General features: G+C 66.6%; 46 protein-coding genes (2 of these 46 only partly in view). 26 read left to right on the top strand and 20 right to left on the bottom strand.

The window, feature by feature from the left end:
* A protein-coding gene (locus ACTRWB_RS14460) for an RNA-binding S4 domain-containing protein (RefSeq protein ID WP_419686280.1) crosses the window boundary here: on the top strand, nt 1-114 show its end. It extends 294 nt beyond the left edge of the window; the window shows 114 of its 408 coding nt (coding positions 295-408); its start codon lies beyond the left edge, outside the window; it ends in the stop codon at nt 112-114.
* Here the strand turns inward: ACTRWB_RS14460 and ACTRWB_RS14455 are convergent.
* Nucleotides 86-247 carry a hypothetical protein gene (locus ACTRWB_RS14455; protein ID WP_006476841.1) on the bottom strand — a complete coding sequence of 54 codons (162 nt, stop codon included), beginning with the start codon at nt 245-247 and terminating at the stop codon, nt 86-88. The genes ACTRWB_RS14460 and ACTRWB_RS14455 overlap by 29 nt on opposite strands.
* 354 nt (nt 248-601) lie before the next feature.
* On the opposite strand from ACTRWB_RS14455, the gene grpE reads away from it, so the two are divergent.
* From grpE to ACTRWB_RS14430, 5 genes are all read left to right on the top strand, one after another.
* The gene (gene grpE / locus ACTRWB_RS14450; RefSeq protein WP_129513768.1) at nt 602-1,147 is read left to right on the top strand and encodes a nucleotide exchange factor GrpE; all 546 of its coding nucleotides are present in this window, start codon (nt 602-604) and stop codon (nt 1,145-1,147) included.
* A gap of 10 nt (nt 1,148-1,157) precedes the next feature.
* Entirely contained in the window at nt 1,158-1,583 is a 426-nt protein-coding gene (locus ACTRWB_RS14445; RefSeq protein ID WP_446902290.1) for a thioredoxin family protein, read from the top strand.
* 148 nt (nt 1,584-1,731) lie between these two features.
* Nucleotides 1,732-3,684, top strand: coding sequence for a molecular chaperone DnaK (gene dnaK / locus ACTRWB_RS14440; RefSeq protein WP_193097668.1), 1,953 nt, complete (start codon nt 1,732-1,734; stop codon nt 3,682-3,684).
* A 266-nt stretch (nt 3,685-3,950) separates the two neighbouring features.
* Entirely contained in the window at nt 3,951-5,087 is a 1,137-nt protein-coding gene (dnaJ, locus tag ACTRWB_RS14435; RefSeq protein WP_129513771.1) for a molecular chaperone DnaJ, read from the top strand.
* Between the two features lie 4 nt (nt 5,088-5,091).
* Entirely contained in the window at nt 5,092-6,996 is a 1,905-nt protein-coding gene (locus ACTRWB_RS14430; protein ID WP_446902289.1) for a chorismate-binding protein, read from the top strand.
* Nucleotides 6,997-7,141: 145 nt separating this feature from the next.
* Here ACTRWB_RS14430 and panB read toward each other — a convergent pair whose 3' ends face one another.
* The 6 genes from panB to hda are packed head-to-tail and all read right to left on the bottom strand — an operon-like array spanning nt 7,142 to nt 12,233.
* Nucleotides 7,142-7,957, bottom strand: coding sequence for a 3-methyl-2-oxobutanoate hydroxymethyltransferase (gene panB / locus ACTRWB_RS14425; RefSeq protein ID WP_446902288.1), 816 nt, complete (start codon nt 7,955-7,957; stop codon nt 7,142-7,144).
* Nucleotides 7,958-8,001: 44 nt separating this feature from the next.
* Nucleotides 8,002-8,688: a deoxynucleoside kinase gene (locus ACTRWB_RS14420; protein WP_446902287.1), complete on the bottom strand. Its 687-nt coding sequence runs from the start codon at nt 8,686-8,688 to the stop codon at nt 8,002-8,004.
* The gene (gene folK, locus ACTRWB_RS14415; protein ID WP_048242923.1) at nt 8,685-9,227 is read right to left on the bottom strand and encodes a 2-amino-4-hydroxy-6-hydroxymethyldihydropteridine diphosphokinase; all 543 of its coding nucleotides are present in this window, start codon (nt 9,225-9,227) and stop codon (nt 8,685-8,687) included. Before folK ends, ACTRWB_RS14420 begins: the two co-directional genes overlap by 4 nt.
* A 35-nt stretch (nt 9,228-9,262) precedes the next feature.
* On the bottom strand, nt 9,263-10,804 hold the full coding sequence (gene pcnB, locus ACTRWB_RS14410; RefSeq protein WP_193097670.1) for a polynucleotide adenylyltransferase PcnB: 1,542 nt from the start codon (nt 10,802-10,804) through the stop codon (nt 9,263-9,265).
* Between the two features lie 5 nt (nt 10,805-10,809).
* Nucleotides 10,810-11,487 carry a histidinol-phosphatase gene (locus tag ACTRWB_RS14405; RefSeq protein ID WP_129513776.1) on the bottom strand — a complete coding sequence of 226 codons (678 nt, stop codon included), beginning with the start codon at nt 11,485-11,487 and terminating at the stop codon, nt 10,810-10,812.
* A gap of 11 nt (nt 11,488-11,498) precedes the next feature.
* Nucleotides 11,499-12,233: a DnaA regulatory inactivator Hda gene (gene hda, locus ACTRWB_RS14400; protein WP_319022249.1), complete on the bottom strand. Its 735-nt coding sequence runs from the start codon at nt 12,231-12,233 to the stop codon at nt 11,499-11,501.
* A gap of 250 nt (nt 12,234-12,483) precedes the next feature.
* Between hda and purM the strand changes: the two genes are divergently transcribed.
* Nucleotides 12,484-13,539, top strand: coding sequence for a phosphoribosylformylglycinamidine cyclo-ligase (gene purM / locus ACTRWB_RS14395; RefSeq protein ID WP_129513777.1), 1,056 nt, complete (start codon nt 12,484-12,486; stop codon nt 13,537-13,539).
* Between the two features lie 100 nt (nt 13,540-13,639).
* Nucleotides 13,640-14,035, top strand: coding sequence for a YybH family protein (locus ACTRWB_RS14390; protein WP_446902286.1), 396 nt, complete (start codon nt 13,640-13,642; stop codon nt 14,033-14,035).
* 22 nt (nt 14,036-14,057) lie between these two features.
* Here the strand turns inward: ACTRWB_RS14390 and tet are convergent, their stop codons facing one another.
* Complete coding sequence (gene tet / locus ACTRWB_RS14385) at nt 14,058-15,251, bottom strand: Tet(A)/Tet(B)/Tet(C) family tetracycline efflux MFS transporter (protein ID WP_446902285.1); 1,194 nt, start codon at nt 15,249-15,251, stop codon at nt 14,058-14,060.
* Nucleotides 15,252-15,313: 62 nt separating this feature from the next.
* Between tet and tetR the strand changes: the two genes are divergently transcribed.
* Nucleotides 15,314-15,946 (top strand): tetracycline resistance transcriptional repressor TetR, encoded by a 633-nt coding sequence (gene tetR / locus ACTRWB_RS14380; protein ID WP_446902284.1) that lies wholly within the window; start codon nt 15,314-15,316, stop codon nt 15,944-15,946.
* Between the two features lie 21 nt (nt 15,947-15,967).
* Here the strand turns inward: tetR and miaA are convergent, their stop codons facing one another.
* Both miaA and mutL read right to left on the bottom strand, forming a co-directional pair.
* The gene (gene miaA, locus ACTRWB_RS14375) at nt 15,968-16,942 is read right to left on the bottom strand and encodes a tRNA (adenosine(37)-N6)-dimethylallyltransferase MiaA (RefSeq protein WP_446902283.1); all 975 of its coding nucleotides are present in this window, start codon (nt 16,940-16,942) and stop codon (nt 15,968-15,970) included.
* Entirely contained in the window at nt 16,939-18,918 is a 1,980-nt protein-coding gene (gene mutL, locus ACTRWB_RS14370) for a DNA mismatch repair endonuclease MutL (protein WP_446902282.1), read from the bottom strand. Before mutL ends, miaA begins: the two co-directional genes overlap by 4 nt.
* Nucleotides 18,919-19,093: 175 nt before the next feature.
* On the opposite strand from mutL, the gene ACTRWB_RS14365 reads away from it, so the two are divergent.
* On the top strand, nt 19,094-19,777 hold the full coding sequence (locus ACTRWB_RS14365; RefSeq protein WP_446902281.1) for a DedA family protein: 684 nt from the start codon (nt 19,094-19,096) through the stop codon (nt 19,775-19,777).
* 85 nt (nt 19,778-19,862) lie between these two features.
* Here ACTRWB_RS14365 and ACTRWB_RS14360 read toward each other — a convergent pair whose 3' ends face one another.
* From ACTRWB_RS14360 to ACTRWB_RS14345, 4 genes are all read right to left on the bottom strand, one after another.
* Entirely contained in the window at nt 19,863-20,675 is an 813-nt protein-coding gene (locus ACTRWB_RS14360; RefSeq protein WP_446902280.1) for a mechanosensitive ion channel family protein, read from the bottom strand.
* 201 nt (nt 20,676-20,876) lie between these two features.
* Entirely contained in the window at nt 20,877-22,304 is a 1,428-nt protein-coding gene (locus ACTRWB_RS14355) for a mannose-1-phosphate guanylyltransferase/mannose-6-phosphate isomerase (protein WP_446902279.1), read from the bottom strand.
* A gap of 83 nt (nt 22,305-22,387) precedes the next feature.
* On the bottom strand, nt 22,388-24,358 hold the full coding sequence (locus ACTRWB_RS14350; RefSeq protein WP_446902278.1) for a capsular polysaccharide export protein, LipB/KpsS family: 1,971 nt from the start codon (nt 24,356-24,358) through the stop codon (nt 22,388-22,390).
* Nucleotides 24,359-25,507, bottom strand: a complete 1,149-nt coding sequence (locus tag ACTRWB_RS14345; RefSeq protein ID WP_446902277.1) for a glycosyltransferase family 4 protein — start codon at nt 25,505-25,507, stop codon at nt 24,359-24,361. It abuts the gene before it with no gap.
* 532 nt (nt 25,508-26,039) lie between these two features.
* Between ACTRWB_RS14345 and ACTRWB_RS14340 the strand changes: the two genes are divergently transcribed.
* The 6 genes from ACTRWB_RS14340 to ACTRWB_RS14315 all read left to right on the top strand — a co-directional run bounded on the left by ACTRWB_RS14340 (nt 26,040) and on the right by ACTRWB_RS14315 (nt 35,733).
* A complete protein-coding gene (locus tag ACTRWB_RS14340; RefSeq protein ID WP_129513787.1) occupies nt 26,040-27,206 on the top strand; it encodes a polysaccharide biosynthesis/export family protein in 1,167 nt (388 codons plus the stop codon).
* 216 nt (nt 27,207-27,422) lie between these two features.
* Nucleotides 27,423-28,460 carry a GDP-mannose 4,6-dehydratase gene (gene gmd / locus ACTRWB_RS14335; protein ID WP_129513788.1) on the top strand — a complete coding sequence of 346 codons (1,038 nt, stop codon included), beginning with the start codon at nt 27,423-27,425 and terminating at the stop codon, nt 28,458-28,460.
* 103 nt (nt 28,461-28,563) lie between these two features.
* On the top strand, nt 28,564-29,685 hold the full coding sequence (locus ACTRWB_RS14330) for a glycosyltransferase family 4 protein (protein WP_129513789.1): 1,122 nt from the start codon (nt 28,564-28,566) through the stop codon (nt 29,683-29,685).
* A 61-nt stretch (nt 29,686-29,746) separates the two neighbouring features.
* Nucleotides 29,747-32,770, top strand: a complete 3,024-nt coding sequence (locus tag ACTRWB_RS14325) for a glycosyltransferase (RefSeq protein ID WP_446902276.1) — start codon at nt 29,747-29,749, stop codon at nt 32,768-32,770.
* A gap of 19 nt (nt 32,771-32,789) precedes the next feature.
* Nucleotides 32,790-33,689 carry an NAD-dependent epimerase/dehydratase family protein gene (locus ACTRWB_RS14320; RefSeq protein WP_419686307.1) on the top strand — a complete coding sequence of 300 codons (900 nt, stop codon included), beginning with the start codon at nt 32,790-32,792 and terminating at the stop codon, nt 33,687-33,689.
* Between the two features lie 88 nt (nt 33,690-33,777).
* Nucleotides 33,778-35,733 (top strand): GSCFA domain-containing protein, encoded by a 1,956-nt coding sequence (locus tag ACTRWB_RS14315; protein WP_446902275.1) that lies wholly within the window; start codon nt 33,778-33,780, stop codon nt 35,731-35,733.
* Between the two features lie 20 nt (nt 35,734-35,753).
* Here ACTRWB_RS14315 and ACTRWB_RS14310 read toward each other — a convergent pair whose 3' ends face one another.
* The 4 genes from ACTRWB_RS14310 to ACTRWB_RS14295 are packed head-to-tail and all read right to left on the bottom strand — an operon-like array spanning nt 35,754 to nt 39,683.
* A complete protein-coding gene (locus ACTRWB_RS14310) occupies nt 35,754-37,193 on the bottom strand; it encodes a glycosyltransferase family 4 protein (protein ID WP_446902274.1) in 1,440 nt (479 codons plus the stop codon).
* Nucleotides 37,075-37,731 carry an ABC transporter ATP-binding protein gene (locus tag ACTRWB_RS14305; protein ID WP_129513793.1) on the bottom strand — a complete coding sequence of 219 codons (657 nt, stop codon included), beginning with the start codon at nt 37,729-37,731 and terminating at the stop codon, nt 37,075-37,077. The genes ACTRWB_RS14310 and ACTRWB_RS14305 overlap by 119 nt, the downstream gene beginning before the upstream one ends.
* Nucleotides 37,728-38,522, bottom strand: coding sequence for an ABC transporter permease (locus ACTRWB_RS14300; RefSeq protein WP_419686313.1), 795 nt, complete (start codon nt 38,520-38,522; stop codon nt 37,728-37,730). The genes ACTRWB_RS14305 and ACTRWB_RS14300 overlap by 4 nt, the downstream gene beginning before the upstream one ends.
* A 9-nt stretch (nt 38,523-38,531) precedes the next feature.
* A complete protein-coding gene (locus ACTRWB_RS14295; RefSeq protein ID WP_129513795.1) occupies nt 38,532-39,683 on the bottom strand; it encodes a hypothetical protein in 1,152 nt (383 codons plus the stop codon).
* A gap of 431 nt (nt 39,684-40,114) precedes the next feature.
* Here ACTRWB_RS14295 and ACTRWB_RS14290 point away from each other — a divergent pair, with 431 nt between their 5' ends.
* The 7 genes from ACTRWB_RS14290 (at nt 40,115) to ACTRWB_RS14260 (ending at nt 54,239) form a co-directional block, all read left to right on the top strand.
* Nucleotides 40,115-41,320, top strand: a complete 1,206-nt coding sequence (locus ACTRWB_RS14290; RefSeq protein WP_446902273.1) for a capsule biosynthesis protein — start codon at nt 40,115-40,117, stop codon at nt 41,318-41,320.
* Nucleotides 41,313-42,098, top strand: coding sequence for an SDR family NAD(P)-dependent oxidoreductase (locus tag ACTRWB_RS14285; RefSeq protein WP_446902272.1), 786 nt, complete (start codon nt 41,313-41,315; stop codon nt 42,096-42,098). The genes ACTRWB_RS14290 and ACTRWB_RS14285 overlap by 8 nt, the downstream gene beginning before the upstream one ends.
* Nucleotide 42,099: 1 nt before the next feature.
* Nucleotides 42,100-43,623 carry an LTA synthase family protein gene (locus tag ACTRWB_RS14280; RefSeq protein ID WP_446902271.1) on the top strand — a complete coding sequence of 508 codons (1,524 nt, stop codon included), beginning with the start codon at nt 42,100-42,102 and terminating at the stop codon, nt 43,621-43,623.
* A gap of 3 nt (nt 43,624-43,626) precedes the next feature.
* Nucleotides 43,627-51,261 (top strand): type I polyketide synthase, encoded by a 7,635-nt coding sequence (locus tag ACTRWB_RS14275; protein WP_446902270.1) that lies wholly within the window; start codon nt 43,627-43,629, stop codon nt 51,259-51,261.
* A complete protein-coding gene (locus ACTRWB_RS14270; protein WP_446902269.1) occupies nt 51,258-52,175 on the top strand; it encodes a UDP-3-O-acyl N-acetylglycosamine deacetylase in 918 nt (305 codons plus the stop codon). Before ACTRWB_RS14275 ends, ACTRWB_RS14270 begins: the two co-directional genes overlap by 4 nt.
* A 64-nt stretch (nt 52,176-52,239) precedes the next feature.
* On the top strand, nt 52,240-53,568 hold the full coding sequence (locus ACTRWB_RS14265; protein WP_446902268.1) for an aminotransferase class I/II-fold pyridoxal phosphate-dependent enzyme: 1,329 nt from the start codon (nt 52,240-52,242) through the stop codon (nt 53,566-53,568).
* The gene (locus ACTRWB_RS14260) at nt 53,565-54,239 is read left to right on the top strand and encodes a GNAT family N-acetyltransferase (protein WP_446902267.1); all 675 of its coding nucleotides are present in this window, start codon (nt 53,565-53,567) and stop codon (nt 54,237-54,239) included. The genes ACTRWB_RS14265 and ACTRWB_RS14260 overlap by 4 nt, the downstream gene beginning before the upstream one ends.
* Before the next feature lie 21 nt (nt 54,240-54,260).
* Here the strand turns inward: ACTRWB_RS14260 and ACTRWB_RS14255 are convergent, their stop codons facing one another.
* Together ACTRWB_RS14255 and ACTRWB_RS14250 are read right to left on the bottom strand one after the other, a co-directional pair.
* Entirely contained in the window at nt 54,261-55,094 is an 834-nt protein-coding gene (locus ACTRWB_RS14255) for a class II glutamine amidotransferase (RefSeq protein ID WP_129514740.1), read from the bottom strand.
* 166 nt (nt 55,095-55,260) lie between these two features.
* A complete protein-coding gene (locus ACTRWB_RS14250; protein ID WP_048242899.1) occupies nt 55,261-55,596 on the bottom strand; it encodes a carboxymuconolactone decarboxylase family protein in 336 nt (111 codons plus the stop codon).
* 129 nt (nt 55,597-55,725) lie between these two features.
* On the opposite strand from ACTRWB_RS14250, the gene ACTRWB_RS14245 reads away from it, so the two are divergent.
* The 3 genes from ACTRWB_RS14245 to ACTRWB_RS14235 form a co-directional block, all read left to right on the top strand.
* Complete coding sequence (locus ACTRWB_RS14245) at nt 55,726-56,670, top strand: cupin domain-containing protein (RefSeq protein WP_446902266.1); 945 nt, start codon at nt 55,726-55,728, stop codon at nt 56,668-56,670.
* A 103-nt stretch (nt 56,671-56,773) separates the two neighbouring features.
* On the top strand, nt 56,774-57,217 hold the full coding sequence (gene yiaA, locus ACTRWB_RS14240; protein WP_412022419.1) for an inner membrane protein YiaA: 444 nt from the start codon (nt 56,774-56,776) through the stop codon (nt 57,215-57,217).
* A 139-nt stretch (nt 57,218-57,356) separates the two neighbouring features.
* A protein-coding gene (locus ACTRWB_RS14235; protein WP_446902265.1) for a glycosyltransferase crosses the window boundary here: on the top strand, nt 57,357-57,671 show its beginning. The gene runs 753 nt beyond the window's last position; only the first 315 of its 1,068 coding nucleotides appear in the window; the start codon lies at nt 57,357-57,359; the stop codon falls past the right edge of the window.

The following is a 57,671-nucleotide window of genomic DNA, read 5'->3' as shown; positions in this document are numbered from 1 at the left end:
CGGCTCGCCGAACTGGAGCGGCGTCGCACGTATCGCGAGCCGGCGGCCGAGCTGCACGGCCGGCCGACGAAGCGCGACCGGCGCATCATCGACAGATTTTCTGGTGGGAGCTGAACATCTGGTCGAACGTCGCCCGCGCGCTTCCGTATTCGGTCGTGCGATCGGTCACGGCTCCCGACAGACAGATGGTGGTGGTGCCGGCAATGAGTACCAGCGCGACCACCGAAATCGCAAAGGTCAGTTTCACGGTACTCCCCTCGAGAAGACGGGTGAAAAGGCGCCTGGTGGATGTAAGGCGACGGTCAGCTTAGGGTAAACACGCTTTTCCGACGCTTGAGTGGAGTGTAGTGCAGCGGCGTTGTGCGCAGCTAGTACTTGCCAGGTAAGCGTTGTTACAGGCCGTTTCTCCCGATCCGGCGAACGCTGCGACGCATGCACCGGCAGGACGCGCGGTTGTTTCGCGGCAATGGCGAATGCCGGCGAATAACCCTCTTGAAATTGTAGTTTTCGCCCTTATTTGCACCAGCAATGTGCGGTACCGCCGGGTATACGGTCCGGCGGTGACCGATTTGGCTTCAACCTCTAATCGACTTTCAGCGACATGGAAAACACGCAAGAGAACCCGGCACCCCAATCGGCCGAAGACATCGGCAGCGAGAAGCAGGCGGCGCAAGGCGCCACTCCCGCCGCCGAAGCCGCCGACGCGGCGCTCGCGGAGGCTCAAGCCAAGGTCGCCGAGCTGCAGGAGAGCTTCCTGCGGGCCAAGGCCGAGACCGAGAACGTGCGCCGTCGCGCGCAGGATGACGTCTCGAAGGCGCACAAGTTCGCGATCGAAAGCTTCGCGGAGCACCTGCTGCCCGTGCTGGACAGCCTGGAAGCGGCCGTCAGCGACACGTCCGGCGACATCGCGAAGGTGCGCGAAGGCGTCGAACTGACGCTGCGCCAGCTGACGAGCGCGCTCGAGAAGGGCCGCGTCGTCGCGATCAACCCGGTCGGCGAGAAGTTCGATCCGCACCAGCACCAGGCGATTTCGATGGTGCCGGCCGAGCAGGAGCCGAACACCGTCGTCGCGGTGCTGCAAAAGGGCTATACGATCGCCGACCGCGTGCTGCGCCCGGCGCTCGTCACCGTCGCGCAGCCGAAGTAAGGCCGTCGCGATGGCTGCCGCCGGCGTCGATCCGGCCGCGTTCGACGTGTTCGACATGCAGCCGCTGGCTGCCGACACGTTCGACGCGGGTATCGACGGCGCGGGCGATGCGCTCGCGGTGGTGTTCTTCTGGGGCGTCGACTGCTTCAACTGCGAGGTCGCGAAGAAGGCGATGCTCGCCCAGCCCGACGCGATCCGCGCGCTGGACTTGAAGTGGTTCCATTGCAACGTGTACGAACACCATCAGCTGGGGCACCGCTTCGGGCTGCACGGCGTGCCGACGTGGTTCTTCTTCCACCGCGGCAAGCGTCTCGGCCGTGCGACGGGCTGGCATGGCCTCGCGCAGTTCCAGGCGGCCGTTTCGGCGGCGCGCGCGAAGATCGCGGCGGCGGCCGGCATTCCGGCGGCCGGCGATCCGGTAGCCGGCGGCGATTGAAAAAATTTAATATCCGCATCGCTTGTCGGGTCTTGAAAACGGGCCGGACGGACGCATGTCGGGAGCAGAGTTGAATTCTGGCGCGTGAAACCGCCCAAAAACGCGGCGTTTCGCGCAGCAATCAAGCATTTCTGGAGATTAGGAAAAAATGGGAAAGATCATCGGTATTGACCTCGGCACCACGAACTCGTGCGTCGCCATCATGGAAGGCAACCAGGTCAAGGTCATCGAGAACTCGGAAGGCACGCGCACCACGCCGTCGATCATCGCCTACATGGACGACAACGAAGTGCTCGTCGGCGCGCCGGCCAAGCGTCAGTCGGTGACCAACCCGAAGAACACGCTGTTCGCGGTGAAGCGCCTGATCGGCCGCCGCTTCGAAGAGAAGGAAGTCCAGAAGGACATCGGCCTGATGCCGTACAGCATCGTCAAGGCCGACAACGGCGATGCATGGGTCGAAGCGCACGGCGAAAAGCTCGCGCCGCCGCAGGTTTCGGCTGAAGTGCTGCGCAAGATGAAGAAGACGGCCGAAGACTACCTCGGCGAGCCGGTCACGGAAGCCGTGATCACGGTGCCGGCGTACTTCAACGACAGCCAGCGCCAGGCGACCAAGGATGCCGGCCGCATCGCGGGCCTCGAAGTCAAGCGGATCATCAACGAGCCGACGGCAGCTGCGCTCGCGTTCGGCCTCGACAAGGTCGAGAAGGGCGACCGCAAGATCGCCGTGTATGACCTCGGCGGCGGTACGTTCGACGTGTCGATCATCGAGATCGCGGACGTCGACGGCGAAATGCAGTTCGAAGTGCTGTCGACCAACGGCGACACGTTCCTCGGCGGCGAAGACTTCGACCAGCGCATCATCGATTACATCATCGGCGAGTTCAAGAAGGAGCAGGGCGTCGACCTGTCGAAGGACGTGCTCGCGCTGCAACGCCTGAAGGAAGCCGCTGAAAAGGCGAAGATCGAGCTGTCGTCGAGCCAGCAGACCGAAATCAACCTGCCGTACATCACGGCGGACGCGTCGGGCCCGAAGCACTTGAACCTGAAGATCACCCGCGCGAAGCTGGAAGCGCTGGTCGAGGACCTCGTCGAGCGCACGATCGAACCGTGCCGCATCGCGATCAAGGACGCAGGCGTCAAGGTGTCGGACATCGACGACGTGATCCTGGTCGGCGGCCAGACCCGCATGCCGAAGGTCCTGGAGAAGGTGAAGGAGTTCTTCGGCAAGGATCCGCGCCGTGACGTGAACCCGGACGAAGCCGTCGCGGTTGGCGCGGCGATCCAGGGCCAGGTCCTGTCGGGCGACCGCAAGGACGTGCTGCTGCTCGACGTGACCCCGCTGTCGCTCGGCATCGAGACGCTCGGCGGCGTGATGACGAAGATGATCAGCAAGAACACGACGATCCCGACGAAGCACGCGCAAGTGTATTCGACGGCGGACGACAACCAGGGCGCCGTGACGATCAAGGTGTTCCAGGGCGAACGCGAAATGGCGGCCGGCAACAAGCTGCTCGGCGAGTTCAACCTCGAAGGCATCCCGCCCGCACCGCGCGGCGTGCCGCAGATCGAAGTGAGCTTCGACATCGACGCGAACGGCATCCTGCACGTCGGCGCGAAGGACAAGGCGACCGGCAAGGAAAACAGGATCACGATCAAGGCCAACTCGGGTCTGTCCGAGGCTGAAATCGACCAGATGATCAAGGACGCGGAAGCGAACGCAGCGGAAGACCACAAGCTGCGCGAGCTGGCCGATTCGCGCAACCAGGGCGACGCGCTGGTCCACAGCACGAAGAAGGCGCTCACCGAGTACGGCGACAAGCTGGACGCAGGCGAGAAGGAAGCGATCGAAGCGTCGCTGAAGTCGCTCGAGGAAGTGCTGAAGGACACGTCGGCCGACAAGGCAACGATCGACGCGAAGGTCGAGGAGCTCGGCAAGGTCTCGCAGAAGCTCGGCGAGAAGATGTACGCCGACATGCAGGCTCAGCAGGCGGGTGCCGCCGCCGGCGCTGGTGCAGCGGAAGGCGCGGCCCATGCGGGTGGCGCGCAGCAGGCTGCCGACGACGTCGTCGACGCCGAGTTCAAGGAAGTGAAGAAGGACTAAGCCGGGTTGCAATGGCACCGCACGCCGCGCGCGGAAACGCGCGCGGCGCGACTGACCAGCGGCTGAAAAGCGGTCTGTCTTTCCTTCCGGATGGCCGGATCGACTCCACGCCTGGCGGGCTTCGCGGCCCTCCGGGCACATTTGTTTTTTGGCGGGTGCTGCGCGAGCCGTCCGCGGACGGGTGCAGCGCCAGACGAGTCGAGAGACTTTACTGCAGGCGAAAGGAGCCGCCGCGTGCGCGATGCGTGGCGGCACAGTGAATCGATATGGCGAAACGGGATTACTACGAGGTTCTGGGCGTCGCGAAGAATGCGGGCGACGACGAAATCAAGAAGGCATATCGCAAGCTTGCGATGAAGTATCACCCTGACCGTAATCCGGACAGCAAGGATGCGGAAGAGCATTTCAAGGAGGTGAAGGAGGCCTATGAAATGCTGTCGGACAGCCAGAAGCGGGCCGCGTACGACCAGTACGGCCACGCGGGCGTCGATCCGAACATGGGTGGTGCGGGCGCACAGGGCTTCGGCGGCTTCGCGGATGCGTTCGGCGACATCTTCGGCGACATCTTCGGCCAGGCCGCGGGCGGCGCCGCACGCGGCGGCCGCGGCGGCCCGCAGGTGTATCGCGGCGCCGACCTGCGCTACAGCATGGAAATCACGCTCGAGCAGGCCGCGCACGGCTACGACACGCAGATCCGCGTGCCGAGCTGGGTGTCGTGCGAGGTCTGCCACGGGTCGGGCGCGAAGCCCGGCACGAAGCCGGAAACCTGCCCGACCTGTCATGGCCAGGGCACGGTGCGCATGTCGCAGGGTTTCTTCAGCATCCAGCAGACCTGCCCGAAGTGCCATGGCACCGGCACCTACATCCCCGAGCCGTGCGTGCACTGCCACGGGTCGGGCAAGGTGAAGGAAACCAAGACGCTCGAAGTGAAGATCCCGGCCGGGATCGACGACGGGATGCGGATCCGCTCGGCCGGCAACGGCGAGCCGGGCATCAACGGCGGGCCGCCGGGCGACCTGTATGTCGAGATCCACATCAAGCCGCACTCGGTGTTCGAGCGCGACGGCGACGATCTCCACTGCCAGATGCCGATCCCGTTCACGACCGCCGCGCTCGGCGGCGAGATCGAGGTGCCGACGCTGGCCGGCCGTGCGTCGTTCCCGGTGCCGGAAGGCACGCAGTCGGGCAAGACGTTCCGCCTGCGCGGCAAGGGTATCAAGGGGCTGCGTTCGAGCATCGCGGGCGATCTGTACGTGCATGTGCAGGTCGAGACGCCCGTGAAGCTGACCGACCACCAGCGCGACCTGCTCAAGCAGTTCGAGAAGTCGTTGGCCGAGGGCGGCGCGCGTCACAGCCCGCAGAGCAAGAGCTGGTTCGACCGGGTGAAGAGCTTCTTCGAGTAACAGCATGACTGAAGGCAACGAGAGCGCGTCGTTCGCGCTCTTGGACGATTGCGACTCGACCGCGTCCGCGCGGTCGAGTCGTTTGTATTCGGGTTTCGTGCACGAACGCGTGTGCACGGACCCGGCGCGGCTCGACGAGGTCGACGCGGCGGTTGCGCAGGATCTGCGCGACGGGCTGCATGCGGTCGTCGTCGGCGATTACGCATTCGGACGCAACCTGCAACGAGCGCAGCCGGGCAATGCCCCGCTGCGCTTTTTGTTGTACGCGCGCTGCGAGCGCCTGTCGCGCGACGAAGTCGACGCGTGGCTCGCGCAGCAGGACGGCGGCGGCACGCCGTCGATCGCGGGCGTCGCGCATGTCGCGAAGAGCGTGTCGCGCGATGCGTTCGACGCGGCGATCGCCGCGGTGCACGACGCGTTGCGCGCGGGCGATTCGTATCAGATCAACTACACGTACCGGCTGAATTTCGACGTGTTCGGCACGCCGCTCGCGCTGTACCGGCGGCTGCGCGCGCGCCAGCCGGTGCGGTACGGCGCGCTGATCGCGCTGCCCGGCGGCGCGTGGGTCGTGTCGTGCTCACCCGAGTTGTTCGTCGAGAAGCACGGCGACGTGCTGCGCGCACGGCCGATGAAGGGCACCGCGCCGCGCTCGGCCGATCGCCGCGAAGACGCGGCGGCTGCCGCGTTCCTCGCGAGCGATCCGAAGAACCGCGCGGAAAACGTGATGATCGTCGACCTGCTGCGCAACGACGTGTCGCGGATCGCGCGTACCGGTACGGTCCGCGTGCCGGCGCTGTTCTCCGTCGAGCCGTATGCGTCGGTGTGGCAGATGACGTCGACGGTCGAGGCCGGCTGGCGCGCCGGCACGACGTTCGCGCAGATGCTGCGCGCGCTGTTTCCGTGCGGATCGATCACGGGCGCGCCGAAGTACCGGACGATGCAGTTGATCGACGCGATCGAAACGACGCCGCGCGGGCTCTATACGGGCGCGATCGGCTGGCTCGACGCGCCGCCGGACAGCGCCGATTCCGTCGCGCGCGGCGAGCGTGCGGGCGGTTGCGGCGATTTCTGCCTGTCGGTCGCGATCCGTACGTTGACGCTCGACGCGGCCGGCACGGATATCGAAGCACACGATCCGGCAACGGCAACCGCCGGCCGGCGCCGCGGCACGATGGGTGTCGGTGCGGGCATCGTGCTCGACAGCGTCGCGGCCGACGAATATGCGGAGTGCGAATTGAAAGCGCGATTCCTGACGGACGCCGATCCCGGCTTCCAGTTGTTCGAAACGACCGCCGCCACGCATGCGGACGGCATCCGGCATCTCGATCGTCATCTTGCGCGGCTGCAGCGCAGCGCGGATACGCTCGGCTTCCGCTTCGACGCCGACGCGTTGCGCCGCGAGATCGACGTGCGCTGCGCGGCGCTCGATGGCGACGGGGCCTACCGAATGAAGCTCTCGCTTGCGAAGGACGGCACGGTCGAGATCGTTGCGGCGCCGCTCAAGCCGTTGCCGGCGGGGCCGGTCGGCGTGCTGCTGGCGTCGGCGCACGGCTTCGCGCCGACCCGCGCGAGCGATGCGCTGCTGCTGCACAAGACCACGCGCCGTGCCGAATACGACCGCGCGTGGCAGGCGGCGGAGGCGCTCGGCGGTTTCGACATGCTGTTCGTCAACGAGCGCGGCGAGGTGACGGAAGGCGGGCGCTCGAACCTGTTCGTGAAACTCGACGGCCAGTGGGTGACGCCGCCGCTGGCGTCCGGCGTGCTGCCGGGCGTGATGCGCGGTGTGCTGCTCGACGATCGCGCGTTCGGTGCGACGGAGCGCGTCGTGACCTGCGACGATCTTGCACGCGCGCAGGCGCTGCTGCTGACCAATGCGTTGCGTGGCGCGCTCGACGCGGTATTGAAGTGATGACGTGACGGATCTGGCACCGCGCTTGCGCCGGTGCCGCGAAGCCTTGCAACGATGCTGCGTGCCAACAAAAAGCGCGGCGCCCCGCAAAGGGCGCCGCGCTTTTTCACATCCGCGTGCCGGCAAACGAGCTACCGGCTGCAAATCAAAACGAATGTTCCGGCCCGGGGAACGTGTGGTCCTTCACCGCGCTCACGTACGCTTCGACGGCCGCCTGAATGTTCGGCTGACCCTGCATGAAGTCCTTCACGAAGCGCGGCCGCTTGCCGGGGAAGACGCCGAGCATGTCGTGCAGCACGAGCACCTGCCCCGAGCAGTCGACGCCCGCGCCGATGCCGATCGTCGGAATCTTCAGCATGTGCGTGACTTCGGACGCGACGAGCGTCGGCACCGCTTCGAGCACGACGAGCTGCGCGCCCGCGTCTTCGATCGCGCGAGCATCGCGCAGCAGCTGCGCGGCGCCGGCTTCGGTCTTGCCCTGCACCTTGAAGCCGCCGAACGCATGCACCGATTGCGGCGTGAGGCCGAGGTGCGCGCACACGGGCACCGAGCGTTCGACGAGGAAGCGGATCGTATCGGCCAGCCATTCACCGCCTTCGAGCTTGACCATCTGCGCGCCCGCGCGCATCAGCTTGACCGAGTTCGCGAATGCGTCGACCGGCGTGCCGTACGTGCCGAACGGCAGATCGGCGACGACGAGCGCGCGCGGCTGCGCGCGTGCGACACAGGCCGTGTGATATGCGATGTCGTCGAGCGACACCGGCAGCGTGGTCGTGTGGCCCTGCAGCACGTTGCCGAGCGAATCGCCGATCAGCAGCACGTCGGTGCCCGCGCGATCGAGCAGCGCGGAAAAGCTCGCGTCGTAGCAGGTGAGCATCGCGATCTTCTCGCCGGCGTCGCGCATTGCCTGCAGCTTGGGTACCGTCACGGCAGGCCGGCTCGATTCCTGGAGATAGGTCATGGGGAAATCCGGGTCGATAGGTGAAGAACGGCAGGCGGGACGCGTCAGCGCGTCGTCTCGCCCTTGACGAAGAATTCCTTGCGGCCGCGCATCGTCTCGATGCGCTCGACCAGCAGGGCAAGGTCTTCGGGGGAATCCAGCGGGTTCAGGTGTTCCGCGGCGACCGTCAGCACCGGGGTGCGGTCGTAGTGGTAGAAGAATTCGTTGTACGCGTCGACGAGCGAGCGCAGGTACGCGTCGCTGATCTGCAGCTCCATCGGCAGCCCGCGCTTCTGGATGCGCGAGAACAGCACTTCGGGGCTGGCCTGCAGATACACGACGAGGTCGGGCGACGGCGCCTGCGGCACATCCACGTGCGTCGCGACCGAGCGATAGAGCTGCCATTCGTCTTCCGGCAGGTTCAGCCGCGCGAAGATGTCGTTCTTCTGCGGCATGAAATCGGCGACGACGGGGCGGCCCGTTTCGAGCGCGCCGATCAGCTCGCGCGCCTGCTGCGCGCGCTGCAGCGCGAACGACAGCTGCACGGGCAGCGCGTAGCGCGCGGTGTCGCGATAGAAGCGTTCGAGGAACGGGTTGTCCTGCGGGCGTTCGAGCAGCGTCTGCATCGACCAGCGCTCGGCGAGCAGGCGCGCGAGCGACGTCTTGCCGACGCCGATCGGGCCTTCGATCACGAGATAGTGGTGCGGGGCGCGCAAGTCGGGCGCAGTGACGGTCAGCGGAGTCGAGTTCATCGGCAGCGGTTCTTGTCGGTGTCTTCGCCGGCCGCGAGCGCCTTCTGCATCAGGCACTGGCAGGTCTGCACCTTCTCGACGCGCTGGTCCGCGACGGCGGCGAGAAAGGCGTCGGCGCGGCCGCGCGCGGGGATATCGAGCGCCGGATCGATCTCGACGAGCGGCACGAGCGCGAACGCGCGGTCGGTGAGGCGCGGGTGCGGGACGATCAGGTCGGGTTCGTCGATCGAGTCGGCGCCGAACAGCAGGATGTCGAGATCGAGCGTGCGCGGCGCGTTGCGATACGGGCGCTCGCGCCCGAAGTGATGTTCGATCTTCTGGCAGAGCGCGAGCAGCTCACGGGCCGAGAGCGTCGTGTCGAGCTTGACGACGCAGTTGTAGTAATCGTCGCCGCCCGCTTCGAAGGGCGCCGTGCGATACAGGCTCGATTTGCCGAGGATCGAGATGGTGCGCTGCTGCGCGAGGCACACCACCGCGTCCTTCAGGGTCTGGCGCGCATCGCCGAGATTCGCCCCCAGTCCGATATATGCAACCGTCATGGCATCACTTCCTACGTCGTTCGCCGACGAGCGCGTCAATCGTCGGAACCGCCCGCGGTGTCCGGTGCCTGCTCGGCGGCACCTTCACCCGGCTTGCGGTTTCGCACGCCGCCGCGGCGGCGCCGCTTGCGGGGCGATTTTTCCTTCGAGCCGCCTTGCGTGAGCAATGCCTCGCGAGCGGCCGCGTCGCCTTCGATGAAATCCGTCCACCACTGTCCGACATCCGCATCGAGCTCGCCGGATTCGCAGCGTAACAGGAGGAAATCATACCCCGCTCTAAACCTTTGGTGTTCCAGCAGCCTCATCGCGCTGCGGCCCGAGCGTTTTTCGAGGCGCAACTGCAGGCCCCAGATCTCGCGCATGTCGGCCGAATAACGCTTGTGGATCGCGAGTTTCTCGGTCTGCATGTCGAGCACGTCGTCCATCGCGCGATGGAGCGCCGGCACCGGGATTTCGCCTTCGGCCGTGTATTGCTCGAAACGCTGGCGCATGTCGTGCCACAGCAGCGTCGCGAACAGGAAGCCCGGCGACACCGGCTTGCCGGCGCGCACGCGCGCATCGGTGTTGTTCAGCGCAAGCGTGATGAACTTCTCGCCCTGCGGCTGTTCGAGCACGACGTCGAGGAGCGGCAGCAGCCCGTGGTGCAGGCCTTCCTTGCGCAGCCGCGTCAGGCACGCGAGCGCGTGGCCCGACAGCAACAGCTTCAGCATTTCGTCGAACAGGCGTGCGGCCGGCACGTTGTTGATCAGGTCGGCCAGCGCGTTGATCGGCTCGCGCGTATGCGGCTCGATCTCGAAACCGAGCTTCGCCGCGAAGCGCACGACGCGCAGCATCCGCACCGGATCCTCGCGGAACCGGGTAGCCGGGTCGCCGATCATCCGCAACAGGCGGGCGCGCATGTCGGCCATCCCGTCGTGGTAATCGAGCACCGTCTGCGTCGACGGGTCGTAGTACATCGCGTTGATCGTGAAGTCACGGCGCGCGGCATCTTCGTGCTGCTCGCCCCACACGTTGTCGCGCAGCACGCGGCCGCTCGCGTCGACCGCGTGCGTGCGGCGATCGAGTTCGTCGCGCTTCAGGCGCTTCGGCGGCTCGGCCGCGGCGGCAGCCTCGGGCGGCGCGTCGACCAGCGCGCGGAACGTCGACACTTCGATCAGTTCCTGGCCGAACTGCACGTGGACGATCTGGAAGCGGCGGCCGATCAGGCGCGCGCGGCGGAACAGGCGCTGCACCTCGGTCGGCGTCGCGTCGGTCGCGACGTCGAAGTCCTTCGGCGCGATGCCGAACAGCAGGTCGCGCACCGCGCCGCCGACGATGAACGCACGAAAACCCGCCTGCTGCAGCGTGTCGGTCACGCGCACGGCATTCTTCGAGATCAGCGACGGATCGATCCCGTGCACGCTGGCCGGCACGATGGTCGGCTCATGGTTGCTGCGCGGTTTTTTCGCGCCGCCGCCGCGGGTGCCCTTCGAGGGGCGCGGGGCAGCAGGGGCCGCTTCGTCGGCCGGGGCCGCTGCGGGAGGTGTTTGCTCGGATTCGTCCTGACCGAGCAGCTTGCGAATGAATTTTTTGATCACGACGTTCAGAAGAGATCGAGGATACGCCAGCCGCGGTTGCTTGCATGCGCGCGCAGCGTGTCGTCAGGGTTGGTCGCGATCGGGTCGGTGACTTTCTCGAGCAACGGGATGTCGTTGTGCGAGTCGCTGTAGAAATAGCTGTGCGCGAAGTCGTCCCAGTGCTTGCCGAGTGACGCGAGCCACGCTTCGGTACGCACGATCTTGCCTTCGCGATAGCTCGGTGTGCCGGTCGGCCGGCCCGTGTACGGTGAATCGGGATGCCCGTCGGTCGTTTCGACCTCGCACGCGATCAGCGTGTCGACGCCGAATGCGGTGGCGATCGGGCGCGTGATGAATTCGTTGGTGGCCGTCACGACGCAGCACAGGTCGCCCGCATCGAGGTGCTTGCGCACCAGCTCGAGCGCGGCGGGCGTCATCGCGGGACGGATCACCTCGTGCATGTATTGCTCGTGCCAGTCGGCGAGCTGCGCACGCGAATACTTCGCGAGCGGCGTGAGCATCGCCGTGAGGTACGCGTGGATGTCGAGCTTGCCGGCCTTGTAGTCGGCGAAGAACTGATCGTTCTGACGCGAGAAGCTTTCCGCGTCGACGATGCCGAGCTTCACCATGAAGCGACCCCATTCGTGGTCGCTATCGGTCGGGATCAGCGTGTGATCGAGGTCAAAGAGTGCCAGATTAGTCATGGAAGCGCATTTTACTCGAAGCGGTTCGGGCCCGTGCCCGGTGGTGTGATGTCGTCGCCGGGACGCGCCAGCATTCGGCGCAGCAACGGCAGCGTGACGGCGCGTTTCTGCTCGAGCGAGAAGCGGTCGAGCGCGTCGAGCAGCGCCATCAGGCTCGGCATGTCGCGGCGGAAATGGGTCAGCAGGTAGGCGGCGATGTCGTCGGTGAGCGCGATCCCGCGCTCCTTCGCGGCGAGCTTGAGCACGGCGATCTTGCCGGCGTCGGACGGCGGCGACAGGTGGAACACGAGCCCCCAGCCGAGGCGCGTGCGGAGATCCTCGCGCACGTCGAGCGCAAGCGGCGCCGCGGGGCCCGCCGCGACGAACGCGCTCGATGGATGCGCGCGAACCTCGTTGAACAGGTTGAACAGCGCGACCTGCTGCGTGTCGGTCATCCGGTCGCAGTCGTCGATCGCGTAGATGCCGATGCGCGGGTCGAAGGTGAACGCGCCGAGCGGGCTCTGCGGCGTCAGATAGCGCGCATAGCCGTACGACGCGTCGCTCACGAGCGCCTGCAGCAGATGGGTGCGGCCGCTGCCGGGCTCGCCCCAGATGTAGAACGAACGGTCCGGCACGGGGCCCGCCGCGAGCGCGAGGTCGAGCTTCTGCAGGCGCGAGATGAGCTCGTCGTTCTCCTCGTTCATGATGAAGTTGTCGAACGTGGCGGGCGGCGGCGTGCCGAGATCGAGCGTCAGTTGACGGGACACAACAGTCACAATGCGGGTCGGTTGAAAAAACGCGTGCCGTACGCCGGGCACGCGTGGGGGAATGCGGCTCCGCTGGCTGCACGCGCGACCGTACGCACGGCGCCGTGCCGGTTTCGGCGCGGTTCGCTGGGCGTTGAAAACGGGGACGTGTTGACCAAGATGCAATCCCTGACGATTCGGTGCTGGGAATTCCGGCCAACCGGCCGGCTTCGGGTAAAATCGCATTTTACCGACCTTCTCGCATTCCCCCATGAATCCTCCGAAATCCGCTCCTGACGCTCAGGGTCTGTCCTATCGCGACGCAGGCGTCGACATCGACGCGGGCGACGCGCTCATCGACAAGATCAAGCCTTTTGCGAAGAAAACCCTGCGCGACGGCGTGCTCGGCGGCATCGGCGGGTTCGGCGCGCTGTTCGAAGTGCCGAAGAAGTATCGCGAGCCCGTGCTCGTGTCGGGCACCGACGGCGTGGGCACCAAGCTCAAGCTGGCGTTTCATCTGAACAAACACGACACCGTCGGCCAGGATCTCGTCGCGATGAGCGTGAACGACATCCTCGTGCAGGGTGCCGAGCCGCTGTTCTTCCTCGACTACTTCGCGTGCGGCAAGCTCGACGTCGACACGGCCGCGACGGTCGTCAAGGGCATCGCGCAAGGCTGCGAACTGTCGGGCTGCGCGCTGATCGGAGGTGAAACGGCCGAAATGCCGGGCATGTACCCGGACGGCGAATACGATCTGGCCGGCTTCGCGGTCGGCGCGGTCGAGAAGAGCAAGATCATCGACGGCAGCACGATCGCCGAAGGCGACGTGGTGCTGGGCCTCGCATCGAGCGGCATCCACTCGAACGGCTTCTCGCTCGTGCGCAAGATCATCGAGCGCGCAAACCCCGACCTGTCGGCCGATTTCCACGGCCGTTCGCTCGCCGACGCGCTGATGGCCCCCACGCGCATCTACGTGAAGCCGTTGCTCGCACTGATGCAGAAGCTGTCGGTGAAGGGCATGGCGCACATCACGGGCGGTGGCCTCGTCGAGAATATTCCGCGCGTGCTGCGCGAAGGCCTCACCGCCGAGCTCGACCAGAACGCATGGCCGCTGCCGCCGCTGTTCAAGTGGCTGCAGGAGCACGGCGGCGTCGCCGACGCGGAAATGCACCGCGTGTTCAACTGCGGGATCGGCATGGCCGTGATCGTCTCGGCGGCCGATGCCGACGCAGCGATCGCCGACCTGACCGCCGCCGGTGAACAAGTGTGGAAGATCGGCACCGTGCGTGCGACCCGCGAAGGCGAGGCGCAGACGGTCGTGGTCTGACGCGCCGCCCGCAGCAGATGCAGCAGGAAAAGCCGCCCGGAGTCGATCCGGGCGGCTTTTTTTTCGGGCGCCGCGCGGCGCCGATGAAGGAGGGACGACGATGACCGAAGACGAACGCGCGATCCGCGAACTCGTGGAAAACTGGTTCGTGTCGAGCCGGCGCGGCGATCTGGCGACCGTGCTCGACCTGATCGCCGACGACGCGATTTTCATGGTGGCCGGCAAGCCGCCGTTCGACAAGGCGGCGTTCGCGGCGGCATCGCGTGATGCGAACGCGGGTGCGGAGCACGCGCCGAAGGTCGATGGCCGCTACCGGATCGACGAGCTGCGCGTGATGGGCGACTGGGCGTACATGCGCAATTTCCTCGAAATCGACGCGACACCGCCGGGCGGCGAGACGATCCGCCGTTCGGGGCATACGCTGACGATCTTCCGCAAGGCCGACGGCCGCTGGCAGCTCGCGCGCGACGCGAATCTCGTGACGCTCGCGCACTGAGCGCGGCGGCGCCCGCCGTCGCTCATGCGGACGGCCGCGGCGCGCCTGCCGGCCGCGCGCCGGCCAGCAACGGCGGCACGAGCAGATAGAGCAGCGCGGCCGCGGCCCACACGAGCCCCGGCCACGTCGCGCGTGTCGCCGCATAGGTCGCGGTGATGACCAGCGGCCCCGCGACGCCGATCAGGCTGGCCACGCTCGCGAGCGTGCCCTGCAGTTCGCCCTGGCGCGCATCGTCGACCTGCCGCGCGAGCATCGCCTGCAGCGCCGGCAGCGTCATGCCGCCTGCCGCGAACAGCGGCAGCAGCGCGAACGGCACCCACGCGGCGGTCGCGAACGCGATCGCCACAAGCCCGAGCGCGTCGCCCGCGAGGCCCAGCGCGAGTGCGCGGCGCTCGCCGAGCCGTGCGATCAGCGGCCCGATCGCGAATGCCTGCGCGAGCGCGTGGCACGCACCGTAACCGGCGAGCGACAGCCCCGCGATCGGCGTCGACCAGCCGAAATGCTCCTGGCCGTACAGGATCCACAGCGTCGCGGGCGCCTGCGACACCAGCGCCACGATCACGTAGATGCCGACCAGCGGCGCGAGCGCGGGCGCGCCGCTCAGCCGGCGCAGGCTCGCGAACGGGTTGAACGCGGCGAGCGCCCGGCTTTCGCGGGCCGCACGGGGCCGCGATTCCGGCAGCGCGCGCCACACGAGCACGAGATTGAGCGCATTGAGCAGCGCGGCCGCGACGAACGGCGCGCGCAGGTGTAGCGCACCGAGCAACCCGCCGATCAGCGGGCCCGCGATGAAGCCGATGCCCATCATCGCGCCGAGCTGGCCGAAGCGCTTGGCGCGGTCGGGTTCGGCCGTGACGTCGGTCACGTACGCGGTTGCCACCGCGACGTTCGCGCCGGTGATGCCCGCGATCAGCCGCCCCACGTAAAGCCAGGCGAGCATCGGCGCGAGCGCCATCAGCAGGTAGTCGAGCGCGGCGCCGGCGAGCGACACGAGCAACACGGGCCGGCGGCCGAAACGGTCGCTCAGCGCGCCGAGCAGCGGTGCGCACAGGAATTGCGCGAACGCGTACAGCGCAAGCAGTACGCCATAGTGCGTGTCGATGCTGCCTGCGCTGGCGAGCGAGCGCAGCAGCCCGGGCAGGATCGGCATCACGATCCCGACGCCAATCGCGTCGAGCAGGACTGTGGCCAGGATAGCAATCAGGGACGGATTCAAGAGTGTGACTCTATCGATGATAGAGTGGTGATTGTTCCATAGTTTCCCTATCGGTGATAGAGATGAAGGACACAGGCGCGCGGCTGACGCGCGACACGGTATTGCGCGCGGCGCTGGAATTGCTCGATGAAGTCGGTATCGACGGATTGTCGACGCGGCGGCTCGCCGAGCGGCTCGGCGTGCAGTCGCCGACGCTTTACTGGCATTTCCGGAACAAGGCCGAGCTGCTCGACGCGATGGCCGAAGCGATCATGCTCGAGCGCCACGACGCGTCGCTGCCGCGAACGGGTGAAGCATGGGATGTGTGGCTCGCCGAGAACGCACGCAGTTTTCGCCGAGCGCTGCTGGCCTATCGCGACGGCGCGCGCTTGCACGCCGGGACGCGGCCGCGGGCGCTGCATTTCAGTTCGATCGAACGCAAGGTCGCGCTGCTCGCCGAGGCGGGCTTCGCGCCGGACGAAGCGGTCGACGTGATGTACGCGCTCGGCCGCTTCGTGGTCGGATGGGTGCTGGAGGAGCAGGCGGAGCCGGATGGCGACGCCGATGCGCCGCTGCCGGACGCGGCCGAGTATCCGCTGCTCGCGAAGGGCTGGGCCGCGTTGCGCGAGCGTGGCGGTGACGAAGCGTTCGAGCGCGGCGTCGCGTTGATTGTCGAAGGTGCCCGTGCGGGTCTGGCGGCGCGCCGGCTCGGCTGACGCCGGCTGCCGTTCGTCCGCTCAGCCCGGCGTGCGGCCGTCGAGCACGCGTTCGAGCGCGTCGAGCGCGCGGGCGGTCGAGTCCGGTGCAATGCAGTCGACGACGATCCGCTCCGGCATCGCGCGCAGCCACGTGAGCTGCCGCTTGCAGAGCTGGCGCGTCGCGAAGATGCCCTTGTCGCGCATCATCCGGTAGTCGGTGTCGCCGTCGAGGTATTCCCATGCCTGCCGGTAACCGACGCAACGCATCGACGGCAGGTCGGGATGAAGGTCGTCGCGCCGGCGCAGCCGCTCGACTTCGTCGATGAAGCCCGCGTCGAGCATCGCGTCGAAGCGTTGTTCGATCCGCGCGTGCAGTACCGCGCGATCCGACGGTTCGAGCGCGACCGGCACGAAGCGGTACGCGGTGGCCGCATCGTCCGCGCGCGGCGGCGCGGCCAGCAGCACTGACATCGGCTGCCCGCTCAGCATGAAGATCTCGAGGGCGCGCTGGATTCGCTGCGAATCGTTCGGCGCGAGCCGCGCGGCCGTATCGGGATCGACCTGCGCGAGCCGCGCGTGCAGCGCGGGCCAGCCGTCGCGCGCGGCGTCGGCATCGAGCTGCGCGCGCACGGCCGGATCCGCGGACGGCAGGTCGTTGAGCCCCTGCGTCAGCGCCTTGTAGTACAGCATCGTGCCGCCCGCGAGCAGCGGCGTGCGGCCGCGCGCGACGATCTCGCCGATCAGGCGCAGCGCGTCCGCGCGGAAATCCGCGGCCGAATACGCGTCGGCCGGGTCGATGATGTCGATCAGGTGATGCGGCACGCTCGCGCGTTCTTCGCGCGTCGGTTTCGCGGTGCCGATATCCATGTCGCGGTAGACGAGCGCCGAATCGACGCTGACGATCTCGATCGGGCGGCGCGCGGCGAGCGCCAGCGCCGCGGCCGTCTTGCCCGAGGCGGTGGGGCCGAGCAGGCAGGCGATCGTCGTCGGGCGGGAGTGCGGTACCGCGTTCATTGTCCGCGCATGAACAGGCGGTCGAGATCGTTCAGCGTGAGCTGATACCACGTCGGCCGGCCGTGATTGCACTGGTCCGCGCGTTCGGTCGCCTCCATCTGGCGCAGCAGCGCATTCATCTCGTCGAGCGTCAGGCGCCGGTTCGCGCGCACCGCGTGGTGGCACGCGAGCGTGCCGAGCAGTTCGTGCTGACGCTCGGTGAGCACACGCGAGCCGCCGAACGCGTGCAGGTCGGCGAGCACCGCGCGCGCGAGCGACTGCAGGTCGGCATCCTTCAGCAGCGCGGGCACCGCGCGGATCGCGAGTGTCGTCGGCGACAGCACCGCGAGATCGAAGCCGAGCGATTCGAGCGTGTCGCGTTCTTCCTCGACGGTACCGATTTCGATCGGCGTGGCCGTCATCGATACCGGCAGCAGCAGCGACTGCACGGCGACCGAGCGATCGGCGAGCGCGTTCTTGAACTGTTCGTACAGGATCCGCTCGTGCGCCGCGTGCATGTCGACGATCACGAGCCCGTGCGCGTTTTGCGCGAGCACGTAGATGCCGTGGATCTGGCCGAGCGCGAAGCCGAGCGGCTGCTCGTCGTGCGTGCTCGCGGCGATCGGCGATGCGGAGAAGCCCGGCAGCGGCGCGCCCGGCGCGTCGGCCGAATCGCGGGCGAGGCCCGTCGTGCCGTCCGGCGTGCCCGCGCCCGTGTCCTTGCGGCCGAACAGCGCATCGTAGAGCGCGAGCGGCTGCGCGACGGGCAGCGTGCCCTGCGTCATCCGCGCCTGGCGCATCCAGGTGTTGCCCGTCGACGACGCGGACGACGACGGCGACGAGAAGCCGCCACCGGTGGCCTGGCCCTGGCCGAGGGGCGTGTCCAGGAACGATGCGGGCCCGCGCGGCGCGGGTTCGAGATGCGCGGCATGGCCGCCCGCGGTGGTTTCCGGCGACGCACCCGCGTGGCGCGCGAGTGCGCGCTGGACCGCGTGGAACACGTACTGGTGAATCGAGCGCGAATCGCGGAACCGCACCTCGATCTTCGACGGATGCACGTTCACGTCGACGGCTTCGGGCGGCAGGTCGAGGAACAGCACGTACGACGGGTAGCGGTCGCCGTGCAGCACGTCCTCGTAGGCTGCGCGCACCGCGTGCGTCAGCAGCTTGTCGCGCACGAAACGGCCGTTGACGAAGAAGTACTGCTGGTCGGCGCGCCCGCGGCTCGCGGTCGGCAGCCCTGCGCAGCCGTAGACGGCGAGCGGGCCGGCCTGCTCGTCGAGCGGCAGGTGTGCGGTCGCGAAGCTGTCGCCGAGGATCTTCGCGACGCGCTGCGCGGGTTCGGTCGCATTCCAGTGCTCGACGGCCTTGCCGTTGTGCAGTACCGAGATCGCGACGTCCGGCCGCGCGAGTGCCGCGCGGCGGATCATTTCCAGGCAGTGGCCGAACTCGGTCTGCTCGCTCTTCAGGAACTTGCGCCGCGCGGGCGTGTTGAAGTACAGCTCGCGCACCTCGATCGTCGTGCCGGTCGAGCCGGCGGCGGGCGACAGCACGCCCGTCTGCGCGTCGATCTTCATCGCATGCGCGGCATCGGCCGTGCGGCTCGTGATCGACATCTCGGCGACCGACGCGATCGATGCGAGCGCTTCGCCGCGGAACCCGAGCGTCGCGACCGCCTCGAGCTCCTCGAGCGAGCGGATCTTGCTGGTTGCGTGGCGCATCAGCGCGAGCGCCAGTTCGTCGGGCGGAATGCCGCAACCGTCGTCGGTGATCGAGATGCGCTTGACGCCGCCTTCTTCGAGCACGATGCGCAGCGTCGTTGCGCCGGCGTCCATCGCGTTCTCGAGCAGTTCCTTGACGACCGACGCCGGGCGTTCGACGACCTCGCCGGCCGCGATCTGGCTGATCAGCTGGTCGGGCAGGGGCTGGATCGCGCGCAGCGGGCGCGGAGCAGGGGCGGGCGCGGCGCCCGCGGCCGTTTCGGTGATATCGGACATGGCCGAATTATAGCGAGGCGGCGGATACGTGCCGGGGCGACGAACCGTTACGTTTTTTCACGGAGCCTTAAGGTAGTTTGGGTATCATGGGTCCGGTACGCGCGCTGCGCCTTGGCCGGCGGGCGCTTCCGCCTTTTCTGGCCGTTCCGGCCCTTTCGCCTTCGAGGAATCGCATTTGGATACGCTGCTTCATTTCGTCAATCTGGTCCTGCATATCGACGCATTCCTCGGCGATTTCATCCGGCAGTACGGCGCATGGGTCTATCTCGTGCTGTTCCTGATCGTGTTCTGCGAGACGGGGCTCGTCGTGTTCCCGTTCCTGCCCGGCGATTCGCTGCTGTTCATCGGCGGCGCGTTCGCGGCGACGGGCGAAATGAACGTCGGCGCGCTGATCGTGCTGCTGCTCGTCGCGGCGATTGCCGGCAACACCGTGAACTACCTGATCGGCCGCTGGGTCGGCCCGAAGGTGTTCAATACGCATATCCCGGTGCTCGAGCGCTTCCTCGATCGTGCCGCGCTGCAGAAGACGCACTCGTTCTACGACAAGCACGGCGGCAAGACGATCGTGCTCGCGCGCTTCATCCCGGTCGTGCGTACGTTCGCGCCGTTCGTCGCGGGCGCGTCGTCGATGAGCGCCGCGCGCTTCCAGCTCTTCAACGTGATCGGTGCGCTGGTCTGGGTGCTGCTGCTCGTGCTGCTCGGTTATTTCTTCGGCAACATCCCGTTCATCCGCCAGTACCTGAACGTGATCGTGCTGGTCGGGATCGGTGCGGCGATCGTGCCGGTCGCGCTCGGCGCGGTGTGGAAGCTCGTGCGCGGGCGGCAGTCGGACGATACGCAGAAGACGAGCGGGCGCTGAGCGGGCGCGTATCCGGTCCTGTTTCGAGCAATAAAAAAAGCGTGGCAATTCAATTGCCACGCTTTTTTTTCGTCCGCCGCGCTCGTTACGCGCTGCGATGCGAGACCGGCGTTTCGGGTGTCGGGTATTGCGCGTCGCGGAACGTCTCGAGGATCACGCGGTTGGTGTCGCAGTACACCTGCCAGTAGTTCTCGGGTGCCGTGGACGGGCGCACGAACAGCAACGGGCCTTCCGGCGTGAACTGGAACACGCCGACGTCCGGCGCCGGGTTGGTCAGCACGTTCGGGATCTGCTGGATCGACGCTTTCAGGCGGTTGATTGCATCGACCGCATCGACGCCGTTGGCGATCTTCGCGGTCAGGTCGACGCGACGATGCGACGTCGCGCTGTAGTTCGCGATGTTGTCCGAGAAGATCTTGTTGTTGCCGACGATCGTCACGATGTTGTCGGGCGTGATGATCGTCGTGCCGAACAGGCCGAGCTCCTTCACCGTGCCGGTGACGCCGCCCGCGTTGATGACGTCGCCGATCTTGAACGGGCGCAGCACCTGCATGAACACGCCGGCGGCGAAGTGCGCGAGCAGGCCGCCCCAGGCCGTGCCGATCGCGAGGCCGAGGCCGGCGAGCAGGGCGGCGAACGAGGTCGTCTGCACGCCGAAGATCTGCAGGATCGCGAGGATCAGCAGGACCGTCAGCAACACACCGACGACGGAGGTCAGGTAGTCGGTCAGCGTCGGGTCGACCTTGCCGCTGCGGCGAACGACCTTGCCGAGCAGGCGGGTAGCGATGCGGATTGCCCAGCGGCCGATGAACCACAGTACGATCGCGGCAAGGAGGTTGAGGCCGAAGTCGAGGCCGCGGGTCATCAGGAATTGCTGGGCGGTGGCGAGATCGATCATGCGTTCTCCGAAGTCAAGAGTAAAAAGGGCGGCGCATGCACCGGGGTGGGTGGCGCTTTTATAACCTGACCTGTGCGGGCCGGGCAACCCACCTTACGTTGCTTGATGTAATGAAAAACGGGCAGGACGCTTGCGCGTACTGCCCGTTGGCGGGTGTCGGATCGAGGCCGGCGGTGGCGCGCGAACCGGAAATCGCGTTGCTTACGACGCTGCGCGGCCGTAGGTGTCTTCGAAACGGACGATATCGTCCTCACCGAGATACGCACCCGACTGGACTTCGATCAGTTCGAGCGGAATCTTGCCGGGGTTCTTCAGTCGATGCGTCTCGCCGAGCGGAATGTAGGTCGACTGGTTTTCCGTCAGGATGATTTCCTTGTTGCCGTTCGTGACCATCGCGGTGCCCTTGACTACGATCCAGTGCTCGGCGCGATGGTGGTGCATCTGCAGGCTCAGCTGCGCACCGGGGTTCACGACGATGCGCTTGACCTGGAAGCGGTCACCCTGGTCGATGCCTTCATAGGAGCCCCACGGGCGGACGACGCGGCGATGCGTGACCGATTCGTGGCGGCCGGAGGCATTCAGCCATTCGACGATTTTCTTGACGTCCTGGGCCTTGTCGCGATGCGCGACCAAGACGGCGTCGGCCGTTTCCACGATCACGATGTTGTCGAGGCCGATCGCGGCAACCATCCGGTGTTCCGCGCGGATATACGAATTCTCGACGGCGTCGGTGAAGATGTCGCCGATGAGCGTGTTGCCGTTCTCGTCGGCGTCCGCGATTTCCGCGAGCGCGCTCCACGAGCCGATGTCGTTCCAGCCGAGGTCGGCAGCGGTGACGACGGCGGCGCGTTCGGTCTTTTCCATCACCGCGTAGTCGATCGAGACGTTGGGGACGGCCGCGAACACGTCGGCGTCGAGACGGAGAAAATCGTTGTCACGCTTGGCCGACGCGAACGCGAGTTCCGCCTGGCGGGCGATCTCGGGCGCATGGCGATGCAGTTCCTCGATGTACGTGGACGCCTTCAGCATGAACATGCCGCTGTTCCAGTAATAGTTGCCGTCGGCGACGAAGCGCTCGGCAGTCGGCATGTCGGGCTTTTCGACGAATGCGTCGACCTTGTAGACCTGCTTGCCGTCGGCAATGGCCGTGCCGCGGCGGATGTAGCCGAACCCGGTGTGCGCTTCGGTCGGCGTGATCCCGAAAGTGACGAGATGCTTGTCGGCCGCGATCATTTTCGCTTCGTTGGCCGCTGCGATGAATGCCGGCTCGTTGAGGATGACGTGGTCCGACGGCAGTACCAGCAGCAACGCATCGGGCGAGTCGTGCATCGCGAGCAGCGCGGCGATCGCAATGGCGGGCGCGGTGTTGCGGCCGACCGGCTCGAGCACGATCGACGACGGCGTGATGTTGACCTGGCGGAGTTGTTCCGCGACCAGGAAACGCTGATCGTTGTTGGTGACGATGATGGGCGCCGATGCACCCTGGAGGTTACGCAGGCGCAGCGCGGTTTGCTGGACCAGCGAGTTGTCGCTGGTCAGCTTGAGATACTGCTTCGGATAGCCGCCGCGCGACATGGGCCAAAGGCGAGTGCCGCTGCCGCCACACAGGATGACTGGACAAATGTGCATCGTGGTAACTCCCTAACTCTTGACGAACGTAAGATGGATTCGAATCGACATGCATGCCGCACGGATGCGGGGCGTGGATCAGTTCATGCGCGCTCCCGTGCGTCGCGCAGGATGTGCTGGAGCACGTTGCGGATCCAGCGCCCGGCTTTCTGGAGCGGCCGGAGGCGGTCACCGTGGAGGCGACCCGATGCCCGCCGGGCGCCGGCCGCCAGTTGCGCCGCGACGGCTTCCGGTGTGGTGTAGAGCCGAAGCTGCCAGTCCCAGTACAGCGGATAGCGGATCAGGGCGCCTGCCGTCAGCATGTCCAGCGTCAACGTGCGTCGACGCCATGGCTGCGGGGTGATTGCGTCGTCCGTCAGTCCCCAGCCCGCGTAGAACGGCAGGCCGTAGGTCGAGACCGGCTTGCCGCGCAGCAACGCGTCGAAACCCGCGAGCGAGGACAGCGTATGGACTTCGTGCGCGACTTCGATGAGCGACAGCAGGTCGGCATCGCGGTCGACGACATCGGCCAGGCTGCCTGCGTCGACCAGCCCGCGCCGATTGCCCGACAGGACGTCCGGATGTGGTTTGTAGACGATGTACGCATGCGGGCGCTTCGCCCGTACGGCGTCGAGAAGCGCGTCTGCCGTCTGGATCGCTCCGGTGCCGAGACGGATCGATGCGTCGTCCGCGACCTGGCCGATGACCAGGGCCACCGTGGCGCCCGGCGGTGCTTGCCACGCCGGGGGGCGGCGTCCGAGGTTGTACTTCGTCAGGCCGGCGGACACGATCTGGTGGCGCAACGCGGCCGCGCGCGCGAGTTCGGCGTCGCCGAAGTCCGTGTCGTTCAGGATCGCCGTCAGGTCGCTGGGGCGACTGGCGTCGAAGTAAAGGCTGGTGCGATCGACGATCTGGCTGCGCGGCGCGATCATGTCCGAACCGAGTCCGTGCGAATGCAGGAAGCCGTCTTCGATCCGCACGGCATCGACGCCGGGCGGCAGCCCCTTGCTGTCGCGTGATCCCCACAGCAGCGCGTGCTCGTGCGTCGCGACTTCCGCTGCGGTGCGGGGCCAGCGCAGGGTGCCGCCGCCCGCCGTGGCGAACGGCGTGACGAACCCGCGCTTCCACCACTGAATGCCGACGCAGGCGACGGTCCGCAAATCGGCATAACGCCGCCGGACGTCGCGCTGGAGTTCGATCAGGTCGAGCAAGGCATCGAGCGTGCCGGATCGATGCGTGACCGGATCCCGATAACGGGCGAGTTGCAGGTAGACGCAGTCGAACAGCGCCGCGATGCTGGGTCGTGTGCTGCGTCCGGTCAGCGTCCTGGCATCGCGGGTGAGGCCCCAGCCCGCATAATACGGATTGCCAAATACATTCACGCGACAATTCGCGAGCAAGGCGAGCATGCCTTCCGACGCATCGAGCACGTAGACGTGGTCGACGTGGCGCAGCATGGCCGGCAACGCGCCGTCGCCGGACGCCGTACGCAGGCCGGGCGGCAGCGATCGTGCAACGGTCGATAGCCAGCGGCCGGTGCCGCCATCGCTCGAACGCGCGAGCCAGAATTCCGCGTCGGGATGGGCCGCGCGCGCAGCGTCGGCCATTTCCGCGAACGCGGCACCGCGGCGATGCGCGACGCTCCCGCCGACCCGAGGCGCCCGGGCACGCTCGTCGATCAGCAGCACGCGGGTGCGATCACCTGGCCCGAGCAGTTCCGATGGGCAGGGCGCATGCCGGTGCCGCCCGCCGGTCGCGCCGACGTCGACGACTCGCGCCATCAGGCGCGCGATATCGTCGGCCGATCCGGCCGCGGCGCGGCTTCGCAACGCTGCATCGAGGGTGGCGATCAGCGCGTCGTCATCGCCGGACGGAAGTTCGAACCACGACAGCGCGGCGTGGCCGCGACGCGGGGTTGCCCAGATGGGCCCGTGTTGCCCGGTGCGGCCGAGGTGCCGCGGCGCGGTGTGGCCGGGAACGGCCGTGCGCCCCGGCTGGACGGTCGCGGCGTCGCCACGCGAACGCGCGTCGGTCGGCATGGCGGCGGGAACGGAGGGCGGCAGCGTGGACGTCATCTACGTGAGCGAGGCCAGGAATGCGTCGACACGCGTGAAGTGGTCGGCCCAGGTCGGCGCGCGAAACTGCCCGAGTCGGGCGAGCTGGGTTGCGCGCTCGGTACTGTCGAGCCCGGCGTAGGCAAGGATTCGTTCGAACCAGCCCATGCCGTCGAGCGGATCCAGATAATCGGGAAGATCGCCGGCTATCTCGTGAAAGACGGGCAGGTCGCTCGCGAGCACGGGAATCCGCTGGTCGAGGGCTTCGATCAAAGGCATGCCGTAGCCTTCGACGAAAGAAGGAAAAAGCAATGCCTGCGCGTGCTCGAGCCATGCGCTCAGCCGCTCGTCCGGGCAGTTCGATTCCTCGATGACCGCGTCGCGCAGCGGACGGCTGCGCTCCAGCATGTCAACGACGTTCTCGCATTCCCAGCCGCGCCGCCCGATGATCACGAGCTTGGGCGCGGCGTTGCCGAACTGCTCGACCAGCCGACGCCACACATGCAGGATCAGCCAGTGATTCTTGCGCGGCTCGATCGTGCCGAGCATCACGAAGTAGCGGGCGTCGAGCGGGCGCGGCGCACCCCGGCGCGGTATGGGTCCCGGTGCGAGCGGCGCCACCGTGCAGGGCGGTGACGGCAAGCCCGATCGTTGCGCTTCGTCGACGATCGAGTCGAACGTGGCCTGCGAGTTGGCGATCAGGCCATCGGCATGCTTGAACGCGGTGTGGATGCGCACGCGATGGGTCGCTTCGACACCGGGGCGGCAATATTCGGCATGCGTGAGCGGGATCAGATCGTGAACCATGAATACCGGACGAATCCCGCGCCGCTTCATCGCCGTGTAATAGCGCGGATATTCCATGCCGTTGTGGCTGGTATGAAGCAGGATGCCGGGCATTTTGCCGAGACCGGCGCCGCTGGCGCACGCGCGCAGCACGAGTGCCGGAAGTGCGGGCGGGCGCGCGGATCCCGAAACCAGTTGCTCGAACAACCGCCGCGAGTCCTGCGCCGATAACACGACGGAGAAGCCGCGTTCGCTGAGGACGGCGCGTGCACGCGAACAATAATTCTCGACATAAGCCAAGCCGACGCGATCGACTCCCGTTGGATGCTGTCCAGCGCGGAGGCGAGTCAGGAGTCGCGTGACGTCGAGAAAGATCTGTGACACAGAGGTGGAATGGTCTTTTGCCTGAACTAGGGCGGTTGCGTGCCGGATCCCGTTGCTTATCTCATATATTTTTTTTGAGACGCGCCATTCTAGCCGACAACATGCGACAATTCTCGGAAAATTCTTATCTCGATTTTTGAAATAAGAGCGGCTTTCGTCAAGCAAACGTTATAAACGGGACGAGTCTTCGTAAGACTTTGTCTGGCTGGTGCCTACTGGAAGTCTTGTGCTGTACCGATAAAACGGCCAAGAAGCGGCTCTCGCCGAGGATGGTGCACGTCGGCAGTAATTCGCGACATTAGCTAATCCGGGGTGATTGGCTCTCGTTCGATCCTGTCAGGCGTGAAGGCGGGCCGGGCGTCCGGCAGCGTCGTGAAAGGTCCGTGACACGGAAATGCAATGACCTTCTGCTAGGCTCGGGCGGCCGCGTGGCGGATTTGTTGCGTATCTCATATATTTTTCGTGAGACGCGCCATTCCAGCCGACAACATGCGACAATTCGCGGCAAATTCATATCTCGATTTTGCAATACATGCGGCTTTCGTCAAGCAGATCATTATTGGTAGGGTGCGTCCTTGGGGTGGCTTTGCTTGCCGGATGCTCGAGTATTCCGACATCCGGGCCGAGTCGTTCGCAGATCGAGCAATCCGCGAGCAGTGCGAATCCGGAGGGCATCCAGATCGTGGATGTGACGGATCAGATTGCCCGCAAGTTGTTCGCCGAGCGCGGCACGTCGAGTTTTGCGACGGTGCTGGGCGGCGGAACCGAATTCCAGCAGCAGTTGGGCGTGGGCGACACGATCGAGGTATCGATCTGGGAGGCACCGCCCGCGACCCTGTTCGGCGCCGCGCAGGCGGACGTCAAGGCCGGCCCGAGCAACGCACGCGTGACGGTGCTGCCGGACCAGACGATCGATGGCGACGGGTCGATCAACGTGCCGTTCGCGGGACAGCTGAAGGCGGCGGGACGCACGCCGGCGCAGCTGCAGCGGGACATCACGGCACGGCTGCGCAATATTGCGCACGATCCCCAGGTTCTGGTGAAGCTGGCCCGCAACGCGACGTCGTACGCGACGGTCGTCGGGGACGTGACGACCAGCAACCGTCTGCCGCTGACCGCTCGCGGAGAGCGCCTGCTCGACGCGCTGGCGGGCGCGGGCGGGGTGCGTCAGCCGATCGACAAGGTCACGATTCAGGTCACGCGCGGCACCAAGGTCGTGTCGATGCCGCTCGAGACCGTGATCCGCGATCCGCGGCAAAACATTCCACTGCATGCGGGCGACGTCGTCACCGCGTTGTTCCAGCCATACAGCTTCATGGCGCTCGGTGCGACGGGCAAGAACCAGGAAATCAATTTCGAGGCGCAAGGGATCACGCTTGCCCAGGCACTCGCACGCGCGGGCGGGCTGCAGGATTCGCGCTCCGATGCGCAAGGGGTATTCGTTTTCCGTCTGGAGGACGCCAGCGCGCTTGACTGGCCGACCTCGCCGGTGCGGACGACCGCGGACGGCAAGGTGCCGGTTGTTTATCGGGTCAATTTGCGCGATCCGAATTCGTTCTTCGTCGCGCAGAGCTTCATGATGGACAACAAGGATTTGCTGTACGTATCGAATGCCCCGATCGCGGAAGTGCAGAAATTCCTGAATGTCGTGTTCTCGGTGGCATATCCGATTATTACGGGCGTGCAAACCTTCCGGTAAGCGGCTGGCCGGAACGGCATCACGAGGCGGCGCGTGCGTCACGCGCCGGCATTGCCATTTTCAGGGCGATTGGACGCTTGCAGCCGGCTCGATGCCGGGTGCAGGTGGACGTTTAGTAGTGCAGTGACTGGGGGCGGCGTCGCCGCGGGGTAAGGCCGGAGGCTAGCCCGACTGACTGAAAGCAGAGACTTTTTCTGACTATCTTTGAGAGTATCGATGAGCGCAACAGCAATTATTACCGGCATCACCGGTCAGGACGGAACATATCTCGCGCAACTGCTGCTGGAGAAAGGGTACAAGGTGTATGGCACGTACCGTCGGACCAGTTCGGTGAATTTCTGGCGCATCGAAGAAGTCGGCATCATGGGCCATCCGAATCTGCATCTCGTCGAGTACGACCTGACGGATCTCAGCGCGAACATCCGCCTGCTGCAGACGAGCCAGGCGACGGAAGTCTATAACCTCGCCGCGCAGAGCTTCGTCGGCGTGTCGTTCGAGCAGCCGAACACGACCGCGTCGATTACCGGCGTCGGTGCGCTGAACCTGCTCGAGGCCATTCGCATCGTCAACCCCGGCATCCGCTTCTATCAGGCGAGCACGTCGGAAATGTTCGGCAAGGTGCAGGCGATTCCGCAGATCGAAAGCACGCCGTTCTATCCGCGCAGCCCGTATGGCGTGGCCAAGCTGTTCGCGCACTGGATGACGGTGAATTATCGCGAGAGCTACGGCATCTTCGGCTGCAGCGGTCTTCTGTTCAACCACGAATCCCCGCTGCGCGGCCGCGAATTCGTGACGCGCAAGATCACGGACACCATGGCCCGCATCCGCCTCGGCAAGCAGGACGTGCTGGAGCTCGGCAACCTCGATGCAAAGCGCGACTGGGGTTTTGCGAAGGAATACGTCGAAGGGATGTGGCGCATGCTGCAGGCGGATCAGCCCGATACCTACGTGCTGGCCACCAACCGCACCGAAACGGTGCGCGACTTCGCGACGATGGCGGGCAAGGCGGCAGGCTACGACCTCGTGTGGGAAGGCCGCGACGAGAAGGAAGTCGGCATTGACCGCTTGTCGGGCAAGACCATGGTCCGCATCAATCCGAAGTTCTATCGCCCCGCTGAAGTGGATCTGCTCATCGGCGATCCGCGCAAGGCGCGCGAGGAACTGGGCTGGGAGCCGCGCACGACGCTGGAAGAGCTGTGCCAGATGATGGTGGAGGCGGATATCCGGCGTAACGAAGCAGGCGCGTCGTTCTGAACGCGGGCCGCCCCGGCGGCCGCGTCGCACACCGCCCCGCGACGGTTTTCCCCGCGCGGGGCGGTGCGCCGTCCGGGGCGCGGGGAAAAGATGGAACCGTTGTGTGAAGCTGATCCTATCCGTTGATCCAATTGCTCATCCGCTGACCGGCATCGGCCGCTACACGTGGGAGCTTGCCCGGCATTACCACGCGACGTCGCGCGAGCAGCCGGTCCGCTTCCTGCACGGCACGCGCTGGGTCGACGATCCCGCGCTGCTGCTGCGGCCGGGCGGGCTGGCGGGCGTACCCGCGAAGTCAGGCTGGCGCAAGCTTGTGCATTCCCGCAGGCTGGCGCGGTGGCGTCTGGCCCGCGAGATCGGCAGCCACTTTTGTCACGGTCCCAACTACTTTCTTCCCGACGCGGCGGAAAGCGGTGTCGTGACGGTGCACGACCTTTCGGTGTTCAAATTTCCGGAAACCCATCCGATCGAACGGATCCGTCATTTCGAAACGGGATTCGCGTCGACGCTTGCGCGCGCGCGGCACCTGATCACCGACTCGGAAGCCACCCGTCATGAAGTCGCGGCCTATTTCGGCTGGCCGCTCGAGCGCATCACCGCCATCCAGCTCGGCGTCAGCGACGCGTATCGCGTACACGCGGCGGACGAGCTGACGGCGACGCTCGCCGGGTTCGGCCTGCAGGCGGGCACCTACGCACTGTGCGTGTCGACGCTCGAGCCGCGCAAGCGCGTCGATCGACTGATTCGCGCGTACGGACGGCTGCCGGCGGCGCTCAAGCAGCGCTATCCGCTGGTGTTGGCGGGCGGCAAGGGCTGGCTCAATGACGCGCTGCTCGCCCAGATCGAACAGGCCGAACAGGCCGGATGGCTGCGCTATCTCGGCTTTGTCCCCGAAGCGTCGTTGCCGGCGCTCTACGCCGGCGCCCATGCTTTCTTTTTTCCTTCGGTCTACGAGGGCTTCGGCTTGCCCGTTCTCGAGGCGCTTGCGAGCGGAACGCCGGTGCTGACGTCGAACAGCACGTCGCTGCCGGAAGTGGCGGACGGCGCCGCCTGGCTCGTCGAACCCGATCATGACGATGCATTGCTGGACGGTATCGAGCGTGTCCTGACCGACGACGAGTGGCGTGCCGATGCAATCCGCCGCGGGCTCGATGTCGCGGCGCGGCATCGCTGGTCCACGTGCGGAGATCGTACGTTGGCGCTTTGCAGGGAACTGGCGCAGTGAATGCGCGTCGGCTCGTTGGAGTGGCGGAGCGGTTTCCGGAACAGATATTTTCAATGACAACATGAGCAATCACCATCACGACATCCACACGCCGAACGGGGCGACTGTTGAGCAACTCCTTGCCCTCGACGGCGAAGCGTTCGTCGATCGCGCCTATCGGACCTTGCTGGGGCGCGCGCCGGATGCGGGCGGCCGCCAGCATTACCTCGGAATGCTCGGCCGCGCGGACGGCAAGGCGCGTGTGATCGCGGATCTGCATCTGTCCGCGGAGGGGCAGCAATATCCGGTGCAGATGGGTGGGCTCGACGCGTTCGTCACGCGCTATCTGGCCGCTCGTGCGCCGATGAAGTCGCTGCTGCGACTGTTTCGCACGCGTCCCGCGCCGTCCGGCACGGGTACTGCATCGCCGGCGCTCAAGGCTCCGGTGCAGGCGCCCGCACCCGTACCCGCGGCACCGGCTGGCGCGCCGCCCGCGGTCGTCGATTCCGGCCGACGCGGCCCGACGCGCGCGGCGCCGCGCAACCAGCCGGTGTTCTGGTTCGATCTGACGACGTCGATGGAATGGACGGGCGGCGTGGTCGGCATCGTCCGCGCCGAGCTCGAAATTGCGTGGGGCCTGAAGAAGATCGACCCGAATGTGCGCTTCTCGATGCAGAAGGGCAATGGCTTCGTCGAGATTCCGGACGAACAGCTCGCGTGGCTGTTCGACGCGCCGAACGTGATCGACGCGTACATGAAGTTCTTCGATCGTTACCAGTCCGGCAAGACAGCCGGCCAGCCGTCGACCGCGCGCAGCGTGCAGGTCGACCTGCCGGACGCCCGCACGCTCCATCATCCGTATTGCAAGGGTGACGTCGTGGTCAGCATGGGCTGGATGGATAGCCAGAAGGAAGCCTATTTCTCGAAGGTGAAGGCGGCATTCCCGCACATCTTCGTCGTCTACCTGATTTACGACATCATCCTGTTGCGTCCGGAGACGCGGCACCTGTATTCGGAAATCGGCCAGAACAAGTTCGAGGGCTACATCAAGTGGATCTCGGAGACGGCCGATTTCACGCTGTTCGGCGGTGAAACGGCGAAGAAGGACACGCGTGCGCTGCAGGCGGAAATGAACTGGCCGTCGCCGCCGGGCGAGGCCGTCAAGTTCGGTTCGGACATCATGAAGTCGACCGATTCGTCGCAGGACGCGAAGCTCCTCGAAGAGATCGGCATTACCGGCCCGTTCATCATCACGGTGGGCTCGATCGAGCCGCGCAAGAACCACGACACGCTGTACCGCGCCTATCTGATGGCGCTCGCGGAGCGGCCGGACGACACGCCGCAGCTCGTCATCTGCGGGCGGCAGCTTGGCCAGGTGGCTGACCTCGTCGATTCGATCGACCGTGATCCCCGTCTTGTGGGCAAGGTGCTGCGACTGTCGCCGACCGATACCCAGCTCGCGGCGCTCTACAAGCATTGCCGCTTCACCGTGCTGCCGAGCCTGTATGAGGGCTGGAGCCTGACGCTGCCGGAAAGCCTGAGCCAGGGCAAGTTCTGCCTGTCCGCCGATACGCCGCCGCTGCGGGAAATCGGCCGCGACCTGATCGACTACGCGTCGCCGTGGGATGCGCGCTCGTGGGCCGAGAAGATCCTGCATTACGCGACCGACGACGCTGCGCTGCACCGCTACGAGCGCCGTATCGCGGAAGACTGGACCATCACGACGTGGAAGGACACCGCGCAGGCGATTCACCAGCACGTGAAGCGTTTCGTGGCGACGGCCGTGCCGACGCGCCGCGAACCCGAGGTGTGGATGGATCTGACGCTGACGTACCTGCATTGGCAGGGCGGCGTCAACGGCATCATCCGGGCCGAACTCACGTTCGCCCGCTATCTGCGCGAACTGGCGCCGAACACGCATTTCTTCGCGCACGATCACGGCCACATGTTCGAGATTCCGCACGACATGCTGCTGTGGTTGTTCAACGATTCGGACCTGACGGTCGCGTACAAGAGTTTCCACGACTTCTGGCACAAGCACGAGGCCGACGGCACCGGCTATCGCAGCCCGTTCCGGGCATCGAACGGCGCCCATGAAGGTCACGCGGCGATCGTTCACGCATTCCCCGACAACTCGATCGTGTTCTTCGCCGGCATCGAATGGGAACAGAAGCTGATGAGCGCCGCGGCGCGTGCCAGCCGCGAGGGAAATGCGGTCGTCGCGTCGCAGCTGATCTACGACCTGACGCCGCTGCTCGTACCGCACCTGCACCAGCCCGAGACCTGCGACGGCTATCACCGCTTCGTGGAATTCGCATCGCAGAACTTCGACCACATCGTGTACGGCGGCCAGACGGCCCGGCGCGACGGCATCGCGATCCAGAAGCAGAACGGCTGGAAGACGCCGCACAGCGACTACATGGAGTTCGGATCGGACATCAATGTCGAGCACCGTGGCACGACCGCAGACGATCACGCCGTGCTCGACCGGCTTGGCGTCGGCCGCGATTTCATCATGACGGTCGGAACCATTCAGCCGCGCAAGAATCACGAGACGTTGTACAAGGCCTACGTGACGCTGTACGCGCGCGGCCAGACCAATCTGCCGAAGCTCGTGTTCATCGGCAAGGAAGGCTGGAAGTCCACCGATTTCCTGACGATTCTCCGTGCGGATGCGCGGATGAAGGACCGGATCCTGGTGATCAGCCCGACCGACGAGGAACTCGACGTGCTGTACCGGCATTGCCGCTTCACGCTGCTCCCGTCGTTCTACGAGGGATGGAGCCTCACGTTGCCGGAGAGCCTCAGCTACGGCAAGTTCTGCCTGACGGCGGACGTCGATCCGCTGCGCGAGACGGGGCGCGATCTGGTCGAGTATGTCGATCCGCTCGACACGTTCGCGTGGGCGGATCGCATCGGCTACTACATCACGCATCCGGAAGCCGTGGCGAAGCGCGAAACGCATATCCGGCGTGAATGGAAGCCGCGCAGCTGGAAGCAGTCGACGGAAATGCTGCTGGACGCGCTGTACGAAGCCCATGCCGAGAAGGTGCGGGCGAATGAAACACGATCAGCGGCGGCATTGACGCAGACGCGATCGGCATAATGAATCGGAGAGGGTCAAGATGGCTTCAATCTTGGTGACGGGGGCAACAGGCTTTGTCGGGCGGCATCTGGTCCGTCAACTGCAGGAACTGGGTCACGACGTCGTCGGAACCACGACGCGTGGCGGCGACGGCGCCGAGGTCTGCGACCTGCGCGATCGCGATCGGGTGCACGAAGTGGTGCGCACGGCCGATCCGGAGGTCGTGATTCATCTCGCGGCGCTGTCGTCGGTGACGCTGGGCGCAACGCTCGAGTACTACGAGACCAATCTCGTCGGTACGGAGAACCTGCTGCAGGCGGTCGATGCGCTCGGCAGCCGCCGCCGCTTCATTTTCGTCAGCACGGCCGGCGTCTATGGCAATCAGAAGACCAGCCTGCTGTCGGAAGATCTGGCACCCTTGCCGGTCAGTCACTACGGCATCAGCAAGTTCGCGTGCGAGCGGGTCGTCGCCAATTTCGGCGATCGGCATGACATTACGATCGCGCGCCCGTTCAACCTGATCGGCGTCGGGCAGAGCGGCAACTTCATCGTGCCGAAGCTGGTCCAGCATTTCGCGCGGCGCGAGCCGTCGATCCGGCTCGGCCGTCTCGAGCCGGTGCGGGACTACATCGACGTTCACGCCTGTTGCGATATTCTGGCGAGGCTGATCGGGCAGTCCGCATCGTATGGCGAAGTGGTCAATATCTGTTCGGGACGCGGTACGTCGGTACAGGAATTGCTCGACGTGATCACGGACATCTGCGGACACCAGATCGAAGTCGTGGCCGCGCCGGAATTCATGCGCGCCAACGAAGTATTCAGGCTGCTCGGCAGTACCGAGAAGCTCGATCGCCTGCTCCCGGAACGTCAGCCGTTGCAGCCGATCACGAACGTGATGCGCGAGATGCTCGCGGCAGCATCCGAGGACGCTTTGCGTTGATGGCGTGCGTCGCCTGTGGGCAACGCGTTGCGACATCGACGCTCGCGTGATGTAAGAATTCTGAACACACGACGAGTGAATTTCCGATATGAAAATCGCGATTGTTTCGAATTGCCAGGGCGATGGCCTTGCAAAGTGCCTGATGGCGATGAACGCGACGCTGGAGGTCGAGTTTGTCGTGATCACCAAGCTCTGGGACGGTAGCGTGCAACTGGGCGATCTTCTGCGAGATTACGATCTCGTGCTCGCGCAGAAGATGATCGAACCGCATGTCGCAGCGGAACACGCGCACAAGGTCCACTATTTCCCGAGCTTCGCGTTCCCGGCGTTTCATCCGGACATGACATACGTTCGCGGAACCCGGCAGGATGGCAAGGTCGATACGGTGTACACGCCGATGGTCCACTACAATTCGGCCATCGTGCTGCATGGCTATTTGCGCGGATTGTCGGTCGACGAGATCGTTGCATCGTTCGGGCACGAGACTTTCTCGCGGCTTGGCTATCTTGACGGATGGCCGACCGCAAAGGCAGCCTTTCTTCAGGAAGCCGACGAAATCGGTCTGCCGCTCTCGGATCGCTTCGACAACTGGGTCAAATCCGGCTGCTTCATGTACTCGTTCAACCATCCGTCGATCCACGTGATCGCGGATGTCAGCGCGGATCTGCTCACCAAACTCGGCATCGAGATCCACAGCCGCAACGCGGCGCGTTATGTGGTCGACGACCTGCGCACGATGCCGGTCTGGCCGATTTATCCGGAAATTGCCGAGTCGCTGGGCCTGTCGGGTGACTATGCATTCAAGCGGCATGACCCGCACGGAACGATCAGCCTGCGGCAGTTTGTCGAGGAGTCGGTGGCGGCTTACGCGGAATTCCAGCGCGATACGCTCGAGCCGCTGAATTTCCGCCTCGACGAATACGATCGCTTGCTGGGTTTCACGGCGAACGGAGAGCGGGTCGAACCGCAAGGCCACGTGAAGCGCGCGCCGGGGAAGGGCAATCCCTATCGCGGTCTGCCGGATTTCCATTTCTGGAAACGTGCGGTCGCAGAGCCGGCGATGCAGGATGTCGATCCGGTCTCGTCTCCGCGCTTCACGGTCGCGCGTGAGCAGAAGGTGGCGACCGCCGGTAGCTGCTTTGCGCAGCATATCGCCCGAACCCTCAGCGCGAATGGTTTCAACTATCTCGTCACCGAGACTGCGCCCCCCGAACTGGACGCGTCACAAGCGCACGCCCGCAATTTCGGCGTGTTTTCCGCGCGTTACGGGAACGTCTATACCGCGCGTCAGCTTCTGCAGCTGATCCGCCGCATCAACGGCGATTTCGTTCCGGCGGAGCAATACTGGATGCGCGACGACGGGCGCCTGGTCGATCCGTTCCGGCCGCAGATCGAGCCGGACGGGTTCGCGGATATCGATGCGCTGGTGCATGCGAGGGACGCGCACTTCGCGTCTGTCCGGGCGATGTTCGAGCAGATGGACGTGCTGGTCTTCACGCTGGGCCTGACGGAAGGCTGGCGCTCGAGGGAGGATGGCGCGGTCTATCCGCTCGCGCCGGGCGTCGCGGGAGGCAGCATGGATCCCGAACGCTACGAGTTCGTCAATTTCACGGCGAGCGAAGTGGTCGCGGACCTGCAGGCGTCGCTCGACCTGCTGCGCGTGATCAATCCGGCCGCCAAGGTGATCCTGACGGTGTCTCCGGTTCCGCTGATCGCCACTTTCGAACCGCGACACGTGTTGACGTCGACCACCTACAGCAAGTCCGTGTTGCGGGTGGCGGCCGACGAGATCCGCGCGGCGAATGCGCATGTCGAGTATTTCCCGTCGTACGAGATCATCACGGGTGCGTACACGCGGGGCGCTTATTTCGAGGAAGACCTGCGCTCCGTGAAGGACGCGGGCGTGGCGCACGTCATGCGTCTGTTCCTGCAGCACTACATGACGTCCGACGATGCGACATCCGATGCTGCGGCCCGCGCACATCGGGAACTCGCGAACATCGTCTGCGACGAAGAGGCGATCGCCAACTTCCAGGTCGGCTGATGCGTGGACCGCTCGCGCGCCTAGTGCGCGAGCGGTGCCGTGCGATCGAGATCGCGGATCAGTTCACTGAAGCGCGCCGCGCTTTCACCCCACGTCAGCGGCCGGATTCGGCGGCTGTCGGGCGCGGTGCCGGCGCGAACCTTTTCCACCCATCCTGCCAGCTCGTCCGCGAACGCGGTTGCGGTTGCCGCGTCGAAATATTCGACATGCGATCCGGCGATCTCGCGAAAGACCGGGAGGTTGCGCGCCAGCACCGGTAGTCCGTAGCGAGCGGCCTCGACGAGCGGCAGGCCGAATCCTTCGGCTTCGGACGCCATCAGCACGCCGTGCGCGTCGCGATATTGCCGTTCCAGCATCGCGTCGTTGCTGTCCCGCAACCAGGTCAGCGGATGGCCGGTCTGTTCGAACCGATGCAGGCGCTCGACGACGTCGTCCGCGCGCCAGCCTTTCCTGCCGACGACAACCAACCTGACGGACATGCCGCGCGCCCACAGGATCTCGAGTGCGCCGAGTGCGAGTGCGTGCCCCTTGCGTGGTTCGATCGTTCCCACCATCAGCAACGTAACGGGTTCGCCGGGCGATACGGCACGCGCGGGCTGGGTCAGATCGTCGGAGCATGCATTGAAGTTCGCACCGAGATGAAACCAGTCGACGGAGGGTGTACCGACGGGCAGCCGGTATCGCGTGTGAAGCCACGCACGGGTGCTCTGGGCGACGGCGTCGGAGATGCAGAACAACGCATCGGCGTGAAGCGCCAGGCTCGCGAGCCACTTGCGGAAGGCGGTCGACGAGCGTTTGGTAAACCAGGCGGGATGCGTGGCGGGCAGCAGGTCGTAGACGACGAATGCACACCGCACGCCGCGCAACTGCAGTGCGACGAGATCGGCGCGCCGCGCCGGCACGATGCTGCTCGCGAGATCGAGGCCGATGAACAGATCGCCCGGATGGACGACCAGCTCGTCGGATCCGACGGCCGCCTCGGTGCCGGTCAGTGCCGTTGCGTACGCCTGCGCGTAGCGATACGGATGTTTGCGCGTCGCATGGATGAAGCGTATTTCGAATCCGGGCGGCGGTGCCTTCAGGAGTTCCAGTGACAGCGAGCGCACGGCGCGCTGAATGCCCGTGCCCGCATCATGCCGCGCGATGATCGATACATCGATCAGCAACTGTCGGGCACGGTGCGTATCCGTTGCGGTTTCGCTTGCCGCCCGCCCGCGCAGGTAGCGACGTGTCGCGGCCATCAAGGGCGACGGGAGTTTCGTCGCCAGATTGCATAGCAGGCGAACCAGCAGGGAAGGCTGAATGGTGCGTACTTCTCGCGTCATCGGAGCGATCCGACCATCATTGATGGATCGTATTCTGGTAAAACGAATAGGCGTCGTCGATCGCGTCGAACGTGTGCAGCTTGCCCTCGACGAGGACCGCGGCATGATCGCAGTGCTGCCGGATGTAGCCGGCATCGTGGCTGACGATAATCAGCGAGCGGTCGCGGCGCCGCTCGAACAGTTCGTGGTGGCACTTCTCGTGGAACCGGCTGTCCCCGACCGCGATGATCTCGTCGATCAGGAAGCAGTCGAATTCGATGGCCATCGAGATCGCAAAAGCCAGTCGCGCACGCATCCCGGCCGAGTAGGTTTTCACGGGCTCGCGCAGGTAGTAGCCCAGTTCCGAGAATTCCTGGACGAATGGCTCGGCTTGCGTCGCATCGGCGCCGTAGACGCGGCAAATGAAGCGCAGATTGTCCATGCCGGTCAGGCTGCCCTGGAATGCACCGCCGAACGCGAGTGGCCAGGACACGCTCATCGCGCGCGCCACGCGGCCGGATGTCGGCAGCTCCGCGCCGCTGATCATGCGGATCATGGTCGACTTGCCCGCGCCGTTGCGGCCCAGGATCCCCAGTTTCTGACCTTTGTCGACGCGCAGGTTGATCCGGTCCAGGACCGTGCGGCGGCCCTGGCGGGTGTGGTAAGTCTTGATGACGTCGGTAAGTTCGATCATTCCGGTTCCACGCGCAGGCTGGTATCGCGTACCAGCAGCAGCCCGATCAGCAGCAGGACGAGATCCGAGGTCACCATGTACGTGACGTCGTAATGGGGCTTGACGAGTGCGCCGAAGTAACCGGCACGAAGCATTTCCGAGCCATGCACCATCGGAATCCACAGCACGATCTTCTGCGCGGCGGGAGGCAGCCATTCGACCATGAAGGCGGCACCGGACAGCGGAAACAGCAGGTACGCGACGGTATGCCAGAGGCGATCGATCGTTTCGCTGCGCTCGCTGAGTGCGCCGATCGTGAAGCCGAGGCCACAGCCGAGTACGACCAGGTAGATCCATCCGCCCAGCACGAGCGAGATGTCGTGAGGCGGTTCCATCATGCCGAACACGACGAAAAAGATCGACAGGAACAGAAACGACATCGTCGCGCCGGAGATCTCGACCAGCAGGCGCGCCATGAAGAAGTCGATCACCCGCACATTACGGTGGTAGAGCAGGCTCTGATTCGGTTCGATGGCGAGTGCGCAGCGGTTCGCACAGTTCCGCCAAAGCAGGATGGTCGAATAGCCGGTGACGGCGAACGCGGTGATCGGCAGATTGAGACCATGGGTGGCCTTGGTTGCCGTCCATAGTGCGGTCACGCCCAGCGTGAATGACATCGGCTCCAGAAAGATCCACAGGAAACCGAGGTTGTGCCGGCCGTAACGCGTCAGAATCTCGCGCATCAGCAGCGCACCAAGCACGCGACATTGAATCTGGAACGAGCGGTAGAGCGGCGTGTCGTGTGTCACCATGCGCCTCGATCAGTCGTGGTGCTCGCGTACGCCTGCCAGCAGCAGGCTCAGCACGCCCCAGACGATCATGCCGAGTGCGAACACCTCGAAAATCCGCTTGAGGCGTTTCGGTTCGATCGCCACATCGGGGGTGTTCGGCTGAACGAGCCGCTCGAGATACAACTGCTTGCGCTGGGCTTCCGCACGTGCGTTCTCCAGTGCCGACATCGCCGACCCGAGCTGCTTGTCCGCGAATTGGGAATCCAGTTGCAGGCGTGCGTAGACGGCGGCCTTGTCGGACAGCGAGCCCTTTCCGCCCGCGACATTGCTGGTGGCGTCCTTGATCTGCGTCTCGAGCGCCGCGATGTTGGTCTTCAGAACCGGAATCTGCGGGTTCTGCGGCGAGATCGCGAGAAGCTGCAGCAGTTGCGTGCGCGCCGCGAGCATCTGGTTCTGCAGCAGGGTGACCTGCTGCAACTGCAGCGCTGACTGCTTGTCCGGATCGAACACCGTGTGCGAGTTGCGGTAGGACGCCATTGCGGCTGCTGCGTCCTTGGCCTTCGCGGTGGCGAGATCGACCTGGGTCTGCGCGAACTGGACGGTGTCGGTGGCCGCCCGCTCGTTCATCCGGTTGACCAGGTGTTCGCTGATGTCGAGCAGCGTCGAGTTGATCCTGGCCGCGTCTTGCGCCGTGTACGCGCGTACCTGCAGGGTCGTGATCGCCGACGCAGAGTCGAAGTCGACCGTGACGATGTGCTGGCCGTAGTACTTCCACAGTGCTTCGAAGCTGTTGTCCATCCAGCTATTGAAGCGGCTGACGAAATCACCGTGCCGGGAATAGGCGTCGACGATGTAGTCGCGCTGGTTCAGCTCCCGCAACGCATCGCGGGACTGGATGTAGTCGATGACCGAATACGTGTCGTCCTGCGCCTTTCCGAAGGTCGTGCCCTGCAGGAGCGCGCTGACCATGCTCGTCTGCGCCTGCCGTGACGCGGAGCGGACGACGAAGCGCGATTCCGAAACATAGACGTCGGATGCAATCAGGCCGAAGTAAAGTGTTGCAATGGCCGTCGGGAGGATAACCGTGGCGGCAAACAGACGGTTGATCTTCTTGAGCCGCGCGCCCAGTTTTCCAGGCCGTTGCGCGGGCGGTGTCGCCGTGCTACCTGATACGTTTTCCACCAACTTCTCTCATCCAGACTGATTGGCTCTTTGAGCGCCACAAAAATATTGTGGCGGCTTTATGACAAAAGAGCAGAATGTCGGTCAAGCATGACAAATAATTATTCCACGGCAGTATTTTTGCAGCCTTCGTGGCGAGGCGGCACGGGCCGTCGAGTAAGGAATTAGTCAGAAATTGGCGCGTGTCGCACCGACCGGATTCCGTCAGGCGGCTTAAAGTGCCCAGAGCCGCCGATTATAGCGATCGGACGCGAAATGCGCCAACTTGTGGATATTTGGCACAGTCTGTATTTATTGCCCCCTCAATGCTATATTCGCGTCTCCCGGAGCGGCTGACAGTGCCCGCTGTTATTCAATGGAGAGCCTGGGCCGAGCTCGAGTCGACCCGTCGACATGCTCGGCGGGGCTCGTTTTGTCGGTCGACACATTCGATGTCTCGCGCGTTTCTCGTATTGCAGGGCACGGCTTCACCTTTTTTCAGTCGTTTGTCCCGTGCGCTGCGCGGGCGCGGGCACGCGACGTACCGGGTCAATTTCTGCGGCGGCGATGTCCTGTATGGCGGCGCGAGCGCGGCGCTGGACTACCGTGGCGAGCCCGCAGGCTTGCCTGACTGGTACGAGCAGATCGTGCGTTCCAAGGATATTTCGGACGTCATCATGTTTGGAGACTGCCGCGACATTCATCGACCCATGCACGACATAGCCCAGGCCAGCGGGCTGCAGGTGCACGTGTTCGAGGAAGGCTATATCCGTCCGCACTGGCTGACGCTCGAACAGCATGGCGTCAACGGCCGGTCCCGGTTGCCGCGCGATCCGTCGTGGTACCTCGATCGGCGCTCCAGTACGCCGCCGAGCGAGCCCGGTCAGCCGACCGGCTACAACCTCTACGAGCGCGCGTTCCACGATATCAGCTACCGGGCTGCCAATACCCTCTACGCGGCCCGCTTCCCGCATTACCGCAGCCATCGGCCGCGGAACGGGCTGGTCGAGTATTCCGGGCTCGCGAGCCGCATGCTGAGCAAGCAGCGGTACGCGAGCGAGGCAGAGCGGGTCACGCGCGAACTGCTGGAATCAAAGCATCCTTATTATCTGTTCCCGCTGCAACTGAATTCCGACGCCCAGATCGTCGCTCACTCGCCGTTCGATGGCGTGCTGGCCGCGATCGATCAGGTGCTTGCTTCGTTCGCCCGGCATGCGCGACCGGACACGCATCTCGTCATCAAGAACCATCCGCTCGATACGGGGCTGATCGACTATCGCCGTCATGTGCTGCAACGCGCGGCGGAGCTCGGGATCGGCGCGCGGCTGCGGTTCGTCGACGCAGGCCATTTGCCGACCCTGCTCGAGCACGCGCGCGGCGTCGTGGTGGTCAACAGCACCGTCGGACTGTCCGCGCTGCACCACCGACGGCCGCTGATCGCGCTTGGCACGGCGATCTACGACATGCCCGGGTTGACCTGGCAGGGCGGGCTCGACGCGTTCTGGCGCGAGGCCGGCGCGCCGGACGGCGTGCTGTACCAGGCGTTTCTCGACTACGTGATGCATTACACGCAGATCAACGGCGATTTCTACACCCGGACCGGCATGGCGATGGCGACGGAAGGGGCGCTGCGGCGATTCGAAGGTGTGCATGGCTAGCCCGGCGCCGCAGCGGATTGTCGTGACCGGTGCGAGTGCGGGCCTCGGGCGTGCGCTCGCATTGGCATACGCCGGCCCCGGCGTGACGCTCGGGCTGATCGGCCGGGACGCGGAGCGGCTCGAGGCCAGCGCGGCGGCGTGCCGCGTGCGCGGCGCGACGACGCTGACCGCCGCCATCGACGTACGCGACGCGGTGGCACTGCGGGACTGGCTCATGCGTTTCGACGACGCGGCGTCGATCGATCTGCTGATCGCGAACGCCGGTGCCGCCAGCACGCTGACGTCGGCGGAGGACTGGGAAGATCTCGGGCGGACTGCCACCGTCGTCGACACCAATTTCTACGGCGCGATGCACGCCGTTCTGCCGGTACTGGAGCGCATGCGCGCGCGTCGATGCGGGCAGGTGGCGCTGGTGGCGTCGCTGGCCGCGCTGCGCGGCATGGCGATCTCGCCGGCGTATTGCGCGAGCAAGGCCGCACTCAAGGCATACGGCGATTCGGTGCGCCCGTTGCTGGCGCGCGACGGCGTCCACCTCGCGATCGTCCTGCCCGGGTTCGTCAAGACCGCGATGAGCGACGTCTTCCCGGGTGACAAGCCGTTCATGTGGTCGGCGGACAAGGCCGCCGGCCATATTCGCCGCAAGCTGGCGGCGCGGCGCGCGGAGATTGCATTCCCGGGGCTGCTCGCGCTCGGCATGCGCCTGTTGACGCTGCTGCCGGCGCGGCTCGGCGACGCGATACTGGGCGGACTGTCCTATCTGCCGCGACGGGAGCGCTAGCTTGAGCGTTGGCGTATGGCTCACGCTCCCGATCGCGCTCGGCGCGTCGTTCGTGCTGGATGCGCTGGCGCTGCCGCGGGCGCGCCGGCGCTCCGGTGCCGCACGCGTGTTGCATTGTCTTGCGCTCGTGGTTCTGACCGGCGTAATGCTGTTCGCGACCCGGCGGCTCGTGTTTTCCGTCTGCATCGCGGTCGCGCTGGTCGGCCTGTTGGCAACCGTGAGCAATGCGAAGTACGAGTCGTTGCGCGAGCCGTTCGTTTTTACCGATTTGAGCCTGTTCAGCCAGCTGTTCGCGCATCCGCGGTTGTATTTGCCGTTTCTGAGCGTCGGCAAGGTGATCGGAATCGTGATCGGCGGCGGGGTGCTGCTGGGCGGCTTTTTTGCGGAGCGGCCGCTGCACGGGGGGCTCTGGCTGGTCGCGGTGCTCGTCGCGGTGTGCGCCGCCGCGGCCTGCTCGCTGGCCGCACGCTTGCCCCTCACGCTCGATGCCGGTGAGGACCAGCAGCGGCATGGCTTTTTCGCGGTGTTCGTCGCGTATCTGCTGAACGGCCTGCGGCCCGCCACGCTGCGCGCGTTCGAACAGGTCGCGCGGTCGGGCCCGTATGCAGCGGGCGCGCCGATCGCGGGCCCCGACGTGATCGTGATCCAGAGCGAGTCGTATTTCGACGCACGGCGCCTCGGAGCGGCGATCGATCCCGCGAACTATCGGCACCTGGACATCGCGCGCCGGGAGTCCTGCTGTCACGGCGAACTGTTCGTGCCGGCCTGGGGCGCGAACACGATGCGCACGGAGTTCGCGATGCTGAGCGGGCTGGTGCCGGCGCGCCTTGGTTATGCCCGCTTCTATCCGTACGCTTTCGTGCGGCGTGCATGCGCATCGATTGCAGCGTGGTTTCGGCAGGGCGGTTACACGACTGTCGCGATTCATCCGTACTATGCAGATTTCTTCGGCAGGAACCGGGTCTTTCCGTTGCTCGGATTCGACCAATTTCTGGATATCGAACATTTTGCCGACGCCCCGCGAGCCGGTCCGTATATTGCCGATTCGGCCGTGCTGGATGCCGTCATCAATGCACTGGACGAACCTCGGGACACGCCGCGGTTCGTATTTGCGATGACAATGGAAAACCACGGCCCGTTGCATCTGGAACCAGTTTTGCCCGGTGAAGCGTCGTCGCGACATGCTCTCGGCGAGGATGCCTCCTGGCGCGACCTGACTGCCTATCTGCGGCACATTGAAAATGCGGACGCGATGATCGGGCGCTTGCTCGATCATTTGCGCACCAGCGATCGTGAAACGGTCGTTTGCTTCTACGGCGACCACGTTCCTGCCTTGCCTCATGTTTTCCATAAGCTGGGCGCTACGCCGCAACACAGCGACTACTTCATTTGGCGGAATTACGGCGCAGGGACTCCTGAATACCGGAATCTGGTGGCCGAGGAGTTGGGGGCGGCACTGCTGCGTGTGGTACAAGATGACGGAAATCGTGCGGGAGAGCCGTGCGCATCCGAGAAAGCGACATAAAAGATGAACAGTAAGATTGCAATAATTGGGATAGCTTGTCGGTTTCCCGGGAGCGCAAACAATCTTGGCGACTTCTGGCAACTGCTGCGCGACGAACGCGACGCAGTGACCGAGATCCCCGCCGAACGTTTCGGTACCGATTTCTATCGGCACCCGTCCAAACGCGAACCGGGCAAGAGCTACACGTTCTCGGCCGGTGTGCTCGACAACGTCGCCGGCTTCGACGCCGCGTTCTTCGGCATCTCCCCGCGCGAAGCGGCCCAGATGGATCCGCAGCAGCGCCTGCTGCTCGAACTCGCGTGGGAAGCGTTCGAGGATGCTGGCGTGCGCCCGGCCGACATGCGCGGCAGCAACTGCGGCGTCTATGTCGGCGTCGCGGGCACCGACTACGGCAACCGCAACATGGACGATCTGAACGTGATCGATCCGTATTCGGCGACCGGCAATACGCTGAGCATCGCGTCGAACCGCGTGTCCTATCTGTTCGACCTGCGCGGCCCGAGCATGTCCGTCGACACGGCGTGCTCGTCGTCGCTCGTCGCACTCCATCAGGCCGTCCGCGCGCTGCAGTCCGGCGAAGCCGACACGGCGCTCGCGGGCGGCGTCAACCTGCTGCTGCACCCGTTCGGCTTCGTCAGTTTCTCCAAGGCGTCGATGCTGTCGCCGCGCGGCCGTTGCCGTGCGTTCGATGCGACCGGCGACGGCTACGTCCGCTCGGAAGGCGGCGCGTTCGTGCTGCTCAAGCCGCTCGATCGCGCGCTTGCCGACGGCGACACGATCCATGCGGTGATCGCCGGGTCCGGCGTGAACTCGGTCGGCCACTCGCCGGGCGGCATCAGCGTGCCGGGCGCGGCCGCGCAGGCGTCGCTGCTGCGCAGCGTATACGCGCGCGCGGGTATCGATCCGCAGTCGCTCGCGTACCTCGAGGCGCACGGCACCGGTACGGCGGTCGGCGATCCGATCGAGGCGCGCGCGCTGATCGACGTCGTGTCGGGCGAGCGCCCGGCGGATCGCCCGCTGCTGATCGGTTCGGTCAAGACCAACATCGGCCATCTCGAGACGGCATCCGGCATGGCCGGCCTGCTGAAGGCCGTGCTGTGCCTGAAGCATCGCGCGGTGCCGCGCTCGCTGCATTTCGTCACGCCCAATCCCGGCATCGATTTCGACGGCGGGCGTCTGCGCGTCGTCGATCGCTACATGCCGCTCGATGCGGGCGACGCACCGCTGACGGTCGGCATCAACTCGTTCGGCTTCGGCGGAACGAACGCACACGTCGTGCTGACCGAGGCGCCGGCGGCGGTCGCAAAGGATGCGTCGACGGCTGCACAAGAACCGTCTCAAGCACCGTCGCCGCTCGTGCTGACCGCCCGTAGCGCGAACGCGCTCGGCGCGCTCGCGAGCCGCTATCTGGCAGCGCTCGAGAACGGCGCCGACTGGCAGGCGCTTGCCGCCGCGGCCGCCCGTCGTCGCCAGTGGCTCGAGCATCGCGCGATCGTCGCGCCGGCCGACGTGGCCGCAGGGCGCGCGGCGCTCGCGGCGCTGGCGCAGCCGGCGCAGGAAGGGTTGCCGGCTTGCGTTGTGACCGGCCAGGCACCCGCCGACGCGCTGCGCACCGCGCTCGTGTTCTCGGGCAACGGTTGCCAGTGGGTCGGGATGGGCAACGAACTTTATGCGGAGAACGCCGTCTTCCGTGCAGCGCTCGACGAAGTCGACGCGCTGTGGTGTGCGGACGGCAGCCCGTCGCTGGTCGACGTGATGCGCGGCGGCCCGAGCGCGGAATGGCTGGCCGGCGCGGGCGCCGAATGGCTCGCCGCGACGGAGAACGCGCAGCCGCTGCTGTTCGCGATCCAGGTCGGCATGATCCGTGTGATCGACGCGCGCGGCATGCGATACGACGCGGCGATCGGCCATAGCGTCGGCGAAATTGCGGCGGCGTGGGTGACGGGCGCACTGTCGCTCGCCGACGCGGTGCGCGTGATCAAGATCCGCAGCCGCGCGCAGGCGATGACGCGCGGCAGCGGCCGGATGGCGGCAGTCGGCATCGGCGAGGCGGCGGCACGCGAACTGATCGCGCGCCACGGGCTGGCGCGGCGCGTCGAGATCGCCGGCATCAACAGCCCGGATGCGGTGACGCTCGCGGGCGAACTGCAGGGATTGCAGGCGCTGGAGGCTGCGCTGCGCGGCAGCGGCAAGTTCTTCCAGATGCTGGATCTCGACTATGCGTTCCACAGCAGCCACATGGACCGCATCGAGCCGGTCGTGCTGGCCGAACTGGCGAGCCTGCGGCCGCAACCGGGCAACGGCGCTTTCGTGTCGACCGTGACCGGCGGCGCGCTCGCCGGCAGCGAGCTCGATGCGCGCTACTGGTGGCGCAATATCCGCGAGCCCGTGCGCTTCGGCGACGGCATCGCGCATCTGATCGAGCAGGGCGTCCGGCTGTTCGTCGAGGTATCGCCGCATTCGATCCTGCGCACGTACGTGAAGCAGGCGCTCGCGGCCGCCGGCGCGACCGGCGCGGCGCTGCCGACGCTCAAGCGCGATCACGGCAGCGCGGCGACGCTGCGGCAAGCGATTCTCGCGGCGATCGCGCATGGCGCGAGCGTCGATCCCGACCGCTTTGCGCCGGGCACGTCGCGTGCGGCGCTGCCGTCCTATCCGTGGCAGCGCGACCGCTACTGGCTGACACCGACCGCCGAAGGCTACGGCCTCGTCAATCGACGTCGCGAGCATCCGCTGCTCGGTTATCGCCTGCACGAACACGCATTCGCGTGGGAAAACCAGCTCGATCCGGCGAAGCTGCCGATGCTGGCCGATCACGTCGTCGACGGCGGCGTGGCGTTCCCGGGTGCGGGATACGTGGAAATGGCGCTTGCCGCGGCGCGCACCTTCTTCGATACGCCGGATGCGGCACTCGAAAACGTCGAGATTCGCACGCCGGTCGTGTTCCAGCCGCAGCAGGCGAAGCTGTTCCGGCTCGTGATCGAGCCGCGCACCGCGACCTTCACGATCGAGACGCGCGACCGGATGTCCGACGGCGGATGGACGCTGAACGTGACGGGGCGGATGCTGGAAAGCGGCAACGTGCTGGGTGCCGCGAGCGTCGTGCCGTCCGACACGCTCGATCGCCTGCTCGCGCTGCCGACCGCTGACGGCGACACGCTGTACGCAAACACGGCGGCCATCGGCCTCGGCTACGGGCCGGCGTTCCGCTGGGTCCGCTCGGTGCGGGTCGCTGCGGACGACGACGCGGCGCTGGCCGACGTCGCCGCGCCTGCCGCATGCGGCGATGCGCGGGCGCTGTCCGCCTATCTGCTGCATCCGGCGCTGATGGACAGCGGGTTTCATCCGCTGTTCGCGTTGCTGGCGGCGCACGCGCGCGACGGCGAGCATCCGGCTTACGTGCCGGTGCAGATCGGCCGGGTCGACTATCTGCGCGGCGACGCGATCGAACGGGTGCTCGCACGGATCGACCGGCGCAGCCCGCATTCGATCGTCGCGCATTTCGAATTCCTCGACGCGCACGGTGCGATCGTCGCGCGGCTCGGCGGTTGCCGGTTCCGGCGCGTCGATCTCGTCGGCCGTCGGCAGAACCTGCCCGCGCGCTTCGTCTACCGCCTCGAAGAGGTGCCGCTGCCGAACGAAGTCGACGCAGCCGGTTTGCCGGCTCCCGATGCGCTGCTCGCGCAAGCCGTCGCGCGGCTCGATGCCGCCGAACAGGACGGCCGTCGCACGCAGCATCTGACCGAAATTCTGCCGCTCCTTGACGTGCTGGCGAGCCTCTACGTGCTTCGTGCATTCGACGCGCTCGGCGCATTCGCCGGCACGTGGCAGCCGGCGGCCGGGCGCGCGGCGCTGGCCACGCGTCTTGCCGACATGCTCGTCGAGGACGGTCTTGCCCATCGCGACGGCGATCGCGTCGTGCGCGACGATGCAGCGTGCGCGGCGTTGCCGCCGCTCGACGAGCTGTGGCGCGGGCTGCTGGCCGAGTCGCCGGGGCACGTGGCCGAGCTGACGCTGCTCGCGCATTGCGGCGCGGCGTTGCCCGACGTGCTGAGCGGCGCGAAGGATGGCGCACGTTTGCTGTCGCCGACCGGGCACAGCCTGGTCGAGCAACTTCTTGCCGCATCGCCGACCTGGCAGCACGTACATGCACTGCTGACGGCCGGCGTCGAGCAGGCCGTCGACGCATGGGAACCGGCGCGCCGGTTGCGCGTGCTCGAACTGGGCGCGACGGACGGCGACGTGCTGCAGACGCTCGGCATGCATCTCGCGGCCGCGCGCTGCGATCACACGATCGCGGCGACGGCCGGCCAACTGGCCGGGTTCGACGCGGACGCGGAATCGGCGGTGCGCACGGTCGCGCTGCAACCGGGCGAGCGGCTGTCGCTGGCGGCCGACGAAGCCGGCCCCTACGACCTGATCGTCGCGAACCGTGCGTTGAGCGGCCGTCAGGATGGGGTCGATGCGCTGAACGCGATGCGTTCGTGGCTCGCGCCGGGCGGATTGCTGCTGCTGGCCGAGTCGCGCCGCGGCCGCTTTTCCGACATCGTGTTCGGCTTGCAGTCGTCGTCGACGGAAGCCGGCGCGCCGGTGCCGCTGGCGCCGGCCGATCTCGATGCGGCGCTCGAGCGCGCGGGCTACGTCGACGTCGTGCGGCACGTCGAGCAGTCGCTCGACCTGGATGGCACGCCGACGTTCGTCATCGCGCGCAACCCCGCGAGTGCCGCTGCCGCGCAAGGCTGTGACGGCACGAACGATCTCGATACGCTGGCGCGCAGCGAGCAGTGGCTTGTGATGCACGCGCCGGATGCCGTCGGCGGTTTCGGCGGACGGCTGGCCGATGCGCTCGCGCACGCGGGTTATCCGGCCGAAATCGTGGACATCACGCACGCGGCCGATGCGATCGCGTCGTTGCCGGCCGGGCAGCCGGCGCATGTCGTGTTCTGCGCGCCGGAAACGCCACTGGCCGAATCGGCCACGGGAGACGGCCTGATGGCCGCGCAGCGCGACGGCGTGATCGCCCTCGCGGCGCTCGTGCGCGCGCTCGGTGCGCAGCCGAACGCAGCCACGCGGCTGACCGTCGTCACGCGTGGCGGCGCGCCGTTCGCCGGTGCGGCGAACGCGCATCCGGAACAGGCGACGTTGTGGGGCCTCGGTCGCGTGCTGGCGAACGAGCATCCTGAACTCGCGTGCCGCCTGATCGACGTCGATCGCGCGGCGGACCGGATTCCCGACGCGCTGATTCGCGAGCTGACCGGCGCGGCGGTCGAGGAAGAAGTCGTCCTGAGCGCACGCGGGCGGCTGGTGCCGCGCATGCTGACGGCCGCGCAGGCCGCGGCCCGCAACGACGGCGCGATCGCGCGCGCGGCCGTGCTCGCGTTCGATGCGCCTGGCTCGTTGCGCAATCTCGAATGGTTTGCGCTGCCCGAACGCGCGCTGGGCGCGGACGAGGTGGAAATCGAGCCGGTTGCGACCGGCCTGAATTTCCGCGACGTGATGTATGCGATGGGGCTGCTGTCCGATGAAGCGGTCGAGACCGGCTTCGCGGGCGCGACGATCGGCATGGAGCTGTCCGGCCGCGTCGTGCGGGTGGGCAGCGCCGTGACGGAATTCGCGCCGGGCGATGCGGTCCTCGGATTCGCGCCGGCGTCGTTCGCGACGCGTGTCACGACGCGCGCGCAAGCGATCGCGCTGAAACCCGAGCGCCTGTCGTTCGAGGAAGCGGCGACCGTGCCGACCACGTTCTTCACCGCGTATTACGCGCTCGTCGAACTCGCGCGGCTGCGCCGCGGCGAGCGCGTGCTCGTGCATGGCGGCGCGGGCGGCGTCGGCATCGCCGCGATCCAGCTCGCGCGCCACTTCGGCGCGGAAGTGTTCGCGACGGCGGGCAGCGACGAGAAGCGCGAGTTCGTGCGCCTGCTCGGCGCCGACCACGTGCTCGATTCGCGCAGCCTGGCGTTCGCGGACGACATCCGCGCGATGACGGGCGGCCAGGGCATCGACATCGTGCTGAATTCGCTCGCCGGCGAAGCCATGGTGCGCAGCATCGATACGCTGCGTCCGTTCGGCCGTTTCCTCGAGCTCGGCAAGCGTGATTTCTACGAAAACAGCCATATCGGGCTCAGGCCGTTCCGCAACAACATCAGCTATTTCGGCATCGATGCCGACCAGTTGATGGGCGTGCTGCCGGAGCTGACGGCGCGCCTGTTCGGCGAAGTGATGGCGCTCTTCTCGGCAGCGGCATTGCATCCGCTGCCGTATCGCGCGTTCGCGGCCGAACGGGCCGAGGATGCGTTCCGCTACATGCAGCAGGCGCGCCAGATCGGCAAGGTGCTCGTGACCTATCCGTGCGGCACGCCGGCACCGACGCGCGGCGTCACGGGCGCGGGTTCGCTCGCGCTCGATCCGCATGGCGCGTACCTGGTGGTCGGCGGCACGGGCGGGCTCGGTTTCGCGAGCGCGCGCTGGATGGTCGAGCGCGGCGCACGCCGACTGACGCTGGCGAGCCGTTCCGGTGAACTCGCCGTCGCGGCACGCGACGAAGTCGAGCGCTGGCGCGACACGCTCGGTGTCACCGTCGACGTCGTGTCGTGCGACGTGACCGACGCCGCGGCGGTCGACGCGATGATTGCCGCGATCGTCCGGCGCGACATCCCGCTCAAGGGCGTGCTGCATTCCGCGATGTCGATCGACGACGGCCTCGTGCGCAATCTCGACGATGCGCGCATGGCCGCGGTGCTCGCACCGAAGGTGGCCGGCGCGTGGAACCTGCATCGCGTGACGCGCGCGCTGCCGCTCGACCTGTTCGTGGTCTATTCGTCGGCGACGACCTATCTCGGCAATCCGGGGCAATCGAACTACGTCGCGGCCAACAGCTTCCTCGAGGCGCTCGTCGAACATCGGCGCGCGGCGGGTTTGCCCGGCACGTTCATGGCCTGGGGGCCGCTCGAAGACGTCGGCTTCCTCGCCCGTCACGCGGATACGCGCGAGGCGTTGCAGTCGCGGATCGGCGGCGCGTCGATCACGTCCGACGAGGCGATGATCGCGCTCGAGCGGGCGCTGGTCGCGGGCTCGGCCGGCGAAGCCGTGGTCCGGCTCGACTGGCACGCGGTGGCACGCGGGATGCCTGCCGCGAAGGCGCGCCGGTATTCGCTGCTGCAATCGCATGCGAAGGGCGGCGATGCGCGCGACGGCGGCACGCAGTTGCGAGAAGAAGTGCTCGCGCTGCCACGCGACGAGGCGATCGCGCTGGTTGCCAGGACGCTGCAGGCGCAGATCGCGCGGATTCTGCACATGACGCCCGATCGCATCGCGCTCGACAAGTCGGTGCTCGACATGGGCATGGATTCGCTGATGGGGATGGAGCTCGGCCTCGCGGTCGAGGAAGCGTTCGAGGTCAAGCTGTCGGTGATGGCGATCGCCGAGGGCGCGTCCGTGACGACGCTGGCCGGACGCATCGTCGATTCGATTGGTGCGTCGGCCGATGCCGAAGCCGGCTCCGCGACCGATTCTGCACACGAGGCGGTCGCGGCGCTCGCCGCGAAGCATGCGATCGACGGCGAAGCGCGCGCGATGCTCGATACCCGGGCAGCGCCGGTCGCAGGCCATGCGTCGCCGACGCTGGAGGTCGCCCGGTGAGCGCGCCGACCGGCTGGGCGACCCGTCAGGGCACGCTGGCACGCCCGCTGACGATCGACGGTCACGGCTTGCACACCGGGCGCCGGGTGGGCGTGCGGATCCAGCCCGGGCGTCCGGAAGACGGTGTGACGGGCATCGCGTTCCGTCGCGTCGAGCAGGGGCGCACGCTCGCGACGCTGCCGGTCGACCCCGCGCTGCGCCGCGCCCAGCCGCTCTGCACGATGCTGCGTAATGCCGACGGCGTCGGCGTTCGCACGATCGAGCATCTGCTCGCGTCGCTGCTCGCGTGCGAGATCGATCACGCGATCGTCGAGCTCGACGCGGAGGAAGTGCCGATTCTGGACGGCAGCGCAACGCCGTGGGTGGACGCCATCCTGGCGTGCGGCCGCGTCGCGCTCGATGCGCCGAAGCGCTTCATCCGCGTGCTGCGGCCCGTCGTCGTCACGGACGGCGAGGGCGACCAGCGGCGCGAAATGCGGATCGAGCCGGCACCGCGCTACGAACTGAGCGTGCGCAACGACCTGCGCGGCTTCGGCGACATGCACTGGGATGGTGCGCTGACGCCGGCCGCGTTCGCGACCGAAATCGCGCCGTCGCGCTCGTACGGGCGCGTGAAGTGGGCCGTGCCGGCGATCGTCGCCGGTTATCTGCGCGGGGTGCCGATCCTGCGCGGCGCGCGGCCGTCGTGCACCGCGTCGATCGTCGGCAATCGCGTGCTGGGCGGGATGCGGCTGCCGGAGGAGTTCGTCCGGCACCGCGTGCTCGACCTGGTCGGCGACCTCGCGCTGGCCGGCGCGCCGCTGCTGGCGCGCGTGAGCGCGTTGCGGCCGAGCCACGAGATGAATTTCCGATTGGTCGATGCGCTGCTGGCCACGCCCGATGCGTGGCAGTGGGCCGAGTTTTCCGACGCGTGACACCACGCTTTTTCAAAATGCGCGGCGTAACATAGCGTCTTTTCGAGATACAGCGAAGGAAGCAATGGCACTGGGAGAGCATCTTCGCCAGCAACTGGCGGCGAAAGCCCTGAAACGGCAACTGGAACGCGCGACCGATGCCGCCGCGGCGCCTGGCGTACCCGGCACGCCGGCTGCGCAGACCGCGTCGGCCCGCAGCCGCTTCGAATCGATGCCGCAGTATCAGCAGGTCCGGATCATGCGCGAGATGGGCGAGAAACTGCGGGTCGACTCGCCGTTTTTCCGCGTGCACGACGGCGTTGCCGGTGCGACGACGCAGATCGGCGGCCGCGAATACCTGAACTTCGCGAACTACAACTACCTCGGCCTTGCCGGTGATCCGGCCGTGTCCGCGCGCGCGAAAGCCGCGATCGACCGCTACGGCACGTCGGCATCCGCGAGCCGGATGGTCGCGGGCGAGCGCCCGGTGCAGCGCGACCTCGAGCGCGCGCTGGCCGCGTTCTATGAGACCGACGACTGCGTCGCGTTCGTGAGCGGCCACGCGACCAACGTGACCGTGATCGGCGCGCTGTTCGGCCCGGGCGACCTGATCGTCCACGATGCGCTCGCGCACAACAGCATCGTGCAGGGCGCGCAGCTGAGCGGCGCGAAGCGGCTGAGCTTCGCGCACAACGACTGGCAGGCGCTCGACGACCTGCTGTCGCGCGTGCGCCGCGAATACCGGCACGTGCTGATCGCGATCGAAGGGCTGTACAGCATGGACGGCGATTTCCCCGACCTGCAGCGCTTCGTCGACGTGAAGACGCGCCATGGCGCATTCCTGCTGGTCGACGAGGCGCATTCGCTCGGCGTGCTCGGCGCGACCGGCAAGGGCATCCGCGAGCATTGCGGCGTCGCGCCCGACCAGGTCGACATGTGGATGGGCACGATGAGCAAGACGCTGGCCGGCTGCGGCGGTTTCATCGCCGGCTGCCAGCCGCTCGTCGACATGCTGCGCCATCTGGCGCCGGGGTTCCTGTACAGCGTCGGGCTGGCGCCGACGCTCGCGGAAGCGTCGCTGGCCGCGCTCGAGCGCCTGCAGGCCGAACCGGCGCGCGTCGCGCAGCTGCAGGCGCGCGGGCGACAGTTCCTGACCGAGGCGCGCGCGGCAGGACTGAATACCGGCACGAGTGCCGGATATGCGGTCGTGCCGGTGATCACCGGCAGCTCGCTGAAGGCCGCGCAGTGGGCGAATGCGATGTTCGACGAAGGGATCAACGTGCAGCCGATCTTCTATCCGGCCGTCGAGGAAAAGGCCGCGCGCCTGCGCTTTTTCATCTGCTCGACGCACGAGCCGGAGCAGATCAGCCGGACGGTCGCCGTGTTGGCGCGGCTCGCGGGACGCACCGCATGACGCAGGCTGCCGCGGTCGCACAAGCGGTCCCGCACGCTGGCGAGCGTGTGCATTTTCGCGCGGCCGGCGCGGACGATGCGGCCGCGTGCGCGCCGCTCGTGTTCGCGTCCGGCGTGGCCGAGTTCGGCTTCTTTCTCGGCGAAAGCGACGCGCGCTGCGTCGCTTTCCTGCAGCAGGCGTTCCGGTCGCGTTTTGGGCGCTTCTCGTGGCGCCGGCATCGCGTCGCGGTCGGAGAGGACGGCACGGTGCTCGCCGTGATGGCGATTCACGACGGGCAGCGGACGACGTTCGACGACGTGCATGTCGTGTGGGCGCTCGCGCGCTGCTTCGGCGTGCGCCGCACGATCGGCCAGTTGTTGCGCGGGCTGATCCTCGAAACGGAAATCCCGGCGCCGAAGCGTGCGCAGATCCTCGTGGCGCATTGCGCGACGGATGAGCGCCAGCGTGGCACGGGTATCTTCAGCGCGTTGTTCCGCGACGCGCTGGACGCCGGCGCGTTGCCGGCCGACGGCGGCCGCGACATCGTGCTCGACGTGCTGACCCGCAACGCACGCGCCCGCGCGTTGTACGAGCGGCTCGGGTTCACCGCGCTGCCGCGGCCGCGTGCCCGCTCGCGCCGGCTACCCGCAGAGCTCGATTCGATCCGGATGCGGTTCTCGCGCGGCGCCTGACCGCGCGAACAGCGCCGGCTGCTACTTGTGGCGCGGGCTGAACGGCCGCTGCTCCACGTCGGCGCCGTGCGCGACGATCGCCGTGCCCTCGGGCACTTCCTCCCACGCGCCGCTCAGGTCGACGAGCGGCTCCGACACGACCATGAACGCGTCGTCGCCGGCTTCGGCGATGCGCGGGTTATGCGGATACAGTTCGTGCAGGTGCTTGAACGACGTGCTGTGGAACAGCGAACGCGATTGCCGTTCGCTGGAATAGCGCACCGCGATGATCCGTTCGCCGTCGGTCGCGCAGATCGTCATGTTGAGCGGGTCGGCCACGCGATGCCGCGCGGCGGTTTCCTCGACCACGCCGACCATCCGTTCGAGCGCCGGCAGCGGCATCTGCTCGAGGCCGTACGTCAGCGCGAGGCGGAACATCAGCTCGGAATCGGTCGAGCCTTCGAGCGTCGGGAACAGCGCGGGATCGACCTTCATCGTCAGGTCGCGGCGCAGCTTGTGGAAGTCGCGGATCAGCCCGTTGTGCGCGAACAGCCAGCGGCCGTGGCGGAACGGGTGGCAGTTGGTTTCCTGCACGGGCGTGTCGGTTGCCGCGCGGATATGCGCGATGAACATCCGCGAGCGAATCGCACGCGCGGCTTCGCGCAGGTTGCGGTCGTTCCACGCGGGATGCACGGAGCGGTAGCGGAACGGCAGTTCGTCGGGGTGCCCGTACCAGCCGATGCCGAAGCCGTCGCCGTTGGTGGTCGTGGCACCCAGCTCCGAATGCAGGCTCTGGTCGATCAGCGAATGCTTCGCGCGGAACAGCACGGTCTCGAGATGGATCGGATTACCCGTATAGGCGAGCCAGCGGCACATGGAGCGCTCCTTCACGATGGATCGTTCGCGCATGGTAGCCGACTTCGCGGCGCATCCGCGTCCGGGTGCGCCGCCGAATCTTCATACAACGCGTGCCCGCACGCGCGCTGCGCAACCGCCCGGCCAGACGGCCGGGCGCCACGCAGCAGTCGTCATGCAGCGGCCGTCACGCTCCGTCGCCGAGCGCGTCCATCACGCGCGCCGAATAGACGAGCGCCGCGCCCGCATTCAGCGCAATCGCGACGCCGAGCGCTTCCGCCACTTCTTCCTTGGTCGCGCCGTGCTTCGCCGCTTCGGCCGTGTGCACGGCGATACAGCCGTCGCAGCGCGTGGTGACGGCCACCGCGAGCGCGATCAGTTCGCGTGTCTTCGCGTCGAGATGGCCCGTCTTGGCGCCGGCGCCGGACAGCGCCTTGTAGCCGGCCAGCGTATCGGGCGACAGCTTGGCGATCTCGCCGATGCGCGTCGAGAGTTCCTTCCGGTATTCGTTCCAGTTCAGCATGATGCGTCCTTTCGAGTAGAGGTGAGGAGGGCGGCGGGCGCCGCGATCTCGGGCGATGCAGGGCTATTCTGATCGCTCGCGCTGAGGGTTTCGATACGCTAGAGTGTCAATTTTTAGCGCGATCGTCTCATGGATGCGTTGAGTCAACTGCTGTCGCTGGGCCGCAGCCATGTCGAACTCGACGTGCGCTGCCTGCTCGACGGGCCGTTCGCGATGCCGCACGACCCATTGCCGCCCGGCGAGGCGGCGTTCCACCTGGTGCTGGCCGGAACCTGCCGGCTGCGTACCGCCGACGGGCGCACGCTGCAACTCGACGACGGCGATTTCGTGCTGCTGCCCGCGGGCGGCGCGCACGACCTGCTCGATGCGGGAGCCGGCCGGTCGCGGGCCGTCGCGCCGCTGCACGAATCGGGCACCGGCGGCGCGGTGCTGCCGGTCAAGTCGAATCTCGACCCGGCCGAACCGGGCGGCGCGAGCGTGGACCTGCTCTGCGGGCGGTTCGTCTATGCGCGCGGCGCGGGCGAGCTGCTGATGCGCACGTTGCCGCACGTGCTGCACGTCGGGTTGCGCGAGGCGTCGGGATTCGCGCCGCTGCAACTGCTGACGAGCGTGCTGCGCACCGAGGCATCGAATGTGCAGCCCGGCGCCGGTGCGATCGTCAACGCGCTCGGACAGGCGCTGCTCGCGTATGCGTTGCGTGCGTATGGCCGCGGCGCGCGCGTGCCGTCCGGCTGGCTCGCGCTTGCGGCCGACGCGCGGCTCGGCCCGTCGGTCCAGGCCGTGCTGCAGGCGCCGGAGAAGCCCTGGACGGTCGAGTCGCTCGGCGGCGCGTCGGCGATGTCGCGCGCGACGTATGCGCGGCATTTCCGCGAGAAGGCCGGGATGAGCGTCGGCGCGTTCGTCGCGCAGATCCGGATGATGCATGCGTGCGCGCTGCTGCAGGACACGCAGCGCGGGCAGGCGGAGATCGGGCAGGCGGTCGGCTACCAGTCCGAGGCCGCCTTCGGCAAGGCGTTTCGGGCGGTGCTCGGCACGACGCCGGGGCGCTGGCGGCGCGCGCAGCGCGAAATGTAAGACTGCAAGTGCGGCTGTCTTGGCGCGTGCCAAAGCTGCTACCATGCGCGAAACGCAGTTCAACGAAAACGATTTCGAACAAGAAGAAAGAGAGGGCAAAGTTATGAACCAGACCAGCATCCAGCAGCCGTCGTTCGCGTTCGTGGCCGCATCGTGGGCCGCGCTGCTCGCCGGCTTCGCGGCATTCCTGATCGGACTCTGGAACGCCGGCATGCAGCTCAACGAGAAGGGCTACTACTTCACCGTGCTGGTGTTCGGCCTGTATGCGGCGATCTCGCTGCAGAAAAGCGTCCGCGACCGCGCGGAAGGCATTCCCGTCACCGGCATCTACTATGGCCTCAGCTGGATCGCGCTGCTGCTGTCGATCGCGCTGCTGATCGTCGGCCTGATCAACGCGACGCTGCAGTTGAGCGAAAAGGGCTTCTACGCGATGTCGTTCGTGCTCGCGCTGTTCGGCGCAGTGGCCGTGCAGAAGAACACCCGCGACCTGCAGAGCGCGAAGCCGCGCTTTACCGACTCCGATTCCGCGTCGTCCGTCCAGGAGTGACGGCCCGCGAGGCGGGCGCCCACGAGGCCGCCCGTTTCGCGATGACGGCCGTGGGCGAACCGCATTCGCCGGTACGCCGCGGACTCCCCGCCGATTCGTTTCATCCATGCCGGTGCGCATGACGATGGAGATATTCAGGATGCCAGACCTCACAGAAGAAACCGCTTCGCGCACGCGCGCGGCCGCCCGTTCCGTGGCCGCGAGGGCCGCGTTCGTGCTGGAGACGAACAATCTGCGCGGCGGCGCCGGCCTCGCGCAGGCCGTCGACAGCCTGAAGCGCCTCGTCGCGGCGCTGTCGAAGCAGACCGTGCCGTCGGCGGCACTCGCGCAATGGATCATCACGCACGATGGCCTGCCTGCTGACGCGTGCGCGCAGATCGCCGCGCTCGCCGGCCGCCCGATCGACTTCGTCGAGATCGGCGCGAGCACCGGCTACTACGATGCGAAGAACGAT

The organism is Burkholderia sp. YIM B11467 (assembly GCF_052952715.1).
The sequence above is the reverse complement of the archived record's forward strand: the minus strand, read 5'-3'. Positions and strand labels throughout refer to the sequence as shown.

Excerpts from the sequence above, each read along its gene's own strand:
- grpE (WP_129513768.1), top strand. The coding sequence starts at position 602 with ATGGAAAACACGCAAGAGAACCCGGCACCCCAATCGGCCGAAGACATC.
- ACTRWB_RS14445 (WP_446902290.1), top strand. The coding sequence starts at position 1,158 with ATGGCTGCCGCCGGCGTCGATCCGGCCGCGTTCGACGTGTTCGACATG.
- dnaK (WP_193097668.1), top strand. The coding sequence starts at position 1,732 with ATGGGAAAGATCATCGGTATTGACCTCGGCACCACGAACTCGTGCGTC.
- dnaJ (WP_129513771.1), top strand. The coding sequence starts at position 3,951 with ATGGCGAAACGGGATTACTACGAGGTTCTGGGCGTCGCGAAGAATGCG.
- ACTRWB_RS14430 (WP_446902289.1), top strand. The coding sequence starts at position 5,092 with ATGACTGAAGGCAACGAGAGCGCGTCGTTCGCGCTCTTGGACGATTGC.
- panB (WP_446902288.1), bottom strand. The coding sequence starts at position 7,957 with ATGACCTATCTCCAGGAATCGAGCCGGCCTGCCGTGACGGTACCCAAG.
- ACTRWB_RS14420 (WP_446902287.1), bottom strand. The coding sequence starts at position 8,688 with ATGAACTCGACTCCGCTGACCGTCACTGCGCCCGACTTGCGCGCCCCG.
- folK (WP_048242923.1), bottom strand. The coding sequence starts at position 9,227 with ATGACGGTTGCATATATCGGACTGGGGGCGAATCTCGGCGATGCGCGC.
- ACTRWB_RS14405 (WP_129513776.1), bottom strand. The coding sequence starts at position 11,487 with ATGACTAATCTGGCACTCTTTGACCTCGATCACACGCTGATCCCGACC.
- purM (WP_129513777.1), top strand. The coding sequence starts at position 12,484 with ATGAATCCTCCGAAATCCGCTCCTGACGCTCAGGGTCTGTCCTATCGC.
- ACTRWB_RS14390 (WP_446902286.1), top strand. The coding sequence starts at position 13,640 with ATGACCGAAGACGAACGCGCGATCCGCGAACTCGTGGAAAACTGGTTC.
- tetR (WP_446902284.1), top strand. The coding sequence starts at position 15,314 with ATGAAGGACACAGGCGCGCGGCTGACGCGCGACACGGTATTGCGCGCG.
- miaA (WP_446902283.1), bottom strand. The coding sequence starts at position 16,942 with ATGAACGCGGTACCGCACTCCCGCCCGACGACGATCGCCTGCCTGCTC.
- mutL (WP_446902282.1), bottom strand. The coding sequence starts at position 18,918 with ATGTCCGATATCACCGAAACGGCCGCGGGCGCCGCGCCCGCCCCTGCT.
- ACTRWB_RS14360 (WP_446902280.1), bottom strand. The coding sequence starts at position 20,675 with ATGATCGATCTCGCCACCGCCCAGCAATTCCTGATGACCCGCGGCCTC.
- ACTRWB_RS14355 (WP_446902279.1), bottom strand. The coding sequence starts at position 22,304 with ATGCACATTTGTCCAGTCATCCTGTGTGGCGGCAGCGGCACTCGCCTT.
- ACTRWB_RS14350 (WP_446902278.1), bottom strand. The coding sequence starts at position 24,358 with ATGACGTCCACGCTGCCGCCCTCCGTTCCCGCCGCCATGCCGACCGAC.
- ACTRWB_RS14340 (WP_129513787.1), top strand. The coding sequence starts at position 26,040 with ATGCGGCTTTCGTCAAGCAGATCATTATTGGTAGGGTGCGTCCTTGGG.
- gmd (WP_129513788.1), top strand. The coding sequence starts at position 27,423 with ATGAGCGCAACAGCAATTATTACCGGCATCACCGGTCAGGACGGAACA.
- ACTRWB_RS14325 (WP_446902276.1), top strand. The coding sequence starts at position 29,747 with ATGAGCAATCACCATCACGACATCCACACGCCGAACGGGGCGACTGTT.
- ACTRWB_RS14320 (WP_419686307.1), top strand. The coding sequence starts at position 32,790 with ATGGCTTCAATCTTGGTGACGGGGGCAACAGGCTTTGTCGGGCGGCAT.
- ACTRWB_RS14315 (WP_446902275.1), top strand. The coding sequence starts at position 33,778 with ATGAAAATCGCGATTGTTTCGAATTGCCAGGGCGATGGCCTTGCAAAG.
- ACTRWB_RS14310 (WP_446902274.1), bottom strand. The coding sequence starts at position 37,193 with ATGCCGGCTACATCCGGCAGCACTGCGATCATGCCGCGGTCCTCGTCG.
- ACTRWB_RS14305 (WP_129513793.1), bottom strand. The coding sequence starts at position 37,731 with ATGATCGAACTTACCGACGTCATCAAGACTTACCACACCCGCCAGGGC.
- ACTRWB_RS14300 (WP_419686313.1), bottom strand. The coding sequence starts at position 38,522 with ATGGTGACACACGACACGCCGCTCTACCGCTCGTTCCAGATTCAATGT.
- ACTRWB_RS14290 (WP_446902273.1), top strand. The coding sequence starts at position 40,115 with ATGTCTCGCGCGTTTCTCGTATTGCAGGGCACGGCTTCACCTTTTTTC.
- ACTRWB_RS14285 (WP_446902272.1), top strand. The coding sequence starts at position 41,313 with ATGGCTAGCCCGGCGCCGCAGCGGATTGTCGTGACCGGTGCGAGTGCG.
- ACTRWB_RS14275 (WP_446902270.1), top strand. The coding sequence starts at position 43,627 with ATGAACAGTAAGATTGCAATAATTGGGATAGCTTGTCGGTTTCCCGGG.
- ACTRWB_RS14265 (WP_446902268.1), top strand. The coding sequence starts at position 52,240 with ATGGCACTGGGAGAGCATCTTCGCCAGCAACTGGCGGCGAAAGCCCTG.
- ACTRWB_RS14260 (WP_446902267.1), top strand. The coding sequence starts at position 53,565 with ATGACGCAGGCTGCCGCGGTCGCACAAGCGGTCCCGCACGCTGGCGAG.
- ACTRWB_RS14255 (WP_129514740.1), bottom strand. The coding sequence starts at position 55,094 with ATGTGCCGCTGGCTCGCCTATACGGGTAATCCGATCCATCTCGAGACC.
- ACTRWB_RS14250 (WP_048242899.1), bottom strand. The coding sequence starts at position 55,596 with ATGCTGAACTGGAACGAATACCGGAAGGAACTCTCGACGCGCATCGGC.
- ACTRWB_RS14245 (WP_446902266.1), top strand. The coding sequence starts at position 55,726 with ATGGATGCGTTGAGTCAACTGCTGTCGCTGGGCCGCAGCCATGTCGAA.
- yiaA (WP_412022419.1), top strand. The coding sequence starts at position 56,774 with ATGAACCAGACCAGCATCCAGCAGCCGTCGTTCGCGTTCGTGGCCGCA.